This is a genomic window from Streptosporangium sp. NPDC023615, assembly GCF_040640155.1.
GTDB lineage: Bacteria > Actinomycetota > Actinomycetes > Streptosporangiales > Streptosporangiaceae > Streptosporangium.
Genome location: NZ_JBFABE010000002.1, coordinates 1 through 57671 on the forward strand (window position 1 = coordinate 1; position 57671 = coordinate 57671).

General features: G+C 71.3%; 52 protein-coding genes, 2 tRNA genes and 1 riboswitch. Of the genes, 30 read left to right on the forward strand and 24 right to left on the reverse strand.

Features of this window, described 5'->3' with window-relative positions; all coding sequences use genetic code 11:
• Positions 1-484 precede the first annotated feature (484 nt).
• The 6 genes from AB0G16_RS01460 to AB0G16_RS01485 form a co-directional block, all read right to left on the reverse strand.
• Positions 485-3061, reverse strand: coding sequence for a valine--tRNA ligase (locus tag AB0G16_RS01460; RefSeq protein WP_362797153.1), 2577 nt, complete (start codon positions 3059-3061; stop codon positions 485-487).
• A 148-nt stretch (positions 3062-3209) separates the two neighbouring features.
• Positions 3210-4490 (reverse strand): ATP-dependent Clp protease ATP-binding subunit ClpX, encoded by a 1281-nt coding sequence (gene clpX, locus AB0G16_RS01465; protein WP_344895765.1) that lies wholly within the window; start codon positions 4488-4490, stop codon positions 3210-3212.
• A gap of 192 nt (positions 4491-4682) precedes the next feature.
• Positions 4683-5327, reverse strand: coding sequence for an ATP-dependent Clp protease proteolytic subunit (locus tag AB0G16_RS01470; protein ID WP_344895762.1), 645 nt, complete (start codon positions 5325-5327; stop codon positions 4683-4685).
• An 11-nt stretch (positions 5328-5338) separates the two neighbouring features.
• Positions 5339-5932 (reverse strand): ATP-dependent Clp protease proteolytic subunit, encoded by a 594-nt coding sequence (locus AB0G16_RS01475; RefSeq protein ID WP_344896003.1) that lies wholly within the window; start codon positions 5930-5932, stop codon positions 5339-5341.
• 823 nt (positions 5933-6755) lie between these two features.
• Positions 6756-8180 carry a trigger factor gene (gene tig, locus AB0G16_RS01480; RefSeq protein ID WP_362797156.1) on the reverse strand — a complete coding sequence of 475 codons (1425 nt, stop codon included), beginning with the start codon at positions 8178-8180 and terminating at the stop codon, positions 6756-6758.
• A 210-nt stretch (positions 8181-8390) separates the two neighbouring features.
• Positions 8391-9257: a helix-turn-helix transcriptional regulator gene (locus tag AB0G16_RS01485; protein ID WP_362797158.1), complete on the reverse strand. Its 867-nt coding sequence runs from the start codon at positions 9255-9257 to the stop codon at positions 8391-8393.
• A 243-nt stretch (positions 9258-9500) separates the two neighbouring features.
• Here AB0G16_RS01485 and AB0G16_RS01490 point away from each other — a divergent pair, with 243 nt between their 5' ends.
• Positions 9501-10010, forward strand: coding sequence for an ATP-binding protein (locus AB0G16_RS01490; protein ID WP_362797160.1), 510 nt, complete (start codon positions 9501-9503; stop codon positions 10008-10010).
• Between the two features lie 312 nt (positions 10011-10322).
• Here the strand turns inward: AB0G16_RS01490 and AB0G16_RS01495 are convergent.
• Positions 10323-10396: transfer RNA gene (locus tag AB0G16_RS01495), tRNA-Pro, on the reverse strand.
• A gap of 90 nt (positions 10397-10486) precedes the next feature.
• On the opposite strand from AB0G16_RS01495, the gene AB0G16_RS01500 reads away from it, so the two are divergent.
• Positions 10487-10557, forward strand: a tRNA-Gly gene (locus AB0G16_RS01500).
• Positions 10558-10842: 285 nt separating this feature from the next.
• Here AB0G16_RS01500 and AB0G16_RS01505 read toward each other — a convergent pair.
• A complete protein-coding gene (locus AB0G16_RS01505) occupies positions 10843-11607 on the reverse strand; it encodes a GAF and ANTAR domain-containing protein (protein ID WP_362797162.1) in 765 nt (254 codons plus the stop codon).
• Positions 11608-11892: 285 nt separating this feature from the next.
• On the opposite strand from AB0G16_RS01505, the gene AB0G16_RS01510 reads away from it, so the two are divergent.
• The 13 genes from AB0G16_RS01510 (at position 11893) to AB0G16_RS01570 (ending at position 25408) form a co-directional block, all read left to right on the forward strand.
• Positions 11893-12309, forward strand: a complete 417-nt coding sequence (locus AB0G16_RS01510) for an STAS domain-containing protein (protein WP_362797164.1) — start codon at positions 11893-11895, stop codon at positions 12307-12309.
• 144 nt (positions 12310-12453) lie between these two features.
• Complete coding sequence (locus AB0G16_RS01515; protein WP_362797166.1) at positions 12454-12792, forward strand: STAS domain-containing protein; 339 nt, start codon at positions 12454-12456, stop codon at positions 12790-12792.
• Positions 12793-12891: 99 nt separating this feature from the next.
• The gene (locus AB0G16_RS01520) at positions 12892-14250 is read left to right on the forward strand and encodes a TrpB-like pyridoxal phosphate-dependent enzyme (RefSeq protein ID WP_362797168.1); all 1359 of its coding nucleotides are present in this window, start codon (positions 12892-12894) and stop codon (positions 14248-14250) included.
• Positions 14251-14565: 315 nt separating this feature from the next.
• Positions 14566-16152, forward strand: a complete 1587-nt coding sequence (locus tag AB0G16_RS01525; protein ID WP_362797170.1) for an NAD(P)/FAD-dependent oxidoreductase — start codon at positions 14566-14568, stop codon at positions 16150-16152.
• Positions 16153-16196: 44 nt separating this feature from the next.
• On the forward strand, positions 16197-17870 hold the full coding sequence (locus tag AB0G16_RS01530) for a SpoIIE family protein phosphatase (protein ID WP_362797172.1): 1674 nt from the start codon (positions 16197-16199) through the stop codon (positions 17868-17870).
• A 297-nt stretch (positions 17871-18167) separates the two neighbouring features.
• On the forward strand, positions 18168-18737 hold the full coding sequence (locus tag AB0G16_RS01535) for a TIGR03086 family metal-binding protein (protein WP_362797174.1): 570 nt from the start codon (positions 18168-18170) through the stop codon (positions 18735-18737).
• A gap of 173 nt (positions 18738-18910) precedes the next feature.
• Positions 18911-19507: a metal-dependent phosphohydrolase gene (locus tag AB0G16_RS01540; RefSeq protein ID WP_362797176.1), complete on the forward strand. Its 597-nt coding sequence runs from the start codon at positions 18911-18913 to the stop codon at positions 19505-19507.
• Between the two features lie 85 nt (positions 19508-19592).
• On the forward strand, positions 19593-20393 hold the full coding sequence (locus AB0G16_RS01545; protein ID WP_362797178.1) for a DeoR/GlpR family DNA-binding transcription regulator: 801 nt from the start codon (positions 19593-19595) through the stop codon (positions 20391-20393).
• A complete protein-coding gene (gene galT, locus AB0G16_RS01550) occupies positions 20390-21469 on the forward strand; it encodes a galactose-1-phosphate uridylyltransferase (RefSeq protein ID WP_362797180.1) in 1080 nt (359 codons plus the stop codon). The genes AB0G16_RS01545 and galT overlap by 4 nt, the downstream gene beginning before the upstream one ends.
• Positions 21470-21540: 71 nt before the next feature.
• A riboswitch (cyclic di-AMP (ydaO/yuaA leader) is annotated at positions 21541-21676 on the forward strand.
• Between the two features lie 3 nt (positions 21677-21679).
• Positions 21680-22654, forward strand: a complete 975-nt coding sequence (locus AB0G16_RS01555; protein WP_362797182.1) for a hypothetical protein — start codon at positions 21680-21682, stop codon at positions 22652-22654.
• 360 nt (positions 22655-23014) lie between these two features.
• The gene (locus AB0G16_RS01560) at positions 23015-24205 is read left to right on the forward strand and encodes an RNA ligase RtcB family protein (RefSeq protein ID WP_362797184.1); all 1191 of its coding nucleotides are present in this window, start codon (positions 23015-23017) and stop codon (positions 24203-24205) included.
• On the forward strand, positions 24202-24870 hold the full coding sequence (gene prfH, locus AB0G16_RS01565) for a peptide chain release factor H (RefSeq protein WP_362797186.1): 669 nt from the start codon (positions 24202-24204) through the stop codon (positions 24868-24870). Before AB0G16_RS01560 ends, prfH begins: the two co-directional genes overlap by 4 nt.
• Before the next feature lie 31 nt (positions 24871-24901).
• Complete coding sequence (locus AB0G16_RS01570) at positions 24902-25408, forward strand: DinB family protein (RefSeq protein ID WP_362797188.1); 507 nt, start codon at positions 24902-24904, stop codon at positions 25406-25408.
• 108 nt (positions 25409-25516) lie between these two features.
• On the opposite strand, the gene AB0G16_RS01575 is transcribed toward AB0G16_RS01570, so the two are convergent.
• The gene (locus tag AB0G16_RS01575) at positions 25517-26062 is read right to left on the reverse strand and encodes a MarR family winged helix-turn-helix transcriptional regulator (RefSeq protein ID WP_362797190.1); all 546 of its coding nucleotides are present in this window, start codon (positions 26060-26062) and stop codon (positions 25517-25519) included.
• A gap of 5 nt (positions 26063-26067) precedes the next feature.
• Complete coding sequence (locus AB0G16_RS01580) at positions 26068-27375, reverse strand: site-2 protease family protein (RefSeq protein WP_362797192.1); 1308 nt, start codon at positions 27373-27375, stop codon at positions 26068-26070.
• Positions 27376-27584: 209 nt separating this feature from the next.
• Between AB0G16_RS01580 and AB0G16_RS01585 the strand changes: the two genes are divergently transcribed.
• Positions 27585-28190, forward strand: a complete 606-nt coding sequence (locus tag AB0G16_RS01585) for a response regulator transcription factor (protein WP_362797194.1) — start codon at positions 27585-27587, stop codon at positions 28188-28190.
• A 54-nt stretch (positions 28191-28244) separates the two neighbouring features.
• On the opposite strand, the gene AB0G16_RS01590 is transcribed toward AB0G16_RS01585, so the two are convergent.
• Positions 28245-29360, reverse strand: coding sequence for a PP2C family protein-serine/threonine phosphatase (locus tag AB0G16_RS01590; RefSeq protein ID WP_362797196.1), 1116 nt, complete (start codon positions 29358-29360; stop codon positions 28245-28247).
• Between the two features lie 117 nt (positions 29361-29477).
• Between AB0G16_RS01590 and AB0G16_RS01595 the strand changes: the two genes are divergently transcribed.
• Together AB0G16_RS01595 and AB0G16_RS01600 are read left to right on the forward strand one after the other, a co-directional pair.
• Positions 29478-30701, forward strand: a complete 1224-nt coding sequence (locus AB0G16_RS01595; RefSeq protein ID WP_362797198.1) for a GNAT family N-acetyltransferase — start codon at positions 29478-29480, stop codon at positions 30699-30701.
• A 26-nt stretch (positions 30702-30727) separates the two neighbouring features.
• On the forward strand, positions 30728-30943 hold the full coding sequence (locus AB0G16_RS01600) for a hypothetical protein (protein WP_362797200.1): 216 nt from the start codon (positions 30728-30730) through the stop codon (positions 30941-30943).
• Between the two features lie 73 nt (positions 30944-31016).
• On the opposite strand, the gene AB0G16_RS01605 is transcribed toward AB0G16_RS01600, so the two are convergent.
• Entirely contained in the window at positions 31017-31484 is a 468-nt protein-coding gene (locus AB0G16_RS01605; RefSeq protein ID WP_362797202.1) for a ribose-5-phosphate isomerase, read from the reverse strand.
• A 114-nt stretch (positions 31485-31598) separates the two neighbouring features.
• Here AB0G16_RS01605 and def point away from each other — a divergent pair, with 114 nt between their 5' ends.
• Complete coding sequence (def, locus tag AB0G16_RS01610) at positions 31599-32087, forward strand: peptide deformylase (protein ID WP_362797204.1); 489 nt, start codon at positions 31599-31601, stop codon at positions 32085-32087.
• Positions 32088-32169: 82 nt separating this feature from the next.
• Here def and AB0G16_RS01615 read toward each other — a convergent pair whose 3' ends face one another.
• Entirely contained in the window at positions 32170-33579 is a 1410-nt protein-coding gene (locus tag AB0G16_RS01615; protein WP_362797206.1) for an aldehyde dehydrogenase family protein, read from the reverse strand.
• 247 nt (positions 33580-33826) lie between these two features.
• Positions 33827-34444, reverse strand: a complete 618-nt coding sequence (locus AB0G16_RS01620; protein ID WP_362797208.1) for a disulfide bond formation protein DsbA — start codon at positions 34442-34444, stop codon at positions 33827-33829.
• Between the two features lie 219 nt (positions 34445-34663).
• Here AB0G16_RS01620 and pepN point away from each other — a divergent pair, with 219 nt between their 5' ends.
• Positions 34664-37231, forward strand: coding sequence for an aminopeptidase N (gene pepN / locus AB0G16_RS01625; RefSeq protein ID WP_362797210.1), 2568 nt, complete (start codon positions 34664-34666; stop codon positions 37229-37231).
• Between the two features lie 338 nt (positions 37232-37569).
• Positions 37570-38532: a hypothetical protein gene (locus tag AB0G16_RS01630; RefSeq protein WP_362797212.1), complete on the forward strand. Its 963-nt coding sequence runs from the start codon at positions 37570-37572 to the stop codon at positions 38530-38532.
• 29 nt (positions 38533-38561) lie between these two features.
• Here AB0G16_RS01630 and AB0G16_RS01635 read toward each other — a convergent pair whose 3' ends face one another.
• The 4 genes from AB0G16_RS01635 to AB0G16_RS01650 all read right to left on the reverse strand — a co-directional run bounded on the left by AB0G16_RS01635 (position 38562) and on the right by AB0G16_RS01650 (position 41725).
• Positions 38562-39143: a hypothetical protein gene (locus tag AB0G16_RS01635; protein WP_362797214.1), complete on the reverse strand. Its 582-nt coding sequence runs from the start codon at positions 39141-39143 to the stop codon at positions 38562-38564.
• Positions 39144-39560: 417 nt separating this feature from the next.
• Entirely contained in the window at positions 39561-39923 is a 363-nt protein-coding gene (locus AB0G16_RS01640) for a DUF5130 family protein (protein WP_362797216.1), read from the reverse strand.
• 42 nt (positions 39924-39965) lie between these two features.
• The gene (locus AB0G16_RS01645; protein ID WP_362797218.1) at positions 39966-40265 is read right to left on the reverse strand and encodes a hypothetical protein; all 300 of its coding nucleotides are present in this window, start codon (positions 40263-40265) and stop codon (positions 39966-39968) included.
• Positions 40266-40303: 38 nt separating this feature from the next.
• The gene (locus tag AB0G16_RS01650) at positions 40304-41725 is read right to left on the reverse strand and encodes an amidase (protein WP_362797220.1); all 1422 of its coding nucleotides are present in this window, start codon (positions 41723-41725) and stop codon (positions 40304-40306) included.
• 170 nt (positions 41726-41895) lie between these two features.
• On the opposite strand from AB0G16_RS01650, the gene AB0G16_RS01655 reads away from it, so the two are divergent.
• The 3 genes from AB0G16_RS01655 to AB0G16_RS01665 all read left to right on the forward strand — a co-directional run bounded on the left by AB0G16_RS01655 (position 41896) and on the right by AB0G16_RS01665 (position 45437).
• Positions 41896-42720, forward strand: coding sequence for a nuclease-related domain-containing protein (locus AB0G16_RS01655; RefSeq protein ID WP_362797222.1), 825 nt, complete (start codon positions 41896-41898; stop codon positions 42718-42720).
• Positions 42721-42959: 239 nt separating this feature from the next.
• Positions 42960-44798: a dihydroxy-acid dehydratase gene (gene ilvD / locus AB0G16_RS01660; protein WP_362797224.1), complete on the forward strand. Its 1839-nt coding sequence runs from the start codon at positions 42960-42962 to the stop codon at positions 44796-44798.
• A gap of 135 nt (positions 44799-44933) precedes the next feature.
• Positions 44934-45437, forward strand: coding sequence for a WYL domain-containing protein (locus AB0G16_RS01665; RefSeq protein WP_362797226.1), 504 nt, complete (start codon positions 44934-44936; stop codon positions 45435-45437).
• Positions 45438-45515: 78 nt separating this feature from the next.
• On the opposite strand, the gene AB0G16_RS01670 is transcribed toward AB0G16_RS01665, so the two are convergent.
• The 3 genes from AB0G16_RS01670 to AB0G16_RS01680 form a co-directional block, all read right to left on the reverse strand.
• Positions 45516-45740, reverse strand: a complete 225-nt coding sequence (locus AB0G16_RS01670) for a zinc ribbon domain-containing protein (protein ID WP_362797228.1) — start codon at positions 45738-45740, stop codon at positions 45516-45518.
• 32 nt (positions 45741-45772) lie between these two features.
• Complete coding sequence (locus AB0G16_RS01675; RefSeq protein WP_362797230.1) at positions 45773-46594, reverse strand: GNAT family N-acetyltransferase; 822 nt, start codon at positions 46592-46594, stop codon at positions 45773-45775.
• Between the two features lie 245 nt (positions 46595-46839).
• Positions 46840-47349, reverse strand: coding sequence for an HNH endonuclease (locus AB0G16_RS01680; RefSeq protein ID WP_362797232.1), 510 nt, complete (start codon positions 47347-47349; stop codon positions 46840-46842).
• Positions 47350-47678: 329 nt separating this feature from the next.
• Here AB0G16_RS01680 and AB0G16_RS01685 point away from each other — a divergent pair, with 329 nt between their 5' ends.
• The 4 genes from AB0G16_RS01685 (at position 47679) to AB0G16_RS01700 (ending at position 52654) form a co-directional block, all read left to right on the forward strand.
• Positions 47679-49751: a prolyl oligopeptidase family serine peptidase gene (locus AB0G16_RS01685; RefSeq protein WP_362797234.1), complete on the forward strand. Its 2073-nt coding sequence runs from the start codon at positions 47679-47681 to the stop codon at positions 49749-49751.
• 121 nt (positions 49752-49872) lie between these two features.
• Complete coding sequence (locus AB0G16_RS01690; RefSeq protein ID WP_362797236.1) at positions 49873-50709, forward strand: helix-turn-helix domain-containing protein; 837 nt, start codon at positions 49873-49875, stop codon at positions 50707-50709.
• A 73-nt stretch (positions 50710-50782) separates the two neighbouring features.
• A complete protein-coding gene (locus tag AB0G16_RS01695) occupies positions 50783-51130 on the forward strand; it encodes a VOC family protein (RefSeq protein WP_362797238.1) in 348 nt (115 codons plus the stop codon).
• 489 nt (positions 51131-51619) lie between these two features.
• Complete coding sequence (locus tag AB0G16_RS01700) at positions 51620-52654, forward strand: hypothetical protein (RefSeq protein WP_362797240.1); 1035 nt, start codon at positions 51620-51622, stop codon at positions 52652-52654.
• Positions 52655-52906: 252 nt separating this feature from the next.
• Here the strand turns inward: AB0G16_RS01700 and purU are convergent, their stop codons facing one another.
• A complete protein-coding gene (purU, locus tag AB0G16_RS01705; protein WP_362797242.1) occupies positions 52907-53761 on the reverse strand; it encodes a formyltetrahydrofolate deformylase in 855 nt (284 codons plus the stop codon).
• Positions 53762-53909: 148 nt separating this feature from the next.
• On the opposite strand from purU, the gene AB0G16_RS01710 reads away from it, so the two are divergent.
• A complete protein-coding gene (locus AB0G16_RS01710) occupies positions 53910-54368 on the forward strand; it encodes an NUDIX domain-containing protein (protein WP_362797244.1) in 459 nt (152 codons plus the stop codon).
• Positions 54369-54459: 91 nt separating this feature from the next.
• Here the strand turns inward: AB0G16_RS01710 and AB0G16_RS01715 are convergent, their stop codons facing one another.
• Both AB0G16_RS01715 and AB0G16_RS01720 read right to left on the reverse strand, forming a co-directional pair.
• Positions 54460-54954: a GNAT family N-acetyltransferase gene (locus tag AB0G16_RS01715; RefSeq protein ID WP_362797246.1), complete on the reverse strand. Its 495-nt coding sequence runs from the start codon at positions 54952-54954 to the stop codon at positions 54460-54462.
• The gene (locus tag AB0G16_RS01720) at positions 54951-56324 is read right to left on the reverse strand and encodes an XRE family transcriptional regulator (protein WP_362797248.1); all 1374 of its coding nucleotides are present in this window, start codon (positions 56322-56324) and stop codon (positions 54951-54953) included. Before AB0G16_RS01720 ends, AB0G16_RS01715 begins: the two co-directional genes overlap by 4 nt.
• Positions 56325-56863: 539 nt before the next feature.
• Here AB0G16_RS01720 and AB0G16_RS01725 point away from each other — a divergent pair.
• Positions 56864-57148: a hypothetical protein gene (locus AB0G16_RS01725; protein WP_344895571.1), complete on the forward strand. Its 285-nt coding sequence runs from the start codon at positions 56864-56866 to the stop codon at positions 57146-57148.
• Positions 57149-57671: the final 523 nt, after the last annotated feature.

Consider the following 57671-nt stretch of genomic DNA (forward strand, 5'->3'; position numbering starts at 1 on the left):
CTGCTTCCAGGGCAACCCCTCTAACTTACTCCAACATCCCGTTGATGTCCAACCGAAGGAGCATGACCGATTTGTCGGGGTTTTTAGGGGGCTGCAGGGGCTCGCCCTGCATGAAGAACACTACCAGTCGTCCGGGGCTACACGGGCCAACTTCCCGGTAACGAGTAGGTCTTCCCTGGGCTCTCACACCTCAAACACGAGAACCCGGAGTCAAGAGACTCCGGGTTCTTCGCGCTGTCGGACGTCGTCCGGCGACGCGGCTCCACACCATGGGCGTGCGGCTCAGGACCGTCACCCAGGGGCTACGCCGGCACCTGCGGATCGGAGGTCAGAGGTCGGGCGCCGACCGAGCCCTCTTCCTCGGTGCCCCGCTTCTGACCTCGACGGCCGCCCCGGACTCCGAACCGCTCGCGGGCACTCGCCTCCGCGTCCGTCGTACGAGGCCGGCCGTCGGGGTCGTGGGGAAGCCCCCCTTCCCCCTGGTTCACCCCGCGGGCAGGGCGGCGAGCTGGGCGAGCAGCCGTGTGATGTCCTGCTCTGCCTGCTCGGCGCGGGAGCGGACCTTGGTCACCACATCGTCGGGGGCCTTGGCCATGAACTGCTCGTTGCCGAGCTTGGCGGCGACCTGGGCCGCCTCCTTCCGTGCTCCCGCGAGATCCTTCTCCAGGCGCTTCCGCTCGGCGGCCACGTCGATCGTGCCGGCGGTGTCGATCTCCACCGCGATCCCGGCCACGTCGAGACGGGCGGTGGCGGTGAACGACTCCGACGGCGGGTCGAGCCGGAGCAGCGTCCGGATCGCCTCCTCGTGGGAGGCCAGGGCGGTCCCGGCGAGCGAGAGCCGTGCCGCGACCCGCTGCCCCGGCTTGAGGCCCTGGTCGGAACGGAACCTGCGCACCTCGGTGATCATCCCCTGCACGGCGAGGAGTTCCCGTACGGCCGAGGGGTCGCGGAGTGAGTCCTGCGCCGTCGGCCACGGTGCCACCACGATCGACTCGCCCCCGGTGACCGCGCGCCACAACTCCTCGGTGAGGAACGGGACCAGCGGGTGGAGCAGGCGGAGCAGCGAGTCGAAGACGTGCCCCAGCACGATCCGGGTGTGCTCCTGCCCGGATGCGATCTGGATCTTGGCGAGCTCCACGTACCAGTCGCAGACCTCGTCCCAGGCGAAGTGGTAGAGAAGGTCGGAGACCTTGGCGAACTCGAAGTCCTCGAAGGCGGCGTCCACCGAGGCGATGACCTCCTGCAGACGGGAGAGGATCCACCGGTCGGCCGCGGTCAGTTCCTCGGTGGGGAGTTCACCGGTCACCGCCCCGTTCATCAACGCGAAGCGGGTGGCGTTCCAGATCTTGTTGCAGAAGTTCCGCGAGCCTCCGGCCCACTCCTCGCTGATGGCCACGTCGGAGCCGGGGTTGGCGCCGCGCAGCAGCGTGAAGCGGGTGGCGTCGGCGCCGAAACGCTCGATCCAGTCGAGCGGGTCGACGACGTTGCCGAACGACTTCGACATCTTCTTGCCGAACTGGTCGCGGACCATGCCGTGCAGCGCCACGGTGTGGAACGGCGGCCGGCCGTCCATCGCGTAGATGCCGAACATCATCATCCGGGCCACCCAGAAGAACAGGATGTCGTAGCCGGTCACCAGGACGGTGGTGGGGTAGAACTTCGCCAGTTCGGGCGTCCTGTCGGGCCATCCCAGGGTGGAGAAGGGCCACAGTCCCGAGGAGAACCAGGTGTCCAGGACGTCGGGGTCCTGGACGTAGCCCTCGGGGGCCCGCTCGTCCGGGCCGACGCAGACGACCTCTCCCTCGGGGCCGTACCAGACCGGGATGCGGTGTCCCCACCACAGTTGCCGGGAGATGCACCAGTCGTGCATGTCGTCCACCCAGTCGAAGTAGCGCTTGGCCAGCTCCGGCGGGTGGATCCTCGTCCGGCCGTCCCGCACCGCGTCGCCCGCCGCCTTCGCCAGGGGCGAGACGTTGACGAACCACTGGAGCGAGAGGCGGGGTTCGACCACTGTCTTGCAGCGCGAGCAGTGCCCGACCGAGTGCAGGTAGGGGCGCTTCTCGGCGACGATGCGGCCCTCCTCGCGCAGCGCGGCCACCACCGCCGGCCTGGCCTCGAAACGGTCGAGCCCCTCGAACGGGCCGTGGGCGGTGACCACCCCTCGCTCATCCATGATCGTCAGGGAGGGCAGGGAGTGGCGTCGCCCGATCTCGAAGTCGTTCGGGTCGTGCGCCGGGGTGACCTTGACCGCTCCGGTGCCGAAGGCGGGGTCGACGTGCTCGTCCGCCACGATCGGGATCCGGCGCCCGGTGAGCGGCAGTTCCACCTCCCGGCCGATCAGGTGCGCGTACCGCTCGTCGGACGGGTGAACGGCCACGGCGGTGTCGCCGAGCATCGTCTCGGCCCGGGTGGTGGCCACCACGATGGAGTCGTCGCCGTCGCCGTAGCGGATCGAGACCAGCTCGCCCTCGTCCTCGCTGTGCTCGACCTCGATGTCGGAGAGCGCGGTCAGGCAGCGCGGGCACCAGTTGATGATGCGCTCGGCCCGGTAGATGAGCCCGTCGTCGAAGAGCCTCTTGAAGATCGTCTGAACCGCCCGGGAGAGGCCCGGGTCCATGGTGAAGCGCTCGCGCGACCAGTCCACACCGTCGCCGAGCTTCTTCATCTGGTCGAGGATCCGGCCGCCGGACTCCTCCTTCCACTGCCAGACGCGCTCGACGAACGCCTCACGGCCGAGATCGTGCCGGGAGAGGCCTTCCTTGGCGATCTCGCGTTCGACGACGTTCTGGGTGGCGATGCCGGCGTGGTCCATGCCGGGCAGCCAGAGCGTCTCCTGCCCGCGCATGCGGGCGCGGCGAGTCAGCGCGTCCTGGACGGAGTGGTCGAGGGCGTGGCCGATGTGCAGGACGCCGGTCACGTTCGGCGGGGGCAGGACGATGGTGTACGGCTCGCGCTCGCTGCTCGGGTCGGCGGTGAAGTATCCCCCCGATACCCAGCGCTCATAGCTCCGGGTCTCCACGTCGGCGGGTGTGTACTGGGTGGGCAGCTCTGGCGTCGTCACGATGCCCAAGTCTAGGGATGTCCGCGAGCCCCGTGTCCCGTGGATCGCGCTTCCCGCCCCGGTCCCGCCGGGCCGGAAACGACCGGCGCCCCCACGGAGGAACCGTGGGGGCGCCGGTCGTGCGAGCCTCGGGTGGCTCGCGAGAGCGCTACGCCGACTTCTCGCGCGGCGGACGCTGCTGCTTGCTGAGCTGGTCACGCGGTACGAGCGTGGGGTTGACGTGCTCCAGGACCGACTCGCGGGTGATCACGACGCGGGCCACGTCCTGTCGCGAGGGCACCTCGTACATCACCGAGAGCAGGACCTCCTCCAGGATCGCCCGCAGGCCACGGGCGCCGGTCCCGCGCAGGATCGCCTGGTCGGCGATGGCCTCCAGCGCGTCGTCGGTGAACTCGAGCTCGACGTTGTCGAGCTCGAAGAGGCGACGGTACTGCTTGACCAGGGCGTTGCGGGGCTCGGTGAGGATCTGGATGAGCGCCTCACGGTCGAGGTTGTGGACGCTCGTGATCACGGGGAGCCGGCCGACGAACTCGGGGATCATGCCGAACTTCAGCAGGTCCTCCGGCATCACGTCCTTGAAGATGTCGGAGCTGTCGACATCCTCCTTGGAGCGGATGATCGCGTTGAAGCCGATGCCCTTGCGGCCGACCCTGGACTCGATGATCTTCTCGAGGCCCGCGAAGGCGCCACCGCAGATGAACAGCACGTTGGTGGTGTCGATCTGGATGAACTCCTGGTGCGGGTGCTTGCGCCCGCCCTGGGGCGGCACGCTCGCGGTCGTCCCCTCCAGGATCTTGAGCAGGGCCTGCTGCACGCCCTCGCCGGAGACGTCCCGGGTGATCGACGGGTTCTCGCTCTTACGAGCGATCTTGTCGACCTCGTCGATGTAGATGATGCCGGTCTCGGCCTTCTTGACGTCGTAGTCGGCGGCCTGGATCAGCTTGAGCAGTATGTTCTCCACGTCCTCGCCCACGTAGCCCGCCTCCGTGAGGGCGGTGGCGTCGGCGATGGCGAACGGAACGTTCAGCATCTTCGCCAACGTCTGGGCGAGCAGTGTCTTGCCGGAACCGGTCGGGCCCAGGAGCAGGATGTTGGACTTGGCCAGTTCCAGGCCGTCGTCACGCCCGCGCTCTCCGGACTGCACCCGCTTGTAGTGGTTGTAGACCGCCACGGAGAGAGCCTTCTTCGCCTGGTCCTGACCGATGACGTAGGCGTCGAGGAATTCGTAGATCTCCCTCGGCTTGGGAAGGCTGTCCCACTTGAGTTCGGAGGACTCGCTGAGCTCCTCCTCGATGATCTCATTACAGAGGTCGATGCACTCGTCGCAGATGTATACGCCGGGTCCGGCGATGAGCTTCTTGACCTGCTTCTGGCTCTTCCCGCAGAAAGAGCACTTCAGCAGGTCTCCCCCGTCGCCGATGCGTGCCACCCCAGATACTCCTTTGCGTGGGACCGCCCTGGCTGCCGCGGTCCGTTTCTTCCGATCGGTCCGATACCCGATGGAAAAGTCATCCCGCTTAGGTTTCGACGTTACCGTCTTCTGAGCCCTCAGTGAGCCCCCTAGCGGCGAGTCGCACCGGAACGTGCCGGATTCGGCACGGTTCCGGTGCACTGTGCCTCGTCAGGAGGCTACGGCCTTCGCGAGTTTCTTGCGGGACGGGATGATGTCGTCGATCAACCCGTACTCCTTGGCCTCCACGGCGTCAAGGATCTTGTCCCGCTCGATGTCCTTGCGGACCGCCTCCGGCGCCCTGCCCGAGTGCTGAGCGATGATCATCTCCATCTGGGCGCGCATCCTGAGGATCTCACGCGCCTGGATCTCGATGTCGCTTCCCTGACCGCCGCCCTCGGTGGAGGGCTGGTGGATCAGCATGCGGGCGTTCGGCAGGGCGAACCGCTTGCCCGGCGTTCCGCCGGCCAGCAGGACCGCCGCCGCCGAGGCCGCCTGGCCCAGGCAGACCGTCTGGATCTCCGGCCGGACGAACTGCATCGTGTCGTAGATCGCCGTCATGGCGGTGAACGAACCGCCCGGCGAGTTGATGTAGATGCTGATGTCACGGTCGGGGTCGAGCGACTCCAGCGTCAGCAGCTGGGCCATGACGTCGTTCGCCGACGCGTCGTCCACCTGCACGCCGAGGAAGATGATGCGATCCTCGAACAGCTTGGCGTACGGGTTCATCTCCCGCATGCCGTAGGACGTGCGCTCGGTGAAGGACGGAAGAACGTAGCGGCCGTTGATGTCTCCCGGCCGGATCAACTCACTCACCTTGTGCCCCTTCAGGAGACGGCGCCCGTGGAGGGCACCTGCCGAGCGCTGCGCACGACCTGGTCGATGAAGCCGTAGTCCTTGGCCTCCTCGGCCGTGAACCAGCGGTCGCGGTCGGAGTCGGCCTCGATCTGCTCCAGGTTCTGGCCGGTGTGGAAGGCGATCCGCTCGGCGAGGGTCTTCTTCACATAGAGCATCTGCTCGGCCTGGATGGCGATGTCGGCGGCGGTGCCGCCGATGCCACCGGACGGCTGGTGCATCATGATGCGGGCGTGCGGCAGGGCGTAGCGCTTGCCCCGCTCGCCGGCGCACAGAAGGAACTGACCCATCGAAGCGGCCAGGCCCATCGCGACCGTGCACACATCGTTAGGTACATACTCCATCATGTCGTAGATCGCCATACCGGCGGTCACGGAACCGCCCGGCGAGTTGATGTAGAGCCAGATGTCGCGTTCTGAATCGTCCGCGGCGAGCAGGAGCAGCTCGGCGCAGATCCGGTTGGCGATCTCGTCGTTGACCTGGGTGCCCAGCACGATGATGCGCTCACGCAGCAGCCGCTGGTAGAGCTGGTCTTCGAGCCTGAACGAGCCGGTCGGCTGGCTCATCGACTCGGGCCCGGAGCCGGTCGGCTGGTAGAAGGTCGGCGGGCTGGTCACAGCGTCACCTTCCGATGCGTCGTAATCGATTGGCTTTGCCTGTGACCTTAACCCGCGCCGCCTACCGGACATGCCTCCTCAACGCACTGTTCGCTGACGGCGCATGCTGGGCGCGGCCTCCTCAGCACGTCCGTAAGCCCGTACCGGCCGCCGTGCCGAAGGCTTCCGGTCACGGTCGGCCCGGCGTGTCGGGCCCCGCGAGGAGGGCGGGAGGAGGTGGCGGACGTCCCCCGGAGCCGGGGGAAGCACCCGACCTCGCCGGGGCGGGGGAGGTCGCGCGTCGCGGGGTCGGGAGAGTCGCGGGACCGGGAGAGAGGTCCCGGGGAACGCGCGGGGACGGGAGGCCGAGGCGGCCTCGCTCCCACCGGGATCTTCACGGAGGAAGGCTCTCAGGCGGCCCACGCGCCGACCGGCTCCGCGGCGGACACGGAGAGGCCGCAGGCGTCCCGGAGGGCGTCAGACCCCTTCCTGCGGCGCGGGCGGCGTGTTCTCCCGGTCGCGTGCCGCCGCCCGCCGACCCCGCCGCCGGCCTCGCCGCCGATCTCACGTCGATCCCCGTCGTCCCGGCACCGGCCCAGGCAGGGTTCCCGCCGCCGGTCCAGGCCGGTTCTCCCGCCGGTCCGGTCCGGGCTCCCGCCGGTCCGCGGCCCGATCTGCGGGAACCGGCCGGGCGGCCGGGACTGCCGGGCGGAGAAGGGCGCGGACACGAGAGTGGCGCCCCCGCCGTGTTTCACGGCGGGGGCGCCACGAGGAATGCGTGCCGTACCCGGGGCTACTTGGCCTCGGCCTTGTCGCCGTCCTCGGCCTTGTCCTCGCTCTTGTCGTCGGCCGCGCCGGTCTCGGCGGTCTCGTCGGCGTCGACGGGCTCCTCACCGTTGATCTCGGTGTAGATGGCCTTGAGGTCGACCTCGTTACCGGCCTCGTCGACCACCTTGACGGCGTCGCCGATGACGCTCTTGGCCTTGTCCCGGACGATCTCGACCATGGCCAGCGTGAGCTGGTCGTTGTCGGCCAGGTGCTGGGCCAGCGTGTTGGGCGCGACGTTCATCTGCATGGCGCGGCGCACCACGAAGTTGGTCAGCTCCTGCTCGCTGACGCCGAGCTCCTCGCTCTTCACGATCTTGTCGAGGACGAAGCCCGTCTTGAGGGCCTTGGCCGCGCTCTCGTCGAACTCGGCGTAGCGCTCCTCCTCGGTGGTCTGGTAGAGGCGGAAGTACGCCTCCTTGCTCAGGCCACTCTCGGCGATCTGGTGCTCCAGGTTGTGCCTGCGGTTCTCGACCTCGGCCTTGAGGGCGCTCTCGGGCAGCGGGATGTCGAGCTTGGCCAGCAGCGCGTCGAGGGCGTTCTCCCGGGCCTGGACGACCTGGTCGATCAGCTTGTTGCGGCGGGCCTGCTCGCGGATGCTGTCCTTGAGCTCCTCCAGCGTGTCGAACTCGCTGGCGAGCTGGGCGAACTCGTCGTCGAGCTCGGGGAGGACCTTCTCCTTGACGTTCTTGACCGTGATGGTGACCACGGCCTCCTCGCCGGCGTTCTCGCCGCCGACCAGGTTGGTGGTGAACTCCTTGGTCTCACCGGCGGACAGGCCGACCAGGGCGTCGTCCAGGCCCTGCAGCACCGAGCCGGCGCCGACCTCGTAGGAGACGTCGCCTGCCTGCTGCTCCTCGATGTTGACGCCGTCGATCGCCGCGGCCAGGTCCATCACCACGAAGTCGCCCGCGGCGGCGGGGCGCTCGACACCGGTCAGGGTGGCGAAGCGCTGGCGCAGGCCGTCGAGCTGGGTGTCGATGTCGGCGTCGGAGACCTCGGAGACCGGGACGGTCACCTCGAGGCCCTGGTAGTCGGGGACCTCGAAGTCGGGACGGACGTCCACCTCGGCGGTGAACTCGACCTGCTGGCCGTCCTCGATCTTGGTGACCTCGATCTCCGGCTGGCTGACCGGGAAGATCTCGCTCTCGTCGACGGCCCGGCCGTACAGCTTGGGCACCGCGTCGTTGAGCGTCTCCTCCAGCACCACGGCGCGGCCGAACCGCTGCTCGATGATGCGAGCCGGAACCTTGCCGGGGCGGAACCCGGGGACGCGCACCTGCTGCGCGACCTTCTTGTACGCCGCCTGCAGGCTCTCGCCGAGCTCCTCGAACGGCACCTCGACGGTAAGCCTCACCCGGGTCGGGCTGAGCTCCTCCACAGCGGTCTTCACGGGGTCGTCTCCTTGATCAAGCTTCGAGTGATCGCGGGCGCGTCAAGTCGTAACGGCTACCGCGGCAAGCTCGCGCGCCGCGCCCACATGAGCGGCACCTGGCACAGGCCGTCGAGACATGCGAGATGAGGGCATGCTCCACTGCGGCGGGTGTTCAGCGCCGCTGGCCAGTCTAGGGCAGAGCGGCACCGGGGAGCGACCGATGGCCGCTCAGTCCTCCTTGATGATCCGCCTCAGGATGTCGATCGTCTCGCCGGGGGTGGTGCTGACCGCGCACAGGCGTTCCATCACCTCGCTGTAGCGGTCGACGTCCTCGCGCTTGTCCAGGTAGAGGGCACTGGCGAGCTGCTCGACGTAGACGACGTCCGGCAGCTCGCTGTCGCTGAAGCGCAGGACGCTGAAGGCGCCGCCCTCGGCGCTGTGGCCGCCGAAGCTGAAGGGCATCACCTGGATCGTGATGTTGGGCCTGCGCATCAGTTCGAGCAGGTGCTCCAGCTGGGCGCGCATGACGTCCGCGCCGCCGATGGGGCGCCGCAGGGCGGCCTCGTCGATGACGGCCCAGAAGAACGGCCCCTCCGACCGTTCGAGCACCCGCTGGCGCTCCATCCTGAGGTCGACGCGGCGGGCGATCTCCTCGGGCGCCACGCCGGCGCTGCCCGCGGTGATCACGGCCCTGGCGTACTCCTTGGTCTGCAGCAGGCCCGGCACGAACTGCACCTCGTAGGTGCGGATCCGGGAGGCGGCCTCCTCCAGGCCCACGTACGTCTGGAACCAGGAGGGGAGCAGGTCGTTGAACCGGTGCCACCAGCCGGGCTCGTTGGCCCTCAGCAGCAGGTCCATCACGGCCGACCGGGCGCCCTCGTCCTCCACCCCGTAGAAGGTGAGCAGGTCCGCCACGTCTCGTTCTCTCAGGCCGACGCGGCCCAGCTCCATCCTGCTGATCTTGGATTCGGATCCGCGGATCAGATGGCCCGCCTCCTCGCGCGAGAGCCCCTTGGCCTCACGCAGGCGGCGTAGCTGGGAGCCTAAGAGAATACGCAGAGCTGTGGGACCTGATCCCGGTTGAACCTGCGTCACTTCGCCTCCCTCTGCACTTGGGCCAGCGCACACAGTGTCACTACTTCCGGCCGCTATGACAAGGTCTCAACCCTGTGCCCAATTCGGCGAGCCCACGACCAAACCGCCCATGCGGCTGCACATTGCAACTGCACGTGCATTTGGGTCTTGCAGCAGACCTTCCGGTGACCCATGATGGCCTAGTGCATATTGGGCTTATGGTGCACAACCTCTGAAAACTCTCAACTGGTACGGAGACTCACGATGACAGCGGGAGGGACCGGCAGGATGGTGGAGGAGCCAAAATCGGCTGCCGACTACCTGCAGGCGACCCGCGAGGTCGGCTTCGACGAGCTGCTCGTGGCCAACCACTCCGGCGCCACCGCGTGCCCCCTGCCCCGTCAGGCCGACTCGGTGAAGACGGCGCGGGACGTGACCCGCTCCACGCTCCACGACTGGGGCCTGGCCGAGCTCAGCGATGACGCAGCGCTAGTGGTTTCGGAACTCGTGACCAACGCCGTCCGCTACGCGCTGTGTCCGGCCAGCCAGACCGAGGCCATGCCGATCACCCTGGTGCTGCTCCGCCTGTCGCCCCACGTGCTGCTGGCCGTGACCGACCCGAGCGACGAGGTCCCCAGGCCCAAGGAGCCCGACTTCGTCTCGGAGAACGGCCGGGGGCTCTACATCGTGGAGACCTACAGCCAGGGCTGGGGCTGGGACCACCTCAACCGCGGCGGCAAGGCCGTCTGGGCCTTCTTCAGCGCCGGCCGCTGACCCGCCCGTCCGCGCCCCTCGCCCGCCCCCCGCGCGTCTTGGCGCGGCACGCCCCGTGCCTCATGGGCCGTGCGGCGCGGAACCCGCGGCACCCGGGCGGGACCGCTCTCGCCCGCGCGCGCCGACGACCGCCCGAGGCCACCGCGGGGCTCCTGCGCCCTCCCCCGGACCCCCGAGCCTCCCCGAGGCCTTCGTCGATCGTCGAACCCGTGAACGCCCCGGCCGCCGCGTCTCCTGGGCGGCGCCCGGACGGCTCGGCACGTCCCCGGAAAGACAGAACCGGGCACCGATGAGCTCGGTGCCCGGTACACGTCGGGGTGACAGGATTTGAACCTGCGGCCCCCTGCTCCCAAAGCAGGTGCGCTACCAAACTGCGCCACACCCCGGGTAGGTCGGGTGCGCGCACGCTCCGGATCTCCGGTACGCTTACGCCCTGACGAACGGATGAAGTCTAGACCAGACCGACGCCGGCTCGCGCGGACGTAGCTCAATGGTAGAGCCCCAGTCTTCCAAACTGGCTACGCGGGTTCGATTCCCGTCGTCCGCTCCGAATAACAAAAGGCCAGGTCAGCCGCTATGCGGCTGACCTGGCCTTTTGGATTTCACGTGTTCCCATCACTCTTCCGCGCCATCTGGGCACCGCCGATTTTCTTTTTCCTCTTCATACCCATCGGGGCTTTCCCCGGCGCCGACGTGTCTTCCATCCCGTTTCCGCATGTTCGGCAACCGACGGACCCGAACGCCCCGACGGGCGGAACCGTGCCCGACGACCCGCGCCCCAGGCGGTGAATCATGATGCTCCCCTGACCTTCGGCGGGGTTTCCCCTGGCCGTCAGGGCGCATCGAAGGCGCCGGGGTCCGTGTCGGTGTCGGGGGCCCGGCCTCCGACGGTGGTGACGATCTCGGTGGCCAGGTCGCGGACCTTGAGGTTGCGGTTCTGGGAGGCGCGGCTGAGCAGGGCGAAGGCCTCACGGGCCGGGCAGCGCTGCTGGGCCATCACGATGCCGATCGCCTGGTCGATGACGCTGCGCGAGGCCAGGGTGGCGCGCAGGTCCTCGTTCAGCCTCGCCTGGTCGGAGAGGCGCAGGGCCAGGGAGACGGCACCGGCGGCGGTGTCGACGAAGGTCCGTATCCGGACCTGGACGACCGGCTCGAAGGCGCCGGAGCCCGGGTGGTACAGGTTGAGACCGGCCACGACACGGGTCCTGTCCAGGAGCGGCAACGGCAGCGGGATCGACAGGCAGCTGCGCACCCCGTGGGCGAAGGCCTCGGGGCAGAAGGCGGGCCAGCGCGGCTCGGCCGAGGTGTCGGTGACGTAGTGGGTCTCGCCCTTGGCGAGAGTGTCCAGGCAGGGCCCCTCACCGACGCGGTACTGGATCCGGTCGATGGCCAGGGTGAGGTCGTCGCTGCTGGCGATGGTCGCCACCTGGGCTTCGCGAGCGACGGTGAGGCCGCACATGCTGCCCTCGGGCAGGGCGGCGACCGTCATCAGGGTCAGTTCGTGCAGGAACGACTCGAAGGTCTCCGTCGACAGCAGCAGGGACAGCAGGGCGTCCGGCCAGGAGGCGTCGGAGGTGGTGGTGAACGGCGAGGACATGGGCCGCCTGCGAATTTCCCGGGAATGCGATCCCGATGGTCACCGGTGACGAGACGCCTGAACGACGGGTGCGGGAGGCCCTCGGTGACATCCCCAGGCTCTCACACCCCGCCGTGAGGGCCGGTCGTCGGTGGGGTAGGGTGAGTTCCGGTCCAGAGACGCGGCCGCCTTCTCGTCATGCCATGAAGGTGAACGCCTCGTGCTTTTGATCCATCCTCCCCGTCTCGGCCTCCCCCGTGGCCGCCGGACCACCGGCGGCCCGCAGCCCGGCGAGAGGGGTTCTCGATGAAGCTGTCGGTACGTGTGGTCACCACGCGCGAGGACGTCGCCGTGGTCTCCGTCGAGGGGGAACTCGACCTCGACAACGTCGCCCTGCTGGACGCGGTGCTGCTGCCCCTGCCGGGTCAGGGCGTTCGCCACGTCGTCGTGGCCGCCGACCGGCTGCGTTTCTGCGACGTGTGCGGCCTGCGGGTGCTGGCCAGCGTGCACGCGATCATGGCCGCCACGGGCGGTTCCCTGGTCGTCGCCGAGCCCGCGCCCGCGCTACGACGGCTGATCGCGCTCATGCGCGGCCCGGAGCCGGACGGGCCAGCTCCCGTGGCCCCCGTTCCCGTGATCAGGGTGTACGCCACCGTCGATCAGGCCGTGCGCGGCGTGACCGGCCTGCCGCGGCCCTCCCTGACCGTCAGCGAGTCCTCCTAGCCCTCCGGCCGCGGCCACACCGGGAGAACGTGGCCGCGCCCTCTCCGGCGACGGCCCGGCTTCCGCACGGCCCGCACCCCGACACCCGCCCGTACGTTCCGCCCGTGAACGCCGTCCGCGCCTCCAGGCGACACAGGAGCCCGCATGACCCCGTTGTCGATCACGGTCACCGATCACCAGACCTGCTCGGTGATCACACTCGCCGGTGAGCTCGACCGCCTCTCGGCCGATCGGCTGCGCCAGGTGATCGACCGGTCGGTCGGCCGGGGCCGCACCCGTCTCATCGTGGACGTCGCCGAGTTGACCTTCTGCGACTCGGTCGGCATGTGGGTCCTGCTGGAAGGTCACCACCACGCCGTCGCGGTGGGCGGCTGGCTGCGCCTGGCCTTCGTCCACGGAACGCTCAAACGGATCCTGCGGATCATCGGGACGATCAGGGCCCACCCCTCCCCCTCCGACCTGGTGGTGATCATGGAGCGGTAGCTGTCGCCGCCCACGGAAGAGGGCGGGACAGAGCGAGCACGCTGGACTACGGTGGGTGACGAGACCGCCCTGAGTGGAACCAGCGCGTGGAGGCGCCCGATGGCCGAGGCCACCCGAATCCTGCTCGACGAGTCCCGCATCCCCCACAACTGGTACAACATCGTGGCCGACCTGCCGGTCCCGCCACCGCCGTTCCTGAATCCGGCCACCTCGCGGCCGGTCGGGCCGGACGACCTCGCGTCGCTCTTCCCGGCGGAGCTGATCGCCCAGGAGGCCGGCGCCGAGCGGTACGTCCCGATCCCGCCGGGCGTCCGCGACGTCTACCGGCTCTGGAGGCCCACCCCCCTGATCCGGGCCCGCAGACTCGAACGCGCCCTGGGCACCCCCGCGAGGATCTACTACAAGTACGAGGGCGGCTCCCCCTCCGGCTCGCACAAGCCCAACACGGCCGTCGCGCAGGCGTACTACAACGCCCGCGAGGGGGTGGGCAGGCTCGTCACCGAGACCGGGGCCGGCCAGTGGGGTTCCGCGCTGGCGTTCGCGTGCGCCCAGTACGACCTGGAGTGCGAGGTGTGGATGGTCCGCGCCTCCTACGACCAGAAGCCCGGGCGCCGGAGCCTGATGCGCCTCTACGGCGCGACGGTGCACGCGAGCCCCTCTGCGGCGACCGCCTCGGGCGCCGCGGTCCTGGCCGGGGACCCCGGCTCGCCGGGCAGCCTGGGCATCGCGATCAGCGAGGCCGTCGAGGCGGCCGCCGCCGATCCGGGCGCCCGCTACGCGCTGGGCAGCGTGCTCAACCACGTGCTGCTCCACCAGACGGTGATCGGCGAGGAGGCGATCGAGCAGATGGCCGCGTTCGGCGAGACGCCGGACATGATCGTCGGATGCGCCGGAGGGGGCTCCAACTTCGCCGGGCTGGTCTTCCCGTTCCTGCGCGAGAAGCTGGCCGGCCGGATGAGCCCGGTGATCCGGGCCGTGGAGCCGGAGGCCTGCCCGTCGCTGACCCGGGGCACCTACGCCTACGACTTCGGCGACGCCGCCGGGCTGACCCCCCTGATGAAGATGCACACCCTGGGCCATGGTTTCGTCCCCGACCCCATCCACGCGGGCGGCCTGCGCTACCACGGCATGTCCCCGCTGCTGTCGCACCTGTACGAGCTGGGCATGTTCGACGCGGTGGCCAAGGGCCAGCGGGAGTGCTTCGCGGCCGGGCGGCGCTTCGCCGGGACCGAGGGGATCGTCCCGGCCCCGGAGCCGACCCACGCGCTGGCGGAGGTGATCTCCGAGGCGCTGCGGTGCCGGGAGACCGGCGAGGAGAAGGTCCTGCTGACCGCGCTCTGCGGGCACGGCCACTTCGACCTGAGCGCCTACGACGGCCACCTGTCGGGAGAGATGGAGGACTTCCCGCTCCCCCAGGAGCGGATCGACGCGGCGCTGGCCGCCCTGCCGGCGCCGTAGCGATGCCGTAGCGATGCCGTAGCGATAACGCGGCCGGGGGCGGGAGCGCAGGAGGGCGCGGCAGGACAGGGGGAGCCCGGGGGGCCGGAGACGTCCGGAGAGGCCCGGAAGGGCCGGGGAACGAAAAGGCGCGGGCCCTACCGCGGGCGGGGCCGCTCGGGGTGCGGCCCCGCGCCGATCTCCCGTCCTCTCCGATACGCCTCTAAAGTCCTACCTTGTGTGGAAATATCAACCGATCTCTGTTAAACACGAGGTTCGCAGTAGATCATTCTTTACAATCCTCCATACCAGCAGTCAAAGCGCCCTGGAGGGAACGTGTCGGAGTTCGACGGCGTCATCGTAGGCGGCGGCCATAACGGCCTCACGTGTGCCGCCTACCTCGCGAAGGCGGGCCTGTCGGTCGCCGTCGTCGAGCGCAACGAGGTCGCCGGCGGTGGTTGCAGCACCCAGGAGCTCACGCTCCCGGGCTTCCGGCACAACACCCACAGCAGCTACCACTTCCTGGAGGAGGGGCCGGTCCCCGCCGACCTGGAACTCCGGCGTCACGGCCTGCGCTACGTCTACCCCGAGACCCAGCACGCCACGGTCTTCCGGGACGGCCGGGCGATCACGGTCTACACCGACCCCAAGCGCACCGCCGAGTCCTTCGCCCGGTTCTCCAAGGCCGACGCCGCGCGCTGGCTGGAGCTGTACGAGCGCTACGCCGAGGCGGCCAGGGGCCTGATGAACGGCTTCCTGTACTCGGCCCCGCTCCCGCCGCCGGTGCTCGCCGAACGCCTCGGCGGCGACCTCGGCCGGGACCTGCTGAGCTACATGCCGCTGTCGCTGTACGAGGCCGTCGACAGGAACTTCGAGAGCGACCAGGTCAGGGTGCTGTTCAAGTCCTTCCTGCACGCCATCTCCATCGAGAACGTGCCCGGCACCGGGGGCTTCTTCCCCCGGCTGCTGTCGCGCATCGCCCGGCTCGGCGTGCCCGTGGGCGGCGCCGCGAACGTGGCGGGCGCGCTGCGGGCCGTCATCGAGGAGCACGGGGGCACCGTGCTGACCGGCTCCCACGTCGAGCGGATCCTCGTCGACGACGGGCGGGCCACCGGGGTGCGGCTGGCGGGCGGCGACGTCCTGCGCGCCCGCCGGTTCGTGGCCAGCGCGGTGGACGCCCCGCAGACCGTGCGGCTGGCCGGGCCGGAGAACTTCGGCGAGGAGATCGCCTCCAGGGTCGAGGGGTACCGGTGGGCCGGGCACAGCCTGGTCACCCTGCACCTGGCGCTGGAGGAGGCGCCACGCTACCGGGCCGCGGAGTTCGAGCCCGACGTGGACCGGGCGTTCCTGGTCGTGCTCGGCGCCGACGACAGCGAGCAGCTCGGCCGCGTGTTCGACCGGATCCACGAGGGCCGGCTGCCCGACCGGCTGGCCGGCAACGGCGCCTGCCCCTCCCTGTTCGACCCCTCGTACGCGCCCGACGGCAGGCACGTGGCGTTCTGGTGGCCCTGGGCCCCCTACGACCTCGACGGCGATCCCGCGAGCTGGGACGCCCGGCGGGAGGAGGTCGGGGAGCGGCTGCTGGCCGAGTGGGCCGAGTACGCCCCCAACCTCGCCCGGGGCGCCGTGCTGGGCAGGCATGTCTTCACCCCGCTCGACATCGAGCGGCACTGCGTCAACATGGTGCGCGGCAGCCACCACGTGGGCGCCTACGAACCCTCCCAGCTGGGCGGCAACCGCCCGGTCCCGGAGATGGGGCGCTACCGCACCCCCGTCGACGGCCTCTACCTGTGCGGCGCCAGCAGTCACCCGGGCGGCTCGGTCTCCGCGGCCCCCGGATACAACGGTGCCAACGCCATCGCAGAAGACCTCGAACTGGCCACCTGGTGGACGCCGGTTCCCGCACCCCGGTGGAGCGAGTGAAGTCCCGTTTCGTCACTAAAGATCCCGCTATGCCAGGCTTCAGGATGGGTAGCCCCGCATCCATGCACGAGCAGCTCTCGCTGCTCAACGCCGCCAGCAAGAGAATCGGCAGCACGCTGGACATGTTCGAGACCGGCAGGGAGCTGATGGACGTCGCCGTGCCGCGTTTCGCGGACGCGGCCGGCATCCTCGTCCAGGACCGGCTCGTGACCGAGGGGGAGTTCCCGCAGCAGAACAACGACGGCTCGGCGCTGGTGCGCCGGATCGCGGTCGGCGTGGCCGACCCCTTCCCCGGCGAGTACGCCAAGGCCTTCCCGGTGGACGAGGTCGCCGTCTACGACGCCTGGACCCCGTACGCCCGGTGCATGGCCACCGGCAACCCGATCCTCTACCCCCGGCTGGGACGCCGGACGGCCGAGGAGATCGGGCGGTTCTGGAAGCGCGACTCGGTCTCCAAGGTGCTGGAGGACAGCTCGTTCCTGGTGGTCCCGCTCAAGGCGCGAGGCCGGGTGCTCGGCTTCGTGATCTTCACGCGCCGGCCCACCAGCCAGCCCTTCGACGAACAGGACGTGAACCTGGCCGAGGAGCTGGCCGCCAGGACCGCGGTCTGCCTGGACAACGCCCGGCTCTACAACCGCGAGCGGCGTACCGCGCTGACCCTGCAGAGCAGCCTGCTTCCGGTCGACCTCTCCCAGCCGCTGGGCCTGACGATCGCCTCCCGCTACCTGCCCGCCAGCGACCTGGTCGGCGTGGGCGGCGACTGGTACGACGTCATCCCGCTGCCCGGCTGCCGGGTCGCCCTCGTGGTCGGTGACGTCATGGGCCACGGCATCAGGGCGGCGGCCACCATGGGTCAGCTCCGCACGGCCGCGCGTACCCTGGCCAGCCTGGACCTGAGCCCGGCCGACGTGTTGTTCCGGCTCAACCTGATGAGCCAGGACCTGGACGCCAGCCAGATCGCCACCTGCGTGTACGCCACCTACGACCCGGTCACCCGGCGCTGCGCCATGGCCTGCGCCGGGCACGTCCCGCCGATCCTGGTGCGGCCCGGCGGCGAGACCGAGCTGCTGGAGCTGCCGCCCGGTCTCCCCCTCGGCATCGGCAACGAACCGGCCGAGATGCGGGAGTTCACGCTCCCCGACGGCACGGTGCTCGCCTTCTACACCGACGGCCTGGTCGAGAGCCGCGACCGGGACATCGAGGAGGGCATAAGCGCCCTGCGCGCCCTGCTCTCCAGCCAGAACCACGACCTGGAAGAGGTCTGCAACCTCACGATCAGCGCCCAGCGGCCGGGCCACGAGCGCGACGACATCGCGCTGCTGCTGGCCAGGGTCTCCGAGCTGACCCCGAAGGAGTTCGTCGAGGTGTCGATGCCGGCCGACCGGCGGTCGGCCTCCCAGGCGCGGCGCTTCGTACGGTCCACGCTGGAGGACTGGGGCCTGTCCTCGCTCTGCGACAACACCGAGCTCATGGTCAGTGAACTGGTGGCCAACGCGGTCGAGCACGGCGAGGGCGAGGTCGAGCTGCGCCTGCTGCGCGGGCCCACGCTGGTCTGCGAGGTGTCCGACACCTGCTCGTCCGTGCCGGTCATGCGGGAGGCGTCGACCACCAGCGACACCGGCCGCGGCCTGCACCTGATCAACTGGCTCGCCCACCGCTGGGGCTCCCGTCTCACCGAGAAGGGCAAGATCGTCTGGATCGAGCAGCGGCTGCCGTAGGGGCGTCCACGCGGGATCCGGGACCGCTCCCGCGGGCGCCGGGGACCGCGCGACCCGGCCGGGGCCCTTCCGGCCGGGTGTCGCGACGGCACCGGAGAGCGCCCACGCCCTTCGGTACCCGTCTCCACCGGTCGGCGCCACGGTCGGCGCCGGAGTCTGTGCCGGTCGGCGCCTCCGGGTGCCCCTGGGTGCCCTCCGGCCTCCCCGGTCATGTCCGTCGGCGCGATGACTACTGGCGGTCCACAGGTTACGGTCAGGAGGAGAGCCACGGCGCGACCCGGGAGGAGATCGGGAGGCATGATCACCATCGACGTACCCGAGGCCTACCGCCGCGCGCTGGACGCCTTCGGCGCGCTCGTCCACCGGGTCGGCCCCGGACAGTGGGAGAACCCGACGCCCTGCGTCGACTGGGACGTCCGGGCGCTGGTCGACCACGTGGTCGGCGAGAGCCTGTGGGCTCCGGAGCTGCTGGCCGGACGGTCCTCCGCCGAGGTCGGCGACGCCTTCGACGGCGACCTGCTCGGCGACGACCCCATCAAGGCGTTCGACACCTCGGCTATGGCCGCCGTCCAGGCGGTGACCGTCCACGGCGCCCTGGAGGGTGTCGTGCGGCTGCCGTTCGGCGACGTACCCGGCCTCGAGTACGTCACCGAGCTGTTCGCCGACGCCCTCATCCACACCTGGGACCTGGCCCGCGCCATCGGCGCCGACGAGCGGCTCGACCCCGAACTGGTCGAGGCCTGCGCCGCCTGGTTCACCGCGGCCGACCCCGGCCACCCGCGGCCGGCGTCCGGCCCGGAGCCCGGCCGGACGCCGGCCGAGGAGGCCCAGGTCCGGTTGCTGGCCTCCTGGGGCCGCCACGCCTGACCGGCCGCGCCACCCGCCCCACGGCCGGGATGCCCCCGGCCGGGCCATCCCCGGCCGGCCCCGGCCGGAACCGCCTCCGACCGGGCCCCTCGGCCGGAACCGCCTCCGATCGGGCCGTCCCCGGCCGGGCTCCCGGCGCGGACGGCGACCCGCCCACCCCTAGGCTCCCTGGCATGAGCGAGAAGCTGATGACCCGCTGGCGGGCCCTGGCCGGTCCCGGAGCCGAGCGGCTCGGCCGCGAACTGATCGCCCGCTACGAGGAGCCGCACCGCAGGTACCACACGACCGCCCACCTGGAGGCGGTCCTCGCCGGGGTCGACGCCCTGGCGGGCCACGCCGAGCACCCGGACCTGGTGCGGATGGCGGCCTGGTTCCACGACGCCGTCTACGACCCCCGGCGCGGCGACAACGAGGAGCGCAGCGCCCGGCTGGCCGAGCGCGCGCTGCCCGGGACGGGGCCGGCCCCCGAGGCGGTGGCCACGGTCGCCCGGCTGGTCAGGCTGACCCTCACCCACGACCCGGCGCCGGGCGACGCCGACGGGGCCGTGCTCTGCGACGCGGACCTGGCGATCCTGGGCGCGCCCGAGGAGGTCTACGCCGCCTACGCCGCGGCCGTACGCGAGGAGTACGCCTTCGTCCCCGACGAGGCGTTCAGGACGGGCAGGGCGGCGGTGCTGCGCTCGTTGCTCGAGCTTCCGGCGATCTTCCACGTCGCCGGGCCGGAGCGGGAGGCGCGCGCCAACATCGAGGCGGAGCTTGGGCGATTGTGAGCGGACGGTCCACCATGTTCCAACAACCACCCCGGCCATCGCCGTGGTAATTTGGGGAAATCTGGTGGATTAAGGGGAGTGGACGATGCTGGCCCAGCAGCGGCAGCAGGCGATCCTGGAGAAGGTCCGCGGCACCGGCGGGGTCAGGGTCGCCGATCTGGTCCGGGAGCTCGGCGTCTCCGACATGACGATCAGGCGCGACCTGGAGGTGCTCGCCGAGCGGGGACTGGTGGAGAAGGTCCACGGCGGCGCCACCGCCGCCGGTCCCGGTTCCACCGAGGAGCCGGGCTTCACCGCCAAGTCGGTGCGCCAGCAGGCGGAGAAGGAGACGATCGCCCGCAGCGCCGCGGGGCTCGTCCGGCCCGCCACCGCCGTCGCGCTCTCCGCGGGCACCACGACCTGGACGCTCGCCCACCACCTGGTCGACGTGCCCGAGCTGACCGTGATCACCAATTCGGTCCGGATCGCCGACGTCTTCCACCGCTCCCCCAGGGCCGACCGCACGGTGGTGCTGACCGGCGGGGTCCGCACCCCCTCCGACGCGCTGGTCGGCCCGGTCGCGGTCTCGGCGATCCGCCGTCTGCACGTCGACACCCTCTTCCTCGGCGTGCACGGGATGAGCGCCCGCGCCGGGTTCACCACGCCCAACCTGCTGGAGGCGGAGACCGACCGGGAGCTGGTCGCCTCCGCCCGCCGCCTGGTGGTGACCGCCGACCACACCAAGTGGGGCACGGTCGGCATCAGCACGATCGCCGAGCTGGCCGAGGCGCACATCGTGGTCACCGACTCCGGCCTGCCCGACGAGGCGCGCGAGGAGCTCGCCGCCTCGGCCGGCGAGCTGATCATCACAGAACCTCAGCAGGAGAGCGAGATCGCCACCCGATGAAACGCACCGTCACCCACCTGGCCGACGGCCGGGAGCTGTTCTACTTCGACCGGCGCGACGACGCGGACCGGAGCGCGATCGACGAGCGCGACCTGCCGCCCCGCCCCGCCGCCTCCGAGCTGCGCTACGACCCGCTGACCGAGGAGTGGATCGCGGTGGCCGGCCACCGGCAGGGCCGCACCTTCCTGCCCCCGACCAGCGAGTGCCCGCTCTGTCCGTCCAGGCCGGGCAACCTCACCGAGGTCCCCTCCCCCGACTACGACGTGGTGGTCTTCGAGAACCGCTTCCCCTCGTTCTCGGACCAGCCGGGCGAGTACCCGCAGCCGGGCGGGCTGAGCGAGGTCCGGCCCGGGGTCGGCCGCTGCGAGGTGGTCTGCTTCACCTCCGAGCACGACTCCTCGTTCTCCCGGCTGTCGCCCGAGCGGGTCGAGCTGGTCATGGAGGCCTGGATCGACCGTACGGCCGAGCTGTCGGCCCTGCCCGGGGTCGAGCAGGTCTTCTGCTTCGAGAACCGGGGCGCGGAGATCGGCATCACCCTGGCCCACCCGCACGGGCAGATCTACGCCTACCCCTACGTGACCCCGCGCACCAGGCTGACCCTGGCGGCGGCCGGGCGGTACCGGGAGCGGACCGGAGGCGACCTGTTCGCCGACGTCCTCGCCTCCGAGCGGGAGGCCGGGGTGCGGGTGGTGGCCTCCAACGAGCACTGGACGGCGTTCGTCCCGGCGGCGGCGCGCTGGCCGGTCGAGGTCCACCTCTACCCGCACCGGCGGGTCCCCGACCTGGCCGGTCTCCAGGCCGCCGAGCGGGCGGCGTTCGGACCGCTCTACACCGACGTGCTGCGCCGTCTCGACGGGCTCTTCGACATGCCGATGCCCTATATCGCGGCCTGGCACCAGGCGCCGGTCGACACCGGCCGCGACCTGTCGTACGCGCACCTGGAACTGTTCAGCATCCGCCGCGCGCCGAACAAGCTGAAGTATCTCGCCGGATCGGAATCGGCCATGGGGGCCTTCGTGAACGACGTGCTGCCCGAGCAGACAGCACATCTCCTGCGCTCCATTGTCACGAACTGATCACCGATGGGTCTCGTTTGATGTCGCGTGACCTGGGGTTTACCACTACTATCCTTCCCACATCGGCTGTAGTCGCCGATACGCCTAATCCCAGGCGCCTCGCCCGGGAGCCGGGGAACCACCGCACCTGGGGTGAAACCACTTCGGTGGAAGGGCGTCTCCAGCCCGAACCCGTCAGCTAACCCGGTAGGCGGAAGGAGAGGAGAGTACGTGGCGGCCTCGCCCCCCACGTTCCGCCGCCATGCCGCTCTGGTCCTCTGCCTGAGCTCGATCGCCGCGTTCACCCTCGGCGCCCCCACCGCCGGGAGCGCCGACCCCAAGCCGACCGAGGCCGAGCTCCGCGCCGAGCTGGTCAAGCTCAACAAGAAGGTCGACGCGCTGATCGAGACCTACGCGGCCACGCGCGAGTCCCTCGGCAAGGCCGAGAAGGGCGAGGCCGTGGCCAGGCAGAACCTGCGCAGGGCCGAGGAGGTCTTCGACGAGAACGCCAGGCAGGTCAACGCCATCGTCCAGCTCCAGTACCAGAGCGGCATGGGCGGCCTGCCCGGCCTGCTGTTCTCCGAGGACATGAGCGGGGCGGCGGTGATGGAGCAGCTCGCCGCCGAGCAGAGCGCCCGGCTGAAGGGGTTCGCCGACAGCGTGGAGCGCAGGAGGAAGGCCACCGAGACGGCCTCCCGGCTGGCCGACGAGATCATCAAGGAGGCCAAGGAGGTCCAGGAGCAGCGCAAGGAGGCCGAGGAGGTGATCGAGGACATCAAGGACAGGCTCGACCGGCTGGTCCCCACCGGTTCCGGTCGCCGCTCCGACGGCAGCTGGGCCCCGCAGTTGCCCACGGGCGCCGACAACATCACCGACCGGACCCGGATCATGCGCGACGCGATCAGGAGGCGTTTCGACCTGCCGTACTCGGTCGGCTGCTACCGGGCCGCGAACGACGGCGGCGAGCACCCGCTGGGCCGCGCCTGCGACTTCATGATGAGCGCCGGCGGCACGATGCCCTCGGCCGCCAACCTCAGGCTCGGCGACGAGATCGCCGCCTGGGCCATCAAGAACAAGGCCAGGCTCGGCGTGAAGTACGTGATCTGGCGGCAGCGCATCAACCACGGCTCCGGCTGGCGGGTCATGTCCAACCGCGGCGGCGTCACCGCCAACCACTTCGACCACCCGCACATCTCGATGTACTGAGCGGCCGGACCTCCGGCCCGTGGTGACGCCTTTACCGGGCATGTCCAGGGCACCTGGCGGAGGCCTCGTTCGATGATCTTCGGCAGGTACGCGGCGAGGTGAGGGCCGGCGCGAGCCCGGGAGATCACATCTGCTCGCCGTGGTCTCCACAGTGCCGGCCGCGTCGGCGCACACGGCGTGAGACGGCGGTGAGCACGGGCATACCGGTCCACGCGACCGAAAATCGCTTGCCCCGGACGGCAGGGCTCGGGGAACGTGGTGTCCATGACGCTCTGACGGACAGCACCCCTCACCCCGCGATGCCACGGCGCCGACGCGCCCCGTGACGCTGCCCGCCCACACCTTCTCGAGAGAGCCTCCTTGTCTCAGCGACCCTCCCGGCAGGAGTCCCCGCCACCGTCCCCGGCGGCCGCGGGCCCGGCCACCGTCACCGTGTTCGCCTCCCCCGCGAGCTGGATCGAGTCCGACGCCCTCGCGCAGTGCCACCAGGTGGCCGCCCTCGACGGCATGACGCGCGTCGCCGCCATGCCGGACCTGCACCCCGGCAAGGGCGCCCCCATCGGGGCCGCCATGACCTCCACCGTGCTGTACCCGTTCCTGGTGGGATCCGACATCGGGTGCGGCATCGCCGTGTTCCCCATCAGGCTCAAGCGCGCCGTACCCGAGAGGCTCGCCGCCCGGTTCCCCGACCTCGATCGCGCGCTGGATCCCGAGCGCGACGCCGACGACCCGGTCTGGGCCGTCGTGAAGGGCGACATCCCCGCCGGTCACGTCGAGGGCCTCGGGACGGTCGGCCGGGGCAACCACTTCGTCGAGCTGGCGCGGATCGGGACCGTCCTCGAACCGGACCACGCGAGCCGTCTCGGAGTCGCCGAGGGCGACCTGGTCCTCGTCGTCCACAGCGGTTCCCGGGGGCTGGGCGAACGGATCCTGCGGGCGCACACCGAGGTCCACGGCGCGGGGCCCGCCCCCGACCCCGGCGCCTACCTGGCGATGCACGACGACGCCGTACGCTGGGGATCGCTCAACCGGCGGCTGATGGCCGCCCGGGTCGCCCACGCCCTGGGGGCCGAGCCCGCCGAGCCGATCGTCGACCGGTGCCACAACCTGGTCGAGATCCGCGACGGGCTCTACCTGCACCGCAAGGGGGCGGCGCCGGGCGACGGATGCGACGTGCTCATCGCCGGTACGCGAGGCACCCCCTCCTACCTCGTGGCCGCCCACGCCGGGCCGGACGCCTGTCATTCCGTCGCGCACGGCGCGGGCCGCAAGATGTCGCGCGCGGACGCCCTGCGCCGGGGCCGGGCCAAGCACACGGTCGAGGAGCTGCGCCGCACGCCGGTGGGGTCGCTGGTGGTGTGCGGGGACCGCCAGCTGCTCTTCGAGGAGGCGCCGACGGCCTACAAGCGCATCGAGCAGGTGATCTCCGACCTCGTCGACCACGGCCTGGCCACGCCCGTGGCCACCACGGTCCCCCTGGTCACCTACAAGACGGCCGACCTCGGGGCCTCGCCCCGGCGGGACCGGCGCCGCGAGCGGGGGCGGCGGTGAACGTCCACCTGCTCCTGTCGGCCGGGCGCGGCCCGGCCGAGTGCGCCTGGGCGCTGGCCCGGCTGCTGCGCCGCCTGGAGGCCGACGCCACCCGGCAGGGCGTGGAGACCCGGCGGACCGAGACCGTTCCCGGCGACCGGCCCGGCACCTACCGGTCGGTCCTGATCCGGATCTCGGGAGCCGGCGCCGAGACGTTCGCCGCCTCCTGGACCGGGACGCTGTGCTGGCAGGCCCCCAGCCCGTACCGGGCCGGTACGGGCCGGAAGAACTGGTACGTCATCGCCCGGCCGTGCCAGGTCGACGTCCCGCGCACGACGTTCGCGGAAGCGGATGTCGACATCGTCGCCTGCCGCACCGGCGGGCCCGGCGGTCAGCATCGCAACAAGGCCAGCACGGCGGTACGGGCGACCCATCGGCCCTCGGGGATCGTCGTCGTGGTCGACACCGAACGGCAGTTCAGCCTCAACCGCCGCCTCGCCGTGCGGCTGCTGCGACAGCGCATCGAGGACGGCGACCAGACGGCGGAGCGCGCCGTCACCGGCGCCCGCCGTCACATCCACGACGAGCTCGTGCGCGGCGACCCCGTCCGCATCGAACGTCTGGGGACACCGGGGCCGGGGGCGGCTTCCCGGGAGGGGCGGTCGGGCGGGCGCAAAAGCGTATGACAGTGGTGGTAAGTACCGACAGGATTACCCCATGACCGACAAACGTATCGATCCCCCCTTCGTCGCCGACGAGCGCTCCATGCTCCACTCCTGGCTGGAGTGGCATCGGGAGACGCTGGAGGTGAAGTGCGCCGGGCTCTCCGACGAGCAGCTCCGGCTGCGTTCCGCCGAGCCCTCCTCCATCTCCCTGCTGGGCCTGGTCCGGCACATGGCCGAGGTCGAGCGGAGCTGGTTCCGCAGGGTCCTCGGCGGCGAGGAGGCCGCCCCGTTCTACTACTCCGACGACGATCCCGACGGTGACTTCGACAACCTGGGGTCGAGCAGCGTCGAGGAGGCGTTCGCGACCTGGCGGGCCGAGATCGCCCACGCGCGCGAGGTGTCGATCACCCTCCCCCTGGACACGATCGGCAAAGGACAGCGCCGGGGCAAGGACGTCTCGCTGCGCTGGATCCTCATCCACATGATCGAGGAGTACGCCCGGCACAACGGCCACGCCGACATCATCCGTGAGCGGATCGACGGGGCGACCGGGGACTAGGCAACCGGGGGCGGGGAATCGGCGGACGCCTGAAGGCGGGCGCGAGGCCGCGCGAGGGGCGGCCTCCGGGCGGGGGCCGCACCGGGTGACGGGCCGAAGGAGCACGGTTCAGCGCGGGGCCGGCATCTCCGCCAGTACCGCGGCGATCACCTGGTCCAGGCCGGCGAGGTTCGCCGGGCGGGCGACGGCCGCCTCGGCGAACCGGGCGAGCAGCCGGGCGAAGACCTCGCGTTCGGACTCGTCCCAGTCGGACATCAGGCCGTTCAGGTAGGTGCGCCGGTGCCGGACGACGGCCTCCAGGACGCGCCGTCCCCGCTCGCTCAGCACCAGGCGGGCCCGCCTGGCGTCCACGGCCGACTCCTCGCGCTCCACGAAGCCGGCGCCGATCGCGTCGTTGACCAGCCTGCTGGCGGTGGAGGGATCGACGTCCAGCTGCTCGGCGACCGCGCCCACGGTCACCTCGGGCACGTCCAGGCTGAGCTTGTGCAGGGCGTGCACGACCATCACGTTCGACATGTGCACCGGCCGCTGCGACTCGGTGGCCTTGCGCGCGCGCAGGGGGCGCGACCAGATCCGGCGGAGCCGGAACAGCGCCACGTCGATCAACGCTCCGGGCGCGTCGTCGCTCGTCGCTCCGGACGCGTCGTCGTTCATCGGGATCAGCCGGACAGGCGGACGGGGTTGACCAGGTCCGCGTACATCAGCAGCCCCGCCATGATGACCATCAGGAAGGCGATGGCGTACGTGAGGGGGAGCGCCTTGGCGATGTCGACGTGCCCGGGCGCGGGACGGCGGGTGATCCGGGCGAAGGCGCGCTTGAGGCCCTCCCAGAGGCCGCCGGCGATGTGGCCGCCGTCCAGCGGGAGCAGCGGGATCAGGTTGAACAGGCCGATCGCCAGGTTGAACCCCGCCAGCAGGTTGACGAAGACGACGATCTTGTTCTCCACCGGGATGGCGGCGGCGGCGATCTCACCGCCGATGCGGCTCACGCCGATCACGCCGATCGGGCCGTTGCGGTCGCGCTCGTCACCGGAGAAGGCCGCGTGCCAGACGCCGACCATCTTCTCGGGGAACCTCATCAGGGACGCCGCGGTGGCCGAGGTGAGGTCCCCCATGTGCTCGACCACGGCACCGAGGTCCTGCCGCTCGATGACGATCCTCGGGCTGACGCCGAGGTACCCGACGCCCTTCTCGATCTTGCCCGGCTCGTCCGGGGACTCGCGGTCCTGGGCGATCAGGGAGGCGTTGACGGTCAGCTCCTGGCCGGCGCGCCTGATGCCGATCGCGATCGGCCCGGCTCCGTGGTCGCGGATGGCGCGGGTGGCCGCCTCCCAGCTCGCGGCGGGCCTGCCCGCCACCGAGACGATGACGTCCCCGGGCCTCAGCCCGGCGCGGCTGGCCGGGCTGGGCTGGTCGGCCGCGGTGCACTCGGGGTTCTTCTTGAACTCGGCGGCGGTCTTGACGCACTGCGGGATCGAGGCGATCTCGGTCTTGTACGTGGCGACGCCGAACCCCATGAGCACGACGCCGAAGAGGACGAACGCCAGCACGAAGTTCATCGCCGGGCCGCCGGACATGATGATGACCTTCTGCCACCAGGGCTTGCGGTAGAAGACCCGGTCCTCGTCGCCCGCCCGGACGTCCTCCAGGGCCACGTCGCGCGCGTTCTCGATCAGGCCCTGCCAGGGGCCGGTGGAGACCGAGCGGACCTTGCCGGGGGCGTCGGTGGGCCTGGGCGGCAGCATGCCGATCATCCTGATGTAGCCGCCCAGCGGGAGCCATTTGATCCCGTACTCCGTCTCGCCGCGGCGACGCGACCACATGGTCGGGCCGAAACCGACCATGTACTGCGTGACCCTGACGCCGAACAGCTTGGCCGGCACCAGGTGGCCGATCTCGTGCAGCCCGATCGACACCATGAGTCCCACGAGAAAGATGACGATCCCGACCACGAAGAGCCAGCTCACAGGTTCATACTCCCATCGCGGTTTCCCCGGTGACACCCCCTAAGAGGTTAGCCGAACTATCGGGCCCTCACGCGGGTCCGCGGGACCCGTGTTCCCCGGTGGATCTGGTAGGCGACTTTACCGATCACGCACGCGTTGTTTACAATGAGCGATCGCACGATCACTCTTCGACGGAGTGAAGGCGGTGGCGAGGAGGAGAGAGGAGCGTCTTGATCGGGATTCTGGTCGCCGAACACCTGCCTCTGGTACGGCGCGGGCTGGTGGCGTCCCTGGAGGGCGAGACCGACATGAAGGTGGTGGCCGAGGTGGCCACCGGCGAGGAGGTTCTCCCGGCCGTCCTGCGGCACTCCCCGGAGGTCGCGGTCGTCGATCTCGCCCTGCCCGGGATCGACGGCCCCGGCGTCGCGCTGCGGCTGCGCGAGGAGGCCCCCCGCTGCGGGGTCCTGCTGCTGTCGCACGATCCCAGCCCGGGTCAGGTCCGCCAGGCCTTCGCGGCCCACGCGCTCGGGTTCATGAGCCTGCAGGTGGGGCCCGAGCAACTGGCCGGCGGCATCCGCCTGGTCGCGTCCGGCCGCCGCGCCGTCGACTCCGAGCTCGCGGTGGCGGCCCTGAGGTCGGCGGAGAATCCCCTGACCCCCCGCGAGCTGGACGTGCTGCGGCTGGTCGCCCGGGGCGCGAAGTCGCACGAGATCGCCGAGGCGCTCTTCCTCTCCGTGGGAACGGTCCGCAACCACCTGTCCCGGATCATCTGCAAGACGCAGGCGCGCAACCGCCTCGACGCCGTGCGCATCGCCGGCCACTCCGGGTGGCTCTGAGCGCCACCGGGCCCCGGAGGATCAGGGTCCCGCGAGGATCAGGACGTGTGAGGGTCAGGGACGCCAGATGAGGATCAGGGCGCAGTCGTCGTTGTGGCCCGCCGACATGGAGGCCACCAGGTTGCGGGCACCGTCGCGGAAACCGGTGGGCACCAGGCGCTCGGCCTCTCCCAGCAGGCGGTCCAGGCCCGCGTCGATGTCGCGGCCCGGCTGCTCGATCAGGCCGTCGGTGTAGAGCATGAGGGCGTCGCCCTTGCGGAGCATCCCCCGGTCGGCCTCGCAGTGCAGGTCGGGCACGACGCCGAGGACGACGCCCTTGGCCGGGGAGACCTTCCACGTGCCGGTGCCCGCCTCGAACTTGACCACCGGGGGGTGGCCCGCGGAGGTGATGACGTACTCGCCCGTCGCCAGGTTCAGCCGGAGGTGGACGGCGGTGACGAAGCCCTCGGCCTCGCGCTGGCGGTGCAGGTAGGCGTTGCAGGCGGGCAGGAAGTCGTCGACCGAGCCGAGCAGCCCGCCGAAGGTGCCGGAGAGCAGCAGCGCCCGGGTGCCGGCGTCGACGCCCTTGCCCGACACGTCGACCAGGGCGAGCTCCACCGTGTCGCCCTCACGGATGGAGACCAGGAAGTCCCCTCCGAAGGAGGAGCCGCCGGCCTGCTTGAGCACCACCTTGGAGCCCCAGGACTTGGGCAGGTGCGGCAGGTCGCTCTGGCTTTTCAGGCGGTCACGGAGTTCGAGCAGCATCGCGTCGCCGCGCAGGCCCTGCACGCCGAGCTTGCCGCGGGTACGGGCCATCAGCGCGGCCAGCACGGCGGTGAAGCCGAAGGTGACCAGCAGGCCGGGGCCGATGTGCCCGACCCCCCGTACGACGGCCACGTAGACCAGGGCGGCGGCGACCGCGCAGAGGAGCTTGGCGAGGCTGTTCAGGCGGAGCTGGAGCCCCGCCACGAGTGTGATCGGGATCATGAGGGCCGGGGAGAACCACTCCATGGAGACCCTGGCGGCCAGGACGCCGACCAGCAGCGTCAGCAGCGTCAGCGTGATGAGCAGGTTGCGGTCGCGCGCCAGCGGCCCCTTGCGCAGCAGGCGTACGAGGGGGACGAGAAGCGGGACACGGACCAGGAACGCGCGGAGCGCCGGAGGGAGCAGCGGCACCGGACGGGAACTCATGATGCGCCTGACTGTATCCGGCCGTCCCCCCTTTGGGCAGTCCACTTGACCAACGCCTTGATCATTAAGCATGGATATTAGATGGCCGGAACCGTTTGTCCTCTCTACCATCCGAGGATGACCCTGAGCCTGCGTCCGGTCGCCGAGACCGAGTTCCCCGCCTGGATCGCCCTGGACGAGGAGGCGTTCGGCAGCCCCGTCCCGCCGTACCGCGCGGAGCTGTACCGGCGCAACACCGAGTTCGACCGCTCGCTCGGCGCCTTCGACGGCGACCTGCTGGTAGGCGTCACCACGGTCTGCAGCTTCACCATGACCGTGCCCGGCGGGCCCATCCCGGTCGCCGGCGTCACCGCGGTCGGCGTGCTGCCCTCGCACCGCCGCAGGGGCGTGCTGACGGCGCTGATGACCCGTCAGCTCGCCGAGTTGCGCGAGGGCGGCGAGGCGGTCGCCGCGCTGTACGCGTCCGAGGCCGTGATCTACGGGCGGTACGGCTACGGCAGGGCCGCCGACGGCCTGAGCGTCCGGATCCCCACGGCGGGCACGGCCTTCACCCGGCACGCGCCGGCCGACCCGGCGCTGCGGCCGCGCGTCGTCCGGCCCGCGCACGCCAGGGACGTGTTCGAGCGGATCCACGCGGCCGCGCTCGGCGGCAGGCCCGGCCTGTACGCCCGCACCCCCGCGCGCTGGGACTCGGTGCTGAGCGACGAGGAGCCCGACCGGGCGAGCGGGGCGTTGTACGCCGTGGTCGTCGAGGACGACGAGGGCCCGCGCGGGTACGCGCTGTTCCGGATCAGGACGGGCTGGGACGATCACGACGTCGCCAGCGGGGAGCTCCACCTCAGGGATCTGGTCGCCCTCGATCCGGCGGCCCACGCGCTGCTGTGGCGGCACGTCCTGGATCGCGACCTGATCTCGCACGTCAGCGCGAGCCTGCCCGTCGACGACCCGCTGATCCACCTGCTGGCCGATCCCCGCGCGCTGCGCGCGCGCTGGGGTGACGAGCTGTGGGTCCGTGTCGTGGACGTCGGGCGCGCCCTGCCCGCCCGCCGCTACAGCGCGCCGGTGGACGTGACGATCGAGGTCGAGGACGCGACGTGCCCGTGGAACGCGGGCCGCTGGCGGCTGACGGCCGACACCTCGGGGGCCCGTTGCGCGCCCTGCGACGACCCGGCCGACCTGGTCCTGCCCGTCTCCGCGCTGGGCGCGGCCTACCTGGGCGGCCGCCCCCTGGAGGCGCTGCGGGCGGCGGGGCTGGCGCGCGAGTCGCGTCCGGGAGCGTTGCGCGAGCTGTCCGTCGCCATGTCGTGGGAACCGGCCCCGTGGGGCGGCCTGGTCTTCTGAGCGCCGCCCCGGGTTATGGTGACGGCATGGCACTGCAGAGCTTGCAGATCAACACGATCACCGCCATGCGGGCGCGGGACGTGTCGCGCCCGACGCGGGAGCAGCAGGAGAGCGCCGATCGCCGCCCCCTGCGCGACGAGGCGCCCCGCAAGGAACCGCCGCGCAGGGAACCCCCGCGTAAGGAGCCGCCGCGCAGGGACGCTTCGCGCCGGGACTCCTCACAGCGCGACCACCACCGCTGAGCCCCTCCCCCGCGCGGGACGTCCGGGGCGGCGGCCCGTCCGGCCGCCGAGCCCCGTCCCTCGCGCGGGACGTCTAGGGCAGCGGCGGCAGCCGTCCGTCGGTCTCGTAGGAGGCGAGCTGCGCGATCCGGCGGCTGTGCCGCTCGGCCCCGGAGTAGGCGGTGTCCAGGAAGACCCCGACGAACCCGGCCGCCTCCTGCGGCGTGTGCATCCGCGCGCCCAGGCTGATCACGTTGGCGTCGTTGTGCTCGCGGGCGAGCCTGGCGGTCTCCTCGCTCCAGGCCAGGGCCGCGCGGACGCCGCGTACCTTGTTGGCGGCGATCTGCTCGCCGTTGCCCGAGCCGCCGATCACGACGCCCAGGCTGCCCGGGTCCTTCACGACCCCCTCGGCCGCGCGCAGCACGAACGGCGGGTAGTCGTCCTCGGCGTCGTAGACCGAAGGACCGCAGTCCGTGACCTCGTGGCCGTGCTCCTTCAGCCAGGAGACGATGTGGTTCTTGAGCTCATAGCCGGCATGGTCGGCACCGATGTAGACGCGCACCGGGACAGTTTCGCAGGTACGCGGGGACGGCTCCACCCGGCCCCGGCTAGAGTAACGGTCACTGAGCTTGTCCAACCCTTACACTTGCCATCCCTCACCAGAGAGAGCCCCCACATGCGTGACATCCGAGTGGTCGGGGACCCCGTCCTGCGCACCCCCGCCGAGCCGGTCGTCGACTTCGACCGCGACCTGCGCCGCATGATCGACGAGATGTTCGAGGTGATGTACGCCGCGCGGGGCGTCGGCCTGGCCGGACCGCAGATCGGCGTGTCGAGGCGGATCTTCGTCTACGACTGCAGCAGCCGCAAGGGGCACGTGATCAACCCCGAGCTGACCGTGGACGACGACACCGAGATTCTCGACGAGGAGGGCTGCCTGTCGGTGCCCGACCGTGAGACCCGCGTCCCGATCTACGCCCGGACGCCGCGGGCCGCCGGGGTGACCGTGCGGGGCATGGACCGGCTGGGACGTCCGATCCGGATCAGGGCCAGGGGGATGCTGGCGCGCTGCTTCCAGCACGAGACCGACCACCTCGACGGCAGGCTCTACGTGGACCGGCTGGCCAGGGACGCCGCCCGGCAGGTCCTGCTCCAGGCCCCGTGACCTCGTGACCTCGTGACCTCGTGACCCGGTGACCCGGTGACCGCACGACCCCGGTCCGCGTCGCCGGGCAGGCCCGCCGGTCTCAGAGCTGGACGGCCTTGATCTCCAGGTACTCCTCCAGCCCGAACTCGCCCAGCTCGCGGCCGAGGCCGGACTGCTTGTACCCGCCGAAGGGGGCGCGGGGGTTGAACTGGCCGCCGTTGACCGCCACCTGGCCGGTGCGCAGCCTCCGCGCGACCTCGACCGCGCGCTGCTCGTCGCCCGCCCACACCGCCCCGGCCAGGCCGTACGGCGTGCCGTTGGCGATGGCGACCGCCTCGTCCTCGCCCCGGCTGTAGGGGATGATCGTCAGGACCGGGCCGAAGATCTCCTCCTGCTCGATGACCATGCCGGGCTCGACCCCGGCGAACACCGTGGGCTCGACGTAGAAGCCGCGCTCCAGGGGCCGGTCGCCGCCTCCGGTGACCAGCCGGGCGCCCTCCTCCTGCCCCCGGTTGATGTAGCGGACGACCCTGTCGCGCTGCGCGGCCGACACCAGCGGGCCGAGCCTGGTCGCCTCGTCGAAGGGGTCCCCGACGGTGTACCTGCGCGCGGCCTCGACCGCGAGCCGGACGGCCTCGTCGTACCGGTCGCGATGAACGATCATGCGGGTCCAGGCCGAGCAGGTCTGGCCGGAGTTGAGGAAGGCGTTGGCCACCGTCACCTTGGCCGCCGTTCCCAGGTCGGCGTCCGGCAGGATCACACTGGCCGACTTGCCGCCGAGCTCCAGCGCCACCCTTTTGATCGTCTCGGCGGCGAGCGCGGCGACCCGCCGCCCGGCCGCGGTGGAACCGGTGAACGACACCATGTCCACGCCGGGGTGGGCGACCAGCGCCTCGCCCACCCCCGGGCCGTACCCGCTGATCATGTTGAAGACGCCGGGGGGCAGGCCGACCTCGTCGAGGACGCCGGCGAGGGCGAAGGCGGCCAGCGGCGCCACCTCGCTGGGCTTCAGCACGACCGTGCAGCCCGCGGCGAGCGCCGCGCCCACCTTGCAGACGATCTGGTGCAGGGGGTAGTTCCACGGGGTGATGGCGGCGACCACCCCGACCGGCTCCCTGAAGATGCGGGAGTTGCCGACCTGCCCGCCCTCAAAGTCGTAGGTCTCGGCCAGCTGGGCGTAGGAGGCCAGCACCCCGGCCGGCATCAGCGTCTGCACCCTCATCGCCACGCCGTACGGCGCGCCCATGTCCGTGGCGATGATCCTGGCGATCTGGTCGGAGCGTTCCCGGATCAGCTCGGCCGCCGCGGCGAGGACCTTGCCGCGCTCGGCGGGGGACGTCCGCGACCAGGAGGGCAGGGCCGCGCGGGCGGCCGCCACGGCCGCCTCGACGTCGGCGGGCGCTCCGGCGGGCACCGTGTCGAGCACTTCCTCGGTGGCGGGGTTGATCACGTCGATGCGCTCGCTCGACGCGGACGGCTGCCAGGCCCCGTTCAGGTAAAGGTGACGCATTCCCTCATCCTGACGTGCCCGCCGTCATTATGCGAGGGCGTGACGGCCCCGCCGGAGAACGTGGCGCCCCTCGGGGGACATCGCTGTACGGGAGCACAACCCGCCGCGCGCGGGGCACGGCCTCCGCGCAGACGGCGCGTTTCCCGCACGGCCGGCACGGTTTCCGTGCGGGCGGCACGGGAACGGCCCGCCGCCGCGGGGGCGGCGGGCCGGTGAGCGGTCCCGGCGCAACGCCGGGCGCGAGGGATCAGTCGAAGATCGGGGACCGCGTCCTGGAACGCTTGAGCTCGAAGAACCCGTCGGTGCCCGCCACCAGGAGCACCCCGTCCCAGAGCCTGCCCGCCTCCTCGCCCTTGGGCGCCGGCGAGATGACCGGGCCGAAGAAGGAGACGCCCTCGACCGAGATCACCGGGGTGCCGACCTCCTGGCCGACCCGGTCGATGCCGTCGGCGTGCGAGGCTCGGACGACCTCGTCGAACTCGGTGGAGTCCATCGCGTCGGCGAACCCGCGGTCCAGCCCGGCGGCCTCCAGCGCCTCCTCGACGGTCTCGCGGAGCGTGTCGGTCCCCTTCCTGTTCTGGTTGTGGAAACGGACACCGAACTCGGTGTAGAGGCGCCCGACCGTCTCGGAGTCGTACTTCGCCTGAACGGCGGCCACCACGCGGACCGGCCCGATGGCGTCGGCGATCTGCGCGCGATAGCTCTCCGGGACCTCCTTGTCCTCGTTCAGTACGGTGAGGCTCATGATGTGCCAGCGCGGCTCGATGGACCGCACCTTCTCCACCTCCACCAGCCAGCGGGAGGTCATCCACGCCCAGGGGCAGAAGGGGTCGAACCAGAGATCCACCGGCGTTCGCTCTGTCATGTTCTCCGACTTCCTGATAGTGAGGTCTGTCGTTGGCCACAACCGGAACGACGGAGTTCCCTATTCCACGCGCGGATTAATACCTTGACCGACACCTTTAATCCCAAATTTGGGTACCAGTCCCCACGTTGATCCGAAGCGGCGTTCCACGGCCTTACATGGCAGGATTCAGTCACCCCTTAGCAATGGAGCGGGGGAAGTTGTGAAGAGGGAGCGGTAGTGGCAGGCAATCTGACCCGTGACGAGGCGCGCGAGCGCGCACGGCTGCTCAGCGTGCAGTCCTATGCGGTGGAGCTCGACCTGACCGAGGGTGAGGAGCGCTTCGAGAGCGTCACCACGGTCCGCTTCACCAGCACCCGGCCGGGTGCGGGGACGTTCATCGACCTGGCGGGCGCGAAGGTGCGCAGGGCCGTGCTGAACGGTACCGAACTGGACGTGAGCGGCTATGACCTGGAGACGGGGCGGCTGCCCCTGACCGGGCTGGCCGAGACCAACGAACTGCTCGTGGACGCCGACTGCTCGTACACGCGGACCGGCGAGGGCCTGCACCGCTTCGTCGACCCGGTCGACAAGAGCGTCTACCTGCACAGCCAGTTCGAGACGGCCGACGCGCACCGGATGTACGCGTGCTTCGACCAGCCCGACCTCAAGGCCACCTTCGAGCTGAGCGTGCTCGCGCCGTCGGACTGGGAGGTCATCTCCAACGCGGCGCCCGACCCGGTCGAGGAGCTGCCCGAGCACCGGGGCAAGCACGGCGCGCTCCAGGCGGCCAGGCGCTGGCACTTCCCGCCGACCCCGGTGATGTCGACCTACATCACCGCGCTGTGCGCCGGGCCGTACCACCGGGTGACCTCCGAGCACGACGGCATCCCGCTGGGCCTGTACTGCCGGGCCTCGCTGGCCGAGCACCTCGACGCGGAGAACATCTTCGAGGTCACCCGGCAGGGCTTCGACTTCTTCCACCGGATCTTCGGCGTCCGCTACCCGTTCGGCAAGTACGACCAGCTCTTCGTCCCCGAGTTCAACGCCGGGGCGATGGAGAACGCGGGCTGCGTGACCTTCCTGGAGAACTACATCTTCCGCTCGCGCGTCACGGACGCGGTGATCGAGCGCCGCGCCGAGACGATCCTGCACGAGATGGCGCACATGTGGTTCGGCGACCTGGTCACCATGCGCTGGTGGGACGACCTGTGGCTGAACGAGTCGTTCGCCACCTACGCCTCGGTGCTCTGCCAGGCCGAGGCGACCCGGTGGGGCCAGGGCGCGTGGACGACCTTCGCCAACGTCGAGAAGTCCTGGGCCTACCGCCAGGACCAGCTCCCCTCCACGCACCCGATCGCGGCCGACATCGTCGACATGCACGCGGTCGAGGTCAACTTCGACGGGATCACGTACGCCAAGGGCGCCTCGGTCCTCAAGCAGCTCGTCGCCTACGTGGGCCTGGAGAACTTCCTGGCCGGGGTCCGCGCGTACTTCAACGAGCACGCCTGGGGCAACACCACCCTCGCCGACCTGCTGGGCGCGCTGGAGCGCACCTCCGGGCGCGACCTGTCCTCCTGGTCGAAGGAGTGGCTGGAGACCTCCTGGGTCAACACGCTGCGTCCCTCGTTCACCACCGACCCCGAGGGCCGCTTCCTGACGTTCGACGTGCTCCAGGAGGCACCCGCCGAGCACCCGACGCTGCGCTCGCACCGCGTCGCCATCGGCCTGTACGCGCGCAGCGGCGACGAGCTGGTCCGCGTCAGGCGGGTGGAGCTGGACGTGTCCGGGCCGCGCACGGCCGTCACCGAACTGGTCGGCGAGGTCCAGCCGGACCTGATCCTGATCAACGACGACGACCTGACCTACGCCAAGGTCAGGCTGGACGAGCGCTCGCTGCGGACCCTGCTGAGCGGCGGCATCACCGCGTTCACCGCGTCCCTGCCCCGCGCGCTGTGCTGGTCGGCCGCCTGGGACATGACCCGGGACGCCGAGATGTCCACCCGTGACTACCTCGCCCTGGTCGTCTCGGGAATCAGGTCGATCACGGACATCACGGTCGTGCAGACCGTGCTCCGCCAGGTCCGCCTGGCCATCCAGCAGTACGCCGACCCGGCCTGGCGTGCCGAGGGCATGGCGCTGCTGGCCTCCACGCTGCGCGACCTGGTCGTCTCGGCCGAGCCCGGCTCCGACGCGCAGCTCGCCTACCTGAACGCGCTGGCGGCCTCGGCCACCTCGCCCGAGGACCTGGCGTTCCTGAAGGGGCTGCTGGACGGCGAGACCACGCTGGAGGGCCTGACCGTCGACACCGACCTGCGCTGGACGCTGGTCGGCGCCCTGGTCTCGGGCGGCCTGCTCGGCGAGGAGGACATCGAGCGGGAGCTTCGGCGCGACCCCACCGCCACCGGTGAGCGGATGGCCGCCCTCTCCAGGGCCTCGATCCCGACGCCCGAGGGCAAGGAGGCGGCCTGGTCCGCGATCGTGGAGGGCAAGCTCAGCGGCGCGGTGCTCCGCTCGACGATCATCGGGTTCGTCGACCCGCACCACCCGGACCTGCTGGAGCCGTACAAGGAGAAGTACTTCGCCGAGATCGGCAGGATCTGGAGGTCCTGGACCTCCGACAGTGCCCAGAGCTTCGCCAACGGCTGCTACCCGGCGCTGTCCCTCTCCCCGGAGACGGTGTCCAGGACGCAGGACTTCATCTCGGCCGAGGAGCCGCCGCACGCTCTGCGGCGGCTGCTGCTCGAGGGCGCCGACGGTGTCGGCCGGGCCCTGCGCGCCCAGGCCAAGGACGCCGCGCAGACCTGATCGCGCAGACCTGATCGCGCAGGCCTGATCGCGCAGGCCTGATCCGCGCGGACCGGTGATCGGCCGGTCGGCCCGGTGCCTCCGCCCCCGTCCCGTCCCGCTCCCCGCCGTGGGGGCGGGCGGGGACGGGCCAACGCGACGGGGACGGCGGGGCCAGAGCGGGGGACGGCAGGGGCGTGAGAACGGCGAGGAGGGCGAGGAGGGCGAGGACGGGACGCGCGATCACGTGAGGCACGCGGACACATCCTCGCGAGAGCAGTAAGGCCCTGAAATCTCCTCGTATCCCTCCGTGGCAGGACAAAGCTCCCGGTACTCATGGTCCATGAGAGGGTAATCGGGTGGAAACCGCTCGTGATCTGCTCATCTCCCTGGCCCGCCGGTACGCCTTCGGCGATGTGGGCGCCCTGGCCTCGGGCGTGGTGGGGGAGGCGAGCGACATCGAGGCGACCTGCGAGTTCGCCCAGCGGCTGCTCTCCCTCGACGCCGAGGACTTCGCCGCCGAGGCGCGCGCCGTCCCGGGCGACCTGCGGCGGCGGGCGCGGGCCTGCACGATGCCGCAGACGCCCCGCGAGCAGCCCCGCGGCGCGCTGGAGTCACTGCTGCCCGCGTACGAGCTGCTGCTGGAGGTCATCGCGATCCGCTGGCATCGTCGCGAGCTGAGCCCCATGGTCGCCGCCCTGCACATCGCCAGCGAGTACCTCCCTCTGCTGGCGTTCGAGCCGGTGCTCGGCAGCGCCGGCGACCCGGCGCGCTGGCCGGAGGGTCTCACCGCGCCGGGCAGCAGGTTCGGCGTGATCGGCGACCGCGAGTGCGACCACACCAAGCCCGAGCAGTCGGCCGCCAACCGCACCCTGCGCGTGGCGGGAGAGCCCGCCGAGGGCTGGCGCGCCTACTTCGACCGTCAGCACAGCCAGGTGGCCGGGGCGCTGGGGACCTGCGTGGCCGCCTGCCGCAAGCCCTGCACGGCGATGGACTGGGTGGAACCCGATCGCCGGGAGGACCTCGCCCTGCGCGCCCGGGTCGCGCTGGCCTTCGCCGAGACCCCGCTGGTGCGGCTGCGCCACGCGGCCCCGGTGGGGCACGGCTTCGGGGTCCCCTCCCCCGAGGAGGTCACCGAGGCCTGGGAGCGCAGCCGGGTGGGGCTCGCCAAGAACGAGGTGGGCCAGGAGGCCTCCCGCCAGGACGGGTTCCCGCTTCCGGGCCTCCCCTCACTGTTCTCCGCCGTCGCGAGCGCACCGGTGGTGCCGTCGACGCTGCTGACGGACATCAGCAACCATCTGGTGGGACTCCTGCGGCCCTGAACCGGCGGGTCCGGTCAGAAGCCGCCGGTTCAGGGGGGGCCGCCGACGAACGACGCCAGGGCGCAGCAGGCGATGGAGAACACCATCAGCAGGACGCCCCTGCGGACGTAGCGCTGCTTGGCGTCCGCGAGGGCGTTGAGCCTCCGGATCTCCAGCACGAGCAGGTCGACCCGCGGGCCGGCCCGGCGGCCGTCCGCCTCGTGACCGGCCCGGAGCCGGTCGGCGTACCCGCGCAGGTGGCAACGGCGCCTCTCCAGCGTCCTGCCCGCCAGCGCGGCGACCGGCGGGCAGAGAGCGCCGCCGAGCACGAGGAGACCCGTCAGCCAGAGGAACATGCCCATCCACCAGAGCCACTCGATCTGGCTCGGCAGCTCTCCGGGTCTCCAGTACCCCGACGGCAACCCGGCGACGACGACACCGGCGGCCGCGCCGGCGGCGGCCAGCAGGACGGCCGCCGTCTCGTTCTCCCGGCGAACCCTCCGGCGGGCGTCCGCGAGCATCTCCCGGACGTAGTCGAGAAGCATGTCGGGCCGTTCCGCCCCGTCCTCGTCCCTTCGGGCGGAGACGAGGAGACGGGCCGATCGGGGGAAGGCTGCGAACGCGGTGAACACGGCGCGATCGTCGTGACCGGCCGAGCTTCCGGGTCCTCCGGGCCTCTCGGGATCCCCGGGATCCCCGGGACCGGTGAGACCGGCGAGACCGGCGAGACCGCCCGGTGCCGTGGAACCGGAAGGGGACGTGGATGCGGGAGGGGACGTGGATGCGGGAGGGGTTTCGGAACCGGCAGGGGCGGCGGAGCCGGGGAGGGCCGTGGAACCGGTCCCTCCGGCCGGGTCGGTGAAACCTGCCGGCGGCGTGTCCCACGTGATCCTCAGCACGAGCCGATTATCCGGGAAAATCATCCTTCTCCGACACAGAACAGCTCGTGGACAGCGGAGCCGCACTCACCCCCGGCGATCTCTCGTACCCGCGGTGGAGGCGTCCGGCGTGGGACGACCACGTCGCGGCCACGCCGCGGCCACGCGCGGTCATCCGCGCCGCGCGGCCCGCTCGGCGAGCAGCAGGACCCCGGTCACCAGCCCGCCCACCAGGTCGCCCAGGCCCAGGACCGCGGTCATGGTCGCCGCGGCCGACCGGCACGCGGTGTCGGGCAGCCACTGCCTGGCGAGAGGGCCCGTGACGATCTCCAGCGCCCGGCCCCGCTGATCCACGAAGATGAGCACGGCACGGTCGGCCTCCTCCCCCAGCGCGGCGTGCAGCCGCTCGCAGAAGTGCCTGCGCGGACCGATCGCGGGTCCGAGGTAGGCGGCGAAGCGCAGCCCCGTGCGCCGCTCGGCCACGCGCAGGGCCTCGCGCACGTCGTCCCCCTGCGTCGAGTTCAGTGCCTGCATCCCCGTCCCACCCCACCCCACCTCACCGAACCTCACCGAACCTCACCAGGTCGCCGACGCGCCGCCGGTGTGCCGTCCGGGCTCCGAGGTCTCCGCGAGCGCGACCCAGTCGGTCTCGGGCGCGGCGCGGCCGCCGGGGCGCCGGCTGGTCAGCACCAGCACCGAGTCGGTGATCCCGCGCTCGCTGCCGTGCGGGCCGCCGAGCCAGACGGCGCTCGCCGAGGTGCCCCTGACGGCCCTGTCGCGCATTCTGCCGGGCATCGTCACCAGGAGGGTGATGAGCAGGAACAGGCCGCCGGAGACCCCGACCAGGAAGCCGCAGACCTCGATCGCGCTGTCCACACCTCAAAAGTAACCCGGCGCCGACGATCAGTCGAGGGTCACCACGCGGCGGGCCTGCGCTCCCCCCAGAAACCGCCTCGCGCGGCCTCGAGCTGCGACGACACCGAGATCAGGGTGCCCTCGTCGCCGAACCGCCCGGCCAGCATCACACCGATCGGCAGCCCGTCGGGGCTCCAGTACAGCGGGAGGCTGACCGCCGGCTGGCCGCTGACGTTGTACATGGCCGGGAAGGCGGCGAACCGCTTCATCCGCTCGAAGGTCTCCTCGGGGCCGTCGACGTCCTCGAACCAGCCCACCGGCCGGGGCGGCTGGGTCACGGTCGGGGTGAGCACCGCGTCGTACGGGTCGGTGGCCAGCAGGCCGAGCCGGGTGGCGAGCTGCAGGGCCGACTGCGCCTGCAGGAAGTCCGGGGCGGGGGTGGCGAAGCCGCGCTCGCGCAGCCATGCGGTGAGCGGCCGGAGCCTGTCCCGCCTGTCCGGATCCACCGGGTGCATGCAGGAGAACGCGTACCAGAGCGTCACGAACCGCGGCACGATCTCCGGTCCGAACGGCGGGGCGATGTCGACCACCTCGTGCCCGAGCGCGGCCAGCTCCGCCGAGGCGTGCTCGTAGGCCGCGAGCACCTCCGGGTGCACGACGGTGCCGGGCACCGGCGGTTCGGCGTAGCGGGCGATCCGCAGCCGGCCGGGGTCGCGGCCCACGTACGCGCCGAAGGAGCCGAGCCCCGGCGGGGGCGCGTGGTAGAGGTCGCCGGGGTTGTGGTGGGCCATCACGTCCAGCAGCGCGGCGGCGTCGGCGACCGTCCGGGTGATCGGGCCGTTGGTGGACAGACCCGCCAGGTCGGGGACGACCGGCGCGGAGCTGATCCTGCCCCGGGTGGGCTTGAGCCCGAACAGGCCGCAGACGGAGGCGGGGATGCGGATCGAGCCCGCGCCGTCGCTTCCCTGCGCGGCCGGGGCCAGGCCGGCGGCGACCGCCGCCGCGGCGCCGCCGCTGGACCCACCGGCCGAGCGGGACGGGTCCCACGGGGTGCGGCTGGGCGGGGAGAGAGGGGTCTCGGTGTAGCAGGGCAGGCCGAACTCGGGGGTCGCGGTCTTGCCGAGCATGATCGTTCCGGCGTCCCGGAGCCTCTCGACCAGGCTGTCGTCCACCGGCGCCACGAAGCCCTCGTAGGTGGCGGAGCCGAAGTGGATCGGCACGCCCTTGACGAGGTTGAGGTCCTTGATCGGTATGGGGACCCCCGCCAGCGGCGAGGCGACCTCCCCGGCGAGCACCCGGGCCTCGGCCTTGTACGCCTGCTCCAGGGCGAGCTCGGGCGTCACGGTCACGTAGGCCCCGACCCGCGCGTCCAGGCGGGCGATGCGGTCCAGATAGTGCTCGGTGAGCTCGACGGGTGAGATCTCCCTGCGCCGCACGGCCGCGGCCTGCTCCAGGGCGTTAAGATCATGAATATGTGCCACGCCCTGCACAGTAACGCCGAGACCGTGGTCAACCAGCGCGCCCATGGCCAATCCGGGCGAACGCTCTTCGGTACCCGCTTAAGGGCGGAGTCAAGCGAAGGGCGACGGTCACAAAAGTATGAGATACGCAATACTAGGCACCCTCGAGGACGTCAGCTACCGTGAGTTACGTGGATTCCGGTCAGGTACCAGAGGACGGTAACACTACGTCACCGATTTGGGTCAGTGACCGACAGGCCGAGGAGAGGCCGACGTCGCGACCCGTCCCACCGGCGACGACGTACGCGCCGGTCGAGCGCGCCTCGCTGCGCGGTCTGCTCGATCACCCGAAGTACCGCCATCTGCGCAGGCGCGCCGCCGTCGCGCTCGGGGTGGGCGTGCTCGCGGGCATCCTGCTGGCCAGCTGGCGGCTGGGCGTCACCGCCGCCGTGGTGGCCGCGATCGTGGACACCGTGCTCCGGGCCCGCTCCAACTCCTCAGTGCCCGCCTGGCGGCGCGCCTCGGTCGCGGAGCGGCGCACCGAGGTGCAGCTCAAGCGGCTGGAGCGCGGGGGCTACCGCACCCTGCACGCCCGCGCGATCCCCGGCAGCGAGGCCCAGATCGACCACCTGGTCGTGGGCCCCACCGGCGTGTACGCGGTCGACTCCGAGAAGTGGGACAAGCGCCTGCCGGTCCGCGTCCAGTCGCACCGCAAGCTGTTCCACGGGCCGTTCAACCAGAAGCCGCGCCTGGACGAGGCCCGCTGGGAGGCGTCCCAGGCGGGCGAGCTGATCGGCGCCGAGCTGGGCCGCGAGATCAGCATCGTGCCGTCCCTGGCGATCTACGGCCCGGCCATCCCGTGGAAGGTCCTCAACGTCCGCGAGGTGGACGTATTCGACGGCAGCCGTGTCCGTAAATGGATCACCAAGCGGGAACGGTCACTCACCGACGCCGAGATCGAGAGCATCTACGAGGCCGCCGAGCGGGTCCTGCCCGCGCGCTACCCGGAGAGCTGACCCCGAAGAGCCGGCCCGGGACCGGACCGGCCGCCTGGGACCGGTCGCGGACGGGCTCGCGGCCTCGGCGCCGCGGGGGCCGGAACGACCTTCTCGAACGGGCTCGCGGCCTCGACGCCACGGGCCCGTCCCGCGTCCCGCCATCCGGGCCGGCGTCTCGCGGCATGGACGGGCGTCTCACGCACCGGGCGGTGGCCGTACCATTCGTAGACACGGTCTCGACGATGGGAGAAGGCCCCATGCCCGCCCTCAGGTCTCGTACGGTCACGCACGGCAGGAACATGGCCGGGGCCCGGGCTCTGCTCCGGGCGACCGGTGTGGCCGGGGAGGACTTCGGCAAACCGATCATCGCCGTCGCCAACAGCTTCACGCAGTTCGTCCCCGGGCACGTCCACCTGCGGGAGGTCGGCGACGTCGTCGCCGGGGCGATCCGCGAGGCCGGGGCGATCCCCCGCGAGTTCAACACGATCGCGGTCGACGACGGCATCGCGATGGGCCACGGCGGCATGCTCTACTCACTGCCCAGCCGCGAGCTGATCGCCGACGCCGTCGAGTACATGGTCAACGCGCACTGCGCGGACGCGCTGATCTGCATCTCCAACTGCGACAAGATCACCCCGGGCATGCTGCTGGCCGCCTTCCGGCTCAACATCCCCACGGTGTTCGTCTCGGGCGGGCCGATGGAGGCGGGCAAGACCCCCAACGGCAAGCTCGACCTGATCGACCCGATGATCGCCGCCGCCGACGACTCCGTCTCCGACGCCGAGCTGCTGGAGATGGAGGAGAACGCCTGCCCGACCTGCGGCTCGTGCAGCGGCATGTTCACTGCCAACTCGATGAACTGCCTGGCCGAGGCCATCGGCCTCGCGCTCCCGGGCAACGGCACGATCCTCGCCACGCACAAGGCGCGCCGCAAGCTGTTCGAGGACGCCGGGCGCGCGCTCGTGGACATCACCCGCCGGTACTACGAGGCCGACGACGAGACCGTCCTGCCGCGCGCCATCGCCACCAGGGACGCGTTCGAGAACGCCATGGCGCTGGACGTGGCGATGGGCGGCTCGACCAACACGATCCTGCACATCCTCGCCGCGGCCCGCGAGGCCCAGGTCGACTTCGGCCTGAAGGAGATCAACGAGATCTCGCTGCGGGTGCCCTGCCTGTGCAAGGTCGCCCCGGCCACCGCGAAGTACCACGTCGAGGACGTCCACCGCGCGGGCGGCATCCCGGCGATCCTGGGCGAGCTGGACCGGGCCGGCCTGCTGCACCGCGACGCCTACACCGTCAACGGCGGCACCATGGGCGACTACCTCGACGCCTGGGACGTGCGCTCGGAGAACGTCCTGCCGGAGGCGCTGGAGCTGTGGCACGCGGCCCCGGGCAACGCCCGCACCGTCAAGCCGTTCTCCCAGGGCGCCCGCTGGGAGGAGCTGGACCTCGACCGCGTCGAGGGGTGCGTGCGCGACTCCGAGCACGCCTACACCCGCGACGGCGGCCTGGCCGTCCTCTACGGCAACATCGCCACCGAGGGCTGCATCGTCAAGACCGCCGGCGTGGACGAGTCGATCTGGAGGTTCGAGGGGCCGGCCGTGGTCTTCGAGTCCCAGGACGACGCGGTCGAGGGCATCCTCGGCAACAAGGTCAAGGCCGGTGACGTCGTGGTGATCCGCTACGAGGGTCCCAAGGGCGGTCCCGGGATGCAGGAGATGCTCTACCCCACCTCGTTCCTCAAGGGCAGGGGCCTGGGCAAGGTCTGCGCGCTGGTCACCGACGGCCGTTTCTCCGGCGGCACGAGCGGGCTGTCCATCGGCCACGCCTCCCCCGAGGCCGCCGAGGGCGGAACGATCGCCCTCGTCCAGGACGGCGACCTGGTCTCGATCGACATCCCGGGCCGCTCGATCGAGCTGAAGGTCCCCACCGAGGAGCTGGCCGCCCGCCGGGAGAGGCTCCTGACCGAGCTGGGGGGCTACCGCCCGGTCGACCGCCGCCGTCCGGTGAGCGCCGCGCTGCAGGCGTACGCGGCACTGACCACCTCGGCCTCCACCGGCGCCTCGCGGGACCTGTCACAGCTCTCCCGCTGACGCCGCCCTGCGGCGCCGGCCGTTCGACGCCTCTCCCCGAGGCCGTCCCTCTGACCTGGGCTTCCTGTCGGCGACAGATTCCTTACCCGACAGGAAGTTCGAAAAAATGTCGGTATCTGGACGTATTATCAGGGTATGGCAACTGTCGTGAAGCCCAACGCCTGCCCGCTGACGACCGCCGAGATCGCCGCCCTCGCCCTGTCCATGGCACACCTGGGCTCGGGCCCGCAGGCCGATGCCGCCCGCAGCGGCCTGCGCCACGCCTTCCAGCACCTGGAGGTCGACGACGACGTCGTCGCGGCCACCCTGACGACCCTGATCGAACCGCTGCCCGCGTCCGTGGCCGACCGTGCCCGGACGATCGCCAACGCCATCACCTCGCGCATGGTCATCCGCCTGCACTACCGTGACGTCTCCGGGCGGATCACCGTCCGCGACGTCGACCCGGTGACCTGCATGGTCCACCGCGACCACTGGTACCTCGTCGGGATGTGCCGCATGCGCGGCGCGATCAGGGCGTTCCGGTTCGACCGGATCGTCGCCACCGAGCAGACCTTCGTGCCGGCCCGCCCGCACCGCGCCGACGGTTTCCTGCCCTTCCAGGGCAAGCGCGCCGAGCGCGCCAGGCACGCCGCCTAGATCCGGTCCCGGGCGGGGTTCGTCCCCGTCCGGTTCCGGAGGCGTCGCCCGGCCGGCGTCATCCGGCCGGCGGGGCGGTTAGCCGCAGCATCCGCCGCCGCAACATCCGCCGCCGCCACCGGCGGGCCTGGGCGCGGCGGCGGACGAGGCCGCCGAACCGCCGGTCACCGCGACCGTGGAGAGCAGTTTCACGGTGTCGTCATGGCCTTCGGGGCACGGGGCGGGCTCGCCGGAGCGGGCCATGGGCCGGGAGACCTCGAAGCTGGAGCCGCAGGCGCGGCACCGGAAGTCGTATCGGGGCATGACGTCAAGCCTACCCAGGCCCGCCCGGTCGTTCACCCGAAGGTGACGGTGGCGTAGTCGTCCACCGGCCGGTAGCCGATCGCCTGGTAGATCGAGTTGGACGTGGGGTTGGACAGGTCGGTGAAGAGCAGCACCTCGTCGGCTCCCTCGGCCCGGGCCCGGACGCTCATCGCGTGCGAGAGCGCGGTCCCGTACCCCTTCTTCCGCAGCGGCGGGGGCGTGTAGACCGGGCCGATCCGCGACATCCCGCCCAGGGGGCAGGACGCTCCGGCGAACGCGACCGGGCGGCCGTCCACCTCCCACAATCCCAGCTCCCGCCTGGTGATCCGGCTGGAGAGCAGGGGGGTCAGGTCGGCGGCGACGCCGCCCTCGGCCTCGACCTGGAACTCCTCCCCCCATCGGACCAGCAGGTCGAGGTCGCCGATCTCCGCGACCCGAAGGGCCCCCTCGGCGGCGGGCTCGGGCAGGACGGGTGAGGAGAGCCGGTAGAGGCGCTCGGACCGGCGCCCGGCCTCGGGCCGCCACCAGCGGGCGGCGAACGCCTCGGCCAGTGCGAGCGACCCGCTCACCCCGGGGATCACCCGTTCGTCCTCGATCAGGCAGGTGACGAGTTCCGGCACCGTCTCGGTGGGGATGTCCGCGAGCAGCAGGAAATGGGGAGGTGTCTGGAGCGCGACCGCCACGGTACGGCCGTCCCGCTCCAGGCGGCCCAGCAGCACGCCCTCGCTCCACAGTCCCATGCGCACCGCGCGCAGGACGGTGAGGACGACGGTGTTGCGCACCGGATCACGCAGCAGCCACGGCTCCGCCGCCTCGGCGAACGTTTCCACGTCGGAGGTGAATGTCCATGTCATCCGTTGATTGTCCCGGTCCGTGATCGCCGATGCCAGCGAATAACCCGCCCTGACGGGCACCGCGGCACCGGGGCGGGCGGACCGCGGAGCGGCACGGCGGCGGCGCCGCGGCGCGCTCGGAACGCGACCGCGACGGCGACGATGTCATCGGCGCGTCGGCGCGTCGGCGCGTCGGCACCCCCCTCGGCACCGTCGGCACCGTCAGGCGGCGCCGCCGGCACCGCCACCGGAGCCGGCGGCGGGCCTCAGGCGGCGCTCTCCTCCAGGTAGGGCGCCCACTGCGGGTCACCGACGATGTGCGCGCCGATCAACCGCCAGTGGACGCCGCGTGGCACCACCGGGGCGACGTTGAGCGTCCACCCCAGTTCCTCCAGCATGCGGTCGGCCTTTCGGTGGTTGCACGTCGTGCACGACGCCACGCAGTTCTCCCAGGTGTGGGGGCCGCCCCGGGAGCGGGGGATGACGTGGTCGATGGTCTCGGCCCGCTGGCCGCAGTAGGCGCACCGGTAGTCGTCCCGGCGCATCAGCGCGGTCCGGGTCAGCGGGATCCGTGACCGGTAGGGGATACGGACATATCTGCGAAGCCTGATCACCGAGGGGACGTCGAGCGTGCGGCTGGCCGAGCGGAACACGGCGCCCCGCCCGTCGCGGTGCACGACGTCGGCCTTCTCCCGGAGCACGAGCACGACGGCCCGGTGCAGCGAGAGGGTGGTCAGGGGTTCGTAGGTGGCGTTCAAGAGAAGGACCTGGCGCATCAGCGGGCCTCTCCCGCCGTACGACACGTCTGTTGAGGGGGCACGCCACTGCGCGCCCCGGCTGGCGGCCCCTCCTGGGGCCCGGGTGCTTCCGTCACGAGGACCTCCGCCGGACGGCCCAGCGGATGCTCACCACGGCACCGTCCTTCACCAAGTTTGGCTGCTGCAACGCGGTTCTCGCCACCCATAAATGACTGGAGAGACACCTGATACGTTTTATGCCCGCATTACCAGTTTTTAACTCCTGTCGTCGCGATCCGGCTACGCCCGGCGCGCAATGACCCGCCACCGCCCCCGCCCGCCCGTCCGGAGGTCGTAGGGTTCCAGCCATGACGCGACTGCCATACCCTCCCGCCAGCCGTATCGACCTTGTCGAGGAGCTGCACGGGGTTCCCGTTCCCGACCCGTACCGATGGCTGGAGGATCCCGACGATCCGGCCACGAAGGACTGGCTGATGGGGCAGGAGAGGTTGCTGGAGGCGGGGCTGGACGCCCTCCCCGGGCGTGACGCCTTCAGGGCGCGGATCGCCGAGTTGCTCGCCTCGGGGTCGATCGGCGCGCCGACGTGGCGCGGGGGGCGGCGGTTCTTCATGCGGCGCGCCGCCGCGCAGGAGCACGCCGTGCTCTACACCGTCGACCCGGACGGCACCGAGCGGGCACTGCTCGACCCGATGGTGCTCGACCCGACCGGGCTGACCACCCTCGACTCCTGGCAGCCCGACAAGGAGGGCCGCCTGCTGGCGTACCAGGTCTCGGTGGGCGGTGACGAGGAGTCGAGCCTCTACCTGATGGACGTCGCGTTCGGCGACCGCGTCGAGGGGCCGATCGACCGCTGCCGCTACTCCCCGGTGGCCTGGCTGCCGGGCGGCGAGGCGTTCTACTACGTGCGCAGGCTGCCCGCCGGGCAGGTGCCCGAGAACGAGGAGCAGTACCACCGCCGGGTCTACCTGCACCGGGTCGGCAGCTCCACCGAGGACGACGTAATGATCTTCGGTGACGGCCTGGAGAAGACCAACTACTACGGCGTGTCGGTCTCCCGCGACGGCCGCTGGCTGCAGATCTCCGCCTCCCGCGGCACGGCGCCGCGCAACGACCTGTGGATCGCCGACCTGCACGCCTCCTCCCCCTCCGCGCCGGAGCTGGTCGTCGTCCAGCAGGACGTCGACGCCCAGACCGCCCTGTACTTCGGCCGTGACGGCCTGCTGTACGTCTTCACCGACCGCGACGCGCCCCGTGCCCGCGTCTGCGTGACCGACCCCTCGGACGCGCGCTTCGAGAGCTGGCGCGACCTGATCCCGCAGGACCCCGAGGCGGTGCTGACGGACTTCGCGATCCTCGACGACCTGGACCGGCCGGTCATGCTGGTCGCCTGGACCCGTCACGCGATCAGCGAGATCACCGTCCACGACCTGGGGACCGGCGAGCGCGTCGGGGAGGTGCCCACCCCGGGGCTGGGCACCATCGGCGGCATCAGCGAGCGTCCCGAGGGGGGTCACGAGGCCTGGTTCGGCTACACCGACAACACCACGCCGCCGACCATCCAGCGCTACGACGCCCGCACCGGGGAGACGACCCTGTGGGCCGCCTCCCCCGGCGCCGTCGAGGTGCCCGCCGTCGACACCCGGCAGGTGACCTACCGCTCCGCCGACGGCAGCGAGGTCCACATGCTGGTGATCTCCCCTCCCGGCGCCGAGGGGCCGCGCCCCACCGTGCTGTACGGCTACGGCGGCTTCGGCATCTCGATGACCCCGGGCTACTCGGCGTCCGTCCTGAGCTGGGTCGAGTCGGGCGGCACGTACGCCATCGCCCAGTTGCGCGGCGGCGGCGAGCAGGGCGAGGAGTGGCACCGGGCCGGGATGCTCGGCCACAAGCAGAACGTCTTCGACGACCTGCACGCGGCGGCCGAGTACCTGATCGAGACCGGGGTGACCACCTCGGCGCAACTGGGCATCTCCGGCGGCTCGAACGGCGGCCTCCTGGTCGGCGCGGCCCTGACCCAGCGCCCCGAGCTCTACGCCGCCGTGGTCTGCTCCGCCCCGCTGCTCGACATGATCCGCTACGAGCTGTTCGGCCTGGGAGCGACGTGGAACGTCGAGTACGGCTCCGCCGAGAAGCCCGACGAGTTCGCCTGGCTGCACGCCTACTCGCCCTACCACAACGTGCGGGAGGGCGTCTCCTACCCGGCGACGCTGTTCGCCGTGTTCCAGTCCGACACCCGGGTCCACCCGCTGCACGCCTGGAAGATGTGCGCGGCCCTGCAGCACGCCCAGGCCGGGGACAGGCCGATCCTGCTCCGCAACGAGATGGAGGCCGGTCACGGGGCGCGCGCGGTGAGCAAGACCGTCGAGCTCGCCGCCGACCAGCTCACCTTCCTCGCCTACCACACCGGCCTGACCTCCTGAGGGGAGGGCGGCCGGTCCCGAGGGGGCGCGTCCGGCGTCCGGACGTGCCCCCTCCCCGCCCCGCGGGCAGGCGCCCTCCTCCGGGAACCGGATCGTCGGTGGGAGCGGTTATGGTCGGCGCATGGACGACGCCGACACCGCCGACGACGCCGACGACGCGGGAGCGGCCGAGGGCTTGACCTTCACCGAGGGCGCGCCCGGTTCCCTCCTGCGTCCTCACGTCATCCACCTGTCGGCCTACAGCGAGCGGTACGCCCGCCCCGCCCACCGGCGGCAGCCCCCCTTCCCCGGAATCGCGATGATCTTCGGGCTGGGCGCGCCGCTCACGATGAGCGGCCCCCGGGGGGAGCGGCGGCTGGCGTCGTTCGCCGCGGGCCTGCACGACACCTACGTCGACACCACCCTGACCGGGGCCGCCGACGGGCTGCAGGTCGACCTCACACCGCTCGGGGCCAGGAGATTCTTCGGAGTGCCCATGCGCGAGCTGGCCAACCGGGTGGTGTCCCTGGAGGAGGTCCTCGGGAGCTGGGCCACGACCGTGATCGAGCGGCTGGCCGAGACGCCCGGCCGTCCGGCCCGCCTGGCGCTGCTGGAGGCGGCGCTCAGCCGGAGGATCAACGAGGCCCCGGCGCCCGACCGCCGCGTCGTCTGGGCGTGGGGCCGGCTGGTCGCCGCCCGGGGCGCGGTGCCCGTGGCGTCGATCGCCGCGGAGCTGGGCTGGAGCCACCGTCACCTGGTCGCCCGCTTCCACGACCAGATCGGGCTGCCGCCCAAGGCCGCGGCCAGGGTGCTGCGGTTCCAGCACGCCACCGGCCGGTTGAGGTCCGGCGCGGCCCTGGCAGGCACCGCCGCCGCCTGCGGTTACTACGACCAGGCCCACATGAATCGCGATTTCCGGGCCATGGCCGGAGCCACCCCCGGCGAGCTGGCCTCCCCCTCGCGATCCGTCCCCGGATGATCAGGTCACATTCCTCCAATCCCCCCGTCCTCTCCGCTGGCATCGTGATCGGTACCACCAAGGAGGAGAGAACATGCGCACGGTGTATCCGCTGGTCATGTACCGCGACACGATCAAGGCCGTCGACTGGCTGACCCAGGCGTTCGGGTTCGAGGTCCGCGAGCTGCACACGACGCCCGAGGGCACGGTCGAGCACGGTGAGCTGCTCGTCGGCACCGGGATGATCATGACCGGCACGGGCGAGCCCGGCGGGCCGGGGATCTACGTCGTCGTGGACGACCCCGACGCCCACCACGACAGGGCCGTCGCGGCCGGCGCCGAGGTCACCAGGGAGCTGAGTGACCAGTCCTACGGCTCACGCGACTACGCCTGCCGGGACGTCGAAGGCAACACCTGGTACTTCGGGACGTACCGACCCTGATCCCGGTCCGCCCGGCAGGCGGCCCGTCCGAGAGGCGCGTGCGACGGGGGCGGTGACCGCGGGGTCGTGCGTGCCGGCCGGTTCCCGGCCACCCGGGTACCGCGGGTGGCCGGGGCCGCTCCGGGTGCCGGGGTGCCCCGGTCCCGGTCCCGGTCGTCCGGGCGAGGCGCGCGGGTGTGCGGCGGGGGCCGTCCGCGACACCCACGACCCGGGCGAAAAGACCACGTCAATGATCAGAGCTTTGCCTCCGGTTGCCGGATCGGGGGTGTCGGCCCCGGGGCGGCCGATCGTAGTGTGACGACTACCGTGAGGAATACGGAGCGTCGACATGCCTGCAACAGTGAGTACGCGAGCAGTGTCCGTCCCGGCGGGGGCCCCGACCACCCGGATCACGGGTGGAGCGTCCGGCTCGGACCTCGCGCGGCGGAGCCGCGCCGGACACGGCCTCGGCGGGCACGACCTCAGCGGGCGTGGCGAATGAGCGCTCCGATGGACATCGCGCGGCGGCTGGCGGAGGCGGTCCTGTACGAGGGCCGGCTCCTCTACCCCCACCTCACCCCGGCCGCCAAGGACCAGGTGCGCCGGCGGTTCGGGGTCCTGGTGCCGCCGGGGTTCACCGCCACCGCCGACCATTCGGCCAGCGTGACCGAATGCCTCCTCGAAGGGGCCACGTACGCCGTGGCCCACCTGAACGTGCGTTTCCTGCACGTCAGGACACGCTGCGTCGAACGCGCCGAGGACGACGGCTACTGGCCGGTCCAGCAACTGCGCAACGGTCACCGGACCTACCTCACCTTCGACGAGGCCACGGAGCGGGAGGTGGAGGCGGTGTTCCCGGTCGCCGGTCTGCTCGACGCGCCCGCCAGGGTCGTCGAGGTGCGGATCCCCGGGGACCGCGTGATCGAGCCGATCGCCTCGCCGTCCGGGGAGGTGGTGGGCCGCCTCGTCTCCGAGCACCTGCCGCTGCACGCGGCGCTCACGGTCTCCGCCGAGCGGGTCCCGGGGCCGTACGGGCTGGTCAGGTTGCGTGCGCGAGTGGAGAACACCGACGACTGGAAACCGCTGGGAGCCCCGCGCGAGCAGGCGCTCCGGCACTCGTTGATCTCGGCACACCTGATCATCGCGGTGTCCGCCGGCGCCTTCGTCTCCCTGCTCGACCCGCCGGAATGGGCGCGGCCGGCCGTGGAGACCTGCCGCAACGAGCACACCTGGCCCGTCCTGGTGGGGGAGCCCGGCCACCGGGACGTGGTGCTCTCCTCGCCGATCATCCTCCACGACCATCCGGACATCTCACCGGACAGGCCCGAGGGCCTTCTTGACGCCGCCGGGCTCGACGAGCTGTTCCACCTGCGCACGCTCACGCTCACCCAGGAGGAGAGCCGGGCCGCCGACACCCGGGCCGCCGGGTTCGCCGAGGCGGCCGGTGACCCGCCGCCGGAACCGGCCGAGGGGGCGGTCACGGACGGGGCGGACGGGCACGGCACGATCACCGACGGGCCCGCGGGACACGAACGACGGCCGTGACCCCCGCGGGACACGAACGACGGCCGCACCCACCGGCCACGGATCAAGGCATCGCGGCACGGGGAAACGGTCCTGACGGCGCGACACGGCCGGTCGTGACCGGCGTCAGCCGGCCGGTCCGGGCGGCGTGACGGCGGTCCGGGCGGCGTGACGGCGGTCCAGGCGGCGTGACGGCGGTCCAGGCGGCGTGACGGCGGTCCAGGCGGCGTGACGGAGGCGGTCGGGAAAAGATCGCTCTTCCCGCGACCGCGGTCAGCGGGGGAAGACGATCGTCTTGTGACCGTCGAGCAGGACCCGCTGCTCGGTGTGCCAGCGGACCGCACGGGCCAGGGCCTGGCACTCGACGTCGCGGCCGATGGCGGCGAGGTCGTCCGCGGAGTGGGTGTGGTTGACCCGGGCCACCTCCTGCTCGATGATCGGCCCCTCGTCGAGGTCGGCGGTCACGTAGTGCGCCGTCGCGCCGATCAGCTTCACGCCCCGCGAGTGCGCCTGGTGGTAGGGCTTGGCCCCCTTGAACGACGGCAGGAACGAGTGGTGGATGTTGATCACGTTGCCGGCGAGCTTGCCGCAGAGGTCCTCCGAGAGCACCTGCATGTAGCGGGCGAGCACCACCAGGTCGGCCCGGTAGTGATCGACGAGGGTCAGCACCTCCGCCTCCTGCTTGGGCTTGGTCTCGGAAGTGACCGGCAGGTGGTGGTAGTCGATGCCGTACGACTGGGTCAGCGGACGCAGGTCGGGGTGGTTGGAGACGACCGCGACGATCTCTATGTCGAGCAGGCCGGAACGGGTCCGGTAGAGCAGGTCGTTCAGGCAGTGGCCGAACCTGCTGACCATCACCAGCACGCGGGGTTTCACGGAGACGTCGCGCAGCTTGAAGTCCATACCGAGGTCCGGGGCCAGCGCGGCCAGGGCCTCGCGCAGTTCCTCGTCGGGCAGCGGGGAGACGAACTGCACCCGCATGAAGAACCGCCCGGCGGCGGTGTCCCCGAACTGCTGGCTCTCGGTGATGTTGCATCCCCGCCCGGCCAGCAGCCCGGAGACCGCGGCCACCACGCCGGGACGGTCCGGGCAGGAGAGCGTCAACACAAACTCGGCCCTGGAACTCATGCCTTCACCCTTGAGCTTGAGGAGGTGGGATCGTACGGTGCTCGCACCTGACCTGGGCAGGGTACAGCGAATCCCGGCACCGCATCCGCCGGTCCGGAAGGCGGCCGGCGGACGGGCGGGCGGGCGACGGTGATAGCGTCCGTGGCCCATGGGCGACTCTCAGCCGAACGACCGGCCCGCGGCCCGGGTGATCTGTGTGGACGCCTCCGGCCGGGTGCTCCTGATGCACTGGCGTGACACGGTGAGCGGTCAGGCCCTGTGGGAACCTCCGGGCGGCGGCATCGACCCGGGTGAGACCCCCCTGGAGGCCGCCCGGCGGGAGCTCACCGAGGAGACGGGCCTGCCGGGCACGGCGGTGCTGGACCGCTGGGTGCCGGTACGCAGGGAATTCCACTGGCTCGGGGTCCACTACGTCAAGACCGAGCGTTTCTACCTGGCCGGATTCGAGGACACCCCCGCGGTGGCCCCCGCGTCGTTGACCGCCGAGGAGGACGTCACCTTCCTGGGTTCCGGGTGGTTCTCGGCGGCGGAGATGGCGGACCTTCCCGACGCCCTGGAGCCCCCCGACCTGCCCGGGGTCGTCCGCCGCCTCACCCTGCTGGGCTGAGCCGGGCCCCGGAGGACGGAAGCGACCCCGGTTCCGCGGACCGGGACCGTCATCCCCGCCGGAGGGGAGGTCGTCGGCGAACCGCGTCGGATCACTGCATCGAAGGGGACATGGAGGGCACGAGGTCCTTCTCCCCGTAGATCACCGTGCATCCTCCCCTCTCCTCCCTCCGGACCTCCCGCCAGCCGAACGTGCGGTAGAGCTCCATCGCCGCGGGCTGGTTCAGGGTGGTGTCCCCGCAGAGCCGGGTGTACCCCAGCTCGATCGCGCGCGCCTCCAGCGCGACGGCCATCTGGGCACCGAACCCGCGCCGCTGGAACTCCGGGTGGACCCGCAACCGGCACATCTCGACGCTCCGGTCGTCGACGCGGCGGAGCCCGCCCATGCTGACGACGCGTCCGCCGGACAGCTCGCCCACCAGGAACTCACCCCTGTCGGCGAGGTAGATCTCGCCGATCCTGGGGAAGTCGTCCTCGTAGTAGACGCCGTCCCCGGGCGCGAGGCCCACCTGGGCCAGGCATATCTGGTGCAGGGCCCAGACGGATTCGAGGTCGGACCAGCGATAGCGCCGGAGCGTCGGCCTCAACTGTCACCCCCGCCGGCCACCGGGTCCGCCACCGGGACGCCGCGGCTGCGCAGCGACTCCAGGTAGGACTTGAGCTTGGGATGGCCGGGAGCCTTCACCTCGGCCTGCCGGGCCACCTCGTGGGCGCGCTGCATGAGGATGTCGGGCCTGCACTCGTCGTCGAGGCCCGCGATCGTGCGGTGGGCGATGTCCAGCGCCTCGTCCACGTCACCTTCGAGGATCTTGCACTGGGCCCGGTCGAGTTTGATGATGGTCGGGTCCAGCCAGTCGGTCGGACCGTACTTGGTGAGCGCCTGTTCCAGGATGAGGTCGGCCTCCATCGCCTGCCCGAGCTTGACCAGCGCGTCCCCCTGGTGGAAGTAGAGCTGGCGCTCGGTGTAGCCGAAGGTGGAGTCGTCCTGCTCGGCGGCGGTCATCTGGGAGAAGGCCGCCCTGGCCCGGGACAGGGCCCGTTTCGCCTGGTCGACCACTTCCTTCTTGCCCGCGCCCGACATCATCGCCAGCGCGCGGGCCTCGACCACCGGGGCCATCGCCTGGGCCGCGCAGGGGGTCTGCCCGGCCAGGTCGCGGCTCTTCTTGGCCAGGTTGAGCGCCTCGCGCGGATCGCCGTAGTAGAGCGGGACCAGGGCCTCCCTGGCCGTCACCCACGCCCTCAGCGCGCGGTCGCCGGTCTCGTCCGCGGCGGTCCTGCCGGTGCGGAAGAAGGACCGGGCGAGCCGGTGGTCGCCGAGGTTGATCATGATCATGCCGCTCAGCCCCGCCAGCTGGGCCGCCATCCGGCAGAGCCGTTCCTGCAGGTCGACCGGCTGACGCCGCTCCATGGCCTTGCGTACCGCGCTGAACTCCAGCATGACGTCGCAGAGCAGCCGCAGCGGCGCGGTGTTCATGTACTGGCGGCCGAAGCCGATGGTGGATTCCTCCCACTGGTCGAGCATCGCGGGCGAGACGGTGGCCGAGACCAGCGTGTCGTCCATCCGCCTGCGAATGCTCTCCACGGATCCGAGCACCTGCCCGTCCAGCGCGATGCCGCTGCCCGCCAGGAGCTGCAAGAGTGTCCTCCGTAGCACGTTCTCGTCCTCCTCGCCCCCGTCCGCGGAAAGGCCGAGGCCGATCGGCTGAATCAGCAGCTCTCGCGGACCAGGGGAAGTGTCGGGTCTTCCATCGTGGAGATCACCCCGGACGACACCGGGCATCCTGTGGCCGTGGCCGCAGATGCACGGGCCGTCGTACCCGAGGGAGGCCGGCTCGACCCGGTAGGCGGAGCACAGGTAGTGCAGGTACTCGGGACCGGGCCGCTTCAGCCCGCTCTCGTACGCGGACAGGAGCGTCTCACCGATGCCCGGGGCCGACTTGCCGTCGCGTTCGAACAATGCCCGTATCTGTTCGATGACGTCCGCGAGGGCGACGCCGTGCGCGAGTCGGTGGCCTTTGATCCGTGTGGTCCCGAATTGCACACTGCATTTGTCATGGATTTCCTCGGCTATCTGCGCCGAGGACTTCCCGGCCGCCAGGCCGCGGGCCCGGATCTGCCGCGCCAACTCTGTCTCCCTGTGCTGCCTGCCGGACATACCGGCCCCTCTCTCGTGGCCAGCCGGGCTGGCCGGCACACATTGTCCCGACCGGTCCTCTCCCCCTTGACTCAGTGTGATCTTTCTGTCGCACTGCGCCTACGGAGAATGATGGACCACGTTTGACTCATCCGGAACGCACTAATAAAGCCGTGGGCTAGAAATCGTCCCCCGGGGGACTGCTTCTTTCAACCCACTTGGCACAACGCCCACCCTGAGCAGGGTTTTCTCCTAATTGACCCATGGGGCCACCGTGAGTCATCTTTGGCGAGCAGCACCGAATGAGTGATCGAGCGAACACGATTCGGTGTCGGCGAACCGAGATCACGAGGAGGGACGAGGTGGGTGAAGACGATTTCCGACACCTGGAACGGCTGGTGACGGAACTGGACTGCCGCGGGTTGCACGCCCGCGTGGTACGGACCCACTCGGGCCGCACGTTCGTGCGTGTGATCAACCCCAAGGCGACAAGCCTGGCGGAGAACGTCACCTGCCGAGCCCAGGCCGCCCCCAGCCATCGGGATTGGTACTACTGGTGGTCCTGGGGCGAGAAGATGCACACGGTGGAGGACCCCGCCGGTGCCGCGACCAAGGTCGCACGCGTACTCGCCGCGGTAGGAGAGTGAGGTGAGCGGCGCAACGGACGGTGTTCCGGCCGGTGCGTCGCGCCTGCCGCGGCTCGACGGAGCCGGCGGGGCGACCGGTGCGGAGCGTCCTCGGACGCTGGGCGTCCCGCCGGCTCCGAATCGACCGGACGGGCCCGCCCCCTCGGGCCCGGTCCGGTACGGCGGCCGCTCCCGTACCGGGAGCCGGTCGCGGCGACCGGTCTCGCGGGCCGGTCGCCCGAGGATCTTCCCGCGGCACGCCGAGGCTCCGCCCGGCCGAGGCGCGCGAACCGCCGGGAAGCACAGACCGCCGTCCGGCCTCTCGTCCGGGCGGTGAGCAGGAGGGATCCCTCTCGGGAACGACACGGGACACGCTTCCGGGTGCGTGTCCCGTCCGGGCCACCCGTCACCGGGACATCCGGGTCCGCCCCCGCGGCCCCCGATCCGGATGCCCCCGTCTTCCCCGGCGTGATGTGACGGAGGCCGGTTCGATCGGCAAGATGGGTGGGTCATCCGACGCGCCCGGCCGGCCATCGATCCGATC

Coding starts and splice junctions, on each gene's coding strand:
- AB0G16_RS01690 (WP_362797236.1), top strand. CDS start 49,873: ATGGACGACGCCGACACCGCCGACGACGCCGACGACGCGGGAGCGGCC.
- AB0G16_RS01670 (WP_362797228.1), bottom strand. CDS start 45,740: ATGCCCCGATACGACTTCCGGTGCCGCGCCTGCGGCTCCAGCTTCGAG.
- purU (WP_362797242.1), bottom strand. CDS start 53,761: ATGAGTTCCAGGGCCGAGTTTGTGTTGACGCTCTCCTGCCCGGACCGT.
- AB0G16_RS01520 (WP_362797168.1), top strand. CDS start 12,892: ATGGCCGAGGCCACCCGAATCCTGCTCGACGAGTCCCGCATCCCCCAC.
- AB0G16_RS01600 (WP_362797200.1), top strand. CDS start 30,728: ATGGCACTGCAGAGCTTGCAGATCAACACGATCACCGCCATGCGGGCG.
- AB0G16_RS01685 (WP_362797234.1), top strand. CDS start 47,679: ATGACGCGACTGCCATACCCTCCCGCCAGCCGTATCGACCTTGTCGAG.
- AB0G16_RS01710 (WP_362797244.1), top strand. CDS start 53,910: ATGGGCGACTCTCAGCCGAACGACCGGCCCGCGGCCCGGGTGATCTGT.
- AB0G16_RS01640 (WP_362797216.1), bottom strand. CDS start 39,923: ATGCAGGCACTGAACTCGACGCAGGGGGACGACGTGCGCGAGGCCCTG.
- AB0G16_RS01540 (WP_362797176.1), top strand. CDS start 18,911: ATGAGCGAGAAGCTGATGACCCGCTGGCGGGCCCTGGCCGGTCCCGGA.
- AB0G16_RS01490 (WP_362797160.1), top strand. CDS start 9,501: ATGACAGCGGGAGGGACCGGCAGGATGGTGGAGGAGCCAAAATCGGCT.
- AB0G16_RS01475 (WP_344896003.1), bottom strand. CDS start 5,932: ATGAGCCAGCCGACCGGCTCGTTCAGGCTCGAAGACCAGCTCTACCAG.
- AB0G16_RS01665 (WP_362797226.1), top strand. CDS start 44,934: ATGGCAACTGTCGTGAAGCCCAACGCCTGCCCGCTGACGACCGCCGAG.
- def (WP_362797204.1), top strand. CDS start 31,599: ATGCGTGACATCCGAGTGGTCGGGGACCCCGTCCTGCGCACCCCCGCC.
- galT (WP_362797180.1), top strand. CDS start 20,390: ATGAAACGCACCGTCACCCACCTGGCCGACGGCCGGGAGCTGTTCTAC.
- AB0G16_RS01505 (WP_362797162.1), bottom strand. CDS start 11,607: ATGTCCTCGCCGTTCACCACCACCTCCGACGCCTCCTGGCCGGACGCC.
- AB0G16_RS01680 (WP_362797232.1), bottom strand. CDS start 47,349: ATGCGCCAGGTCCTTCTCTTGAACGCCACCTACGAACCCCTGACCACC.
- AB0G16_RS01700 (WP_362797240.1), top strand. CDS start 51,620: ATGGACATCGCGCGGCGGCTGGCGGAGGCGGTCCTGTACGAGGGCCGG.
- AB0G16_RS01570 (WP_362797188.1), top strand. CDS start 24,902: ATGACCGACAAACGTATCGATCCCCCCTTCGTCGCCGACGAGCGCTCC.
- AB0G16_RS01695 (WP_362797238.1), top strand. CDS start 50,783: ATGCGCACGGTGTATCCGCTGGTCATGTACCGCGACACGATCAAGGCC.
- AB0G16_RS01615 (WP_362797206.1), bottom strand. CDS start 33,579: ATGCGTCACCTTTACCTGAACGGGGCCTGGCAGCCGTCCGCGTCGAGC.
- AB0G16_RS01675 (WP_362797230.1), bottom strand. CDS start 46,594: ATGACATGGACATTCACCTCCGACGTGGAAACGTTCGCCGAGGCGGCG.
- AB0G16_RS01510 (WP_362797164.1), top strand. CDS start 11,893: ATGAAGCTGTCGGTACGTGTGGTCACCACGCGCGAGGACGTCGCCGTG.
- AB0G16_RS01620 (WP_362797208.1), bottom strand. CDS start 34,444: ATGACAGAGCGAACGCCGGTGGATCTCTGGTTCGACCCCTTCTGCCCC.
- AB0G16_RS01545 (WP_362797178.1), top strand. CDS start 19,593: ATGCTGGCCCAGCAGCGGCAGCAGGCGATCCTGGAGAAGGTCCGCGGC.
- AB0G16_RS01530 (WP_362797172.1), top strand. CDS start 16,197: ATGGGTAGCCCCGCATCCATGCACGAGCAGCTCTCGCTGCTCAACGCC.
- ilvD (WP_362797224.1), top strand. CDS start 42,960: ATGCCCGCCCTCAGGTCTCGTACGGTCACGCACGGCAGGAACATGGCC.
- AB0G16_RS01595 (WP_362797198.1), top strand. CDS start 29,478: ATGACCCTGAGCCTGCGTCCGGTCGCCGAGACCGAGTTCCCCGCCTGG.
- AB0G16_RS01535 (WP_362797174.1), top strand. CDS start 18,168: ATGATCACCATCGACGTACCCGAGGCCTACCGCCGCGCGCTGGACGCC.
- AB0G16_RS01575 (WP_362797190.1), bottom strand. CDS start 26,062: ATGAACGACGACGCGTCCGGAGCGACGAGCGACGACGCGCCCGGAGCG.
- AB0G16_RS01515 (WP_362797166.1), top strand. CDS start 12,454: ATGACCCCGTTGTCGATCACGGTCACCGATCACCAGACCTGCTCGGTG.
- AB0G16_RS01590 (WP_362797196.1), bottom strand. CDS start 29,360: ATGAGTTCCCGTCCGGTGCCGCTGCTCCCTCCGGCGCTCCGCGCGTTC.